This is a genomic window from Pseudomonas sp. 21LCFQ02 (assembly GCF_024129895.2).
Taxonomy (GTDB): domain Bacteria; phylum Pseudomonadota; class Gammaproteobacteria; order Pseudomonadales; family Pseudomonadaceae; genus Aquipseudomonas.
Map to the genome: position 1 here is coordinate 6,059,194 of NZ_CM178749.1, position 56,475 is coordinate 6,115,668.

Consider the following 56,475-nt stretch of genomic DNA (forward strand, 5'->3'; position numbering starts at 1 on the left):
GCCCGGTACATGCCGAAGCGGATGAACAGCGGGATCGAAACCAGCGGGGCACTGACAAACAGCCAGGTGTACTTGTCCAGCGGGTTGATCAGATCATCGACCCCAAGACGGACCACGAACGCCATCCACAAGGCGAACCAGACCAGCAGGACGTCAGTGCCGACCTGAATGATCCGTTTCTGGCGACGCGGCAGCGCCAGCAGAAAGGTTCGTATCTTGTCCATGGTGTCCTCAATCAATCCTTGCCACCTCGTTTGAAACCTCACTACAACCATCCAGGCCCCGAGCTCGTCGAAGCAATTGTTACAATCTATATGAAAAACCGCTGGTCCGCGCTGTCAAATCAGCCCCGCTCAACCTGCCCGGCCTTGAATTTCAAGGCCAGCCACACCAATGGCAACCAGCAAAGGACCAGACCTGTCACGCCATCGACCCAGCCTTTGGCCACCAACAGTGCCCAAGGCAATAACCAGACCAGATTGATCACCAGCACCGCCAGGGTTACCGGCAGATGCCGAGCGTAATGACGCGAAGCAAACTGATAGGCATGGCTACGATGCGCTTCATACACTTTCTCGCCGCGCAGCAAACGCCGGATCAGGGTCAAGGTAGCGTCCACCACAAACACGCCGAGCAGGATCAGCCATGCCCAGAACAGTGAAGGCGACACCCAGCCAGCCTGCAAGGACAGTACGCCGAGCACAATGCCCAGAAAACCACTGCCGGCATCGCCCATGAAAATTCGTGCCGGCGGAAAATTCCAGTACAGGAAACCTGCCACTGCAGCCGCCAGCAATGCGGGGACCAGCACCTGATCGCCAGGCCCGGTCAGCGCATAGATCAGACACGCACTGCCACACACAGTTACCGCTTCAATGCTGGCGATACCGTCAATGCCATCCATGAAGTTGTACAGGTTGAGCATCCAGACCAGATAAAACACCGCCAGAACGTTGCCCAGCCAACCCAGCTCCAGTGACCAGCCCAGCAGATGCAGCGGCGCCATACCGCCCAGCCACGCCAGTGCCCAGATCGCTGCGGCAAAATGCCCAAGCAGACGCCAGCGGGCGGCAATGTGCCCGTGGTCGTCCATAAAACCGATAACCGCCACCAGGCCACCGGCCCCGGCCAGAGCCATCAGCAGATCGGCAGGCATGCGTCCTGTCGCGCCTAACCACGAAACCGCCAGCAAGAATGCGATGACAATTGATACTCCGCCGCCACGGGGCGTCGGTATCGAATGCGAACTACGAGCATTGGGAATGTCCATCAGGCTACGAGCCAAGGCATACCTGCGCAGGACTGCAGTCAACAGCAAGGACAACAGCGCAAATCCGAGAACCCACAACCACTCAACCATGCTTTTTATTTTCCAGATAATGATTCGCGGTTTCGCGCAGCGCCTGATCGACACTTACCGGCGGCCGCCAATCCAACAGCGTACAGGTCTGCTCGATGTCGACCTGCAAAGAGCCGCACAGGCGCTGCGAAAACGCCCGCTTGCCCAATAGCGCGGCCAGTGTGCTCAACAACCACATTGGCACTGGCAATAACCTGGCGGGCTTGCCCAATGCCTTGCCAACACGCTTGAGTAATTCAGTGGTCGACAGATCCTGCGCATCACTGACCAGCAAGGTCTGGTTGGCCGCGCCTGGATGTGCCAGGCAAGTCACCAGCAGGTCCACCAGATTCTCCAGCGCCACCAGACTACGCCGGTTGTTTATCGCCCCCAACGGCAGAGGAACACCTTTGTCCAGCCAGCGCATCATGTTCAGAAAGTTGGCCTTGACCCCAGGCCCATAAACCAGCACAGGACGGACGATGACCACCTCCATGCCAGTACGCGCAGCCAGCTCACGCAGTTGCTGCTCGGCGGCCTGCTTTGACACGCCATAGGGATCTTCAGGGCGACCGGGGTCACTGGCCTTGAAAGGCGAGCCAGCCAGCGAGTACTCGCCGTTGACCTTGATCGAGCTGATAAATACGAATCTTCTGACACCTGCGGCAACCGCCTGTTCCGCAAGGTTAAGCGTCGCTGCCACGTTAGCCTGGAAATATTCCGCCTGCGGGTCGACGGCAGACTCGTCGAGTACATGAACTCTGGCGGCGCAGTGCACAACCACATCGATACCTGCGACAAACTCATGCCAGCGGTTATCGGCAGACAGGTCATCGACCATGACCACTTCAACCGCCGGGTCCAGCCCGTGCCCAACCTGACGCACAGCCGCCCGCACGCAGGGCACCTCAAGGGCAACCAGACGCCGTACCAGAGCCCGGCCAACAAATCCTGTCGCGCCCGTTACCGCAACCGCTACAGGCTGGCGCATTCCCTGACTCTCAATATCTGACCTCTGAACACGGAAAAAACACGGATGGGTAATTCCAATAAGCAGCAAGTTTAACATCATGGCAGCCTGGCTGACCGACTGGACGCAGGATCAGCTATCACCGGGAATCAACAACTGCAGCGGCCTGTCGCCGGTCGCATAAAGCTGTTCAAGCGCCTTGCCCAGCGCACGTTTGGCAGGTATTTCGCCGTGCACCAGACGTATTTCTGAGGGCCAACGCTGCATGTCACGCACAAACGCCAATAACCCCGATTGATCGGCGTGCGCGGAGTAACCCGCCACCGTGCTGACCCCTGCCCGGATAGCAAAGCGTTGCCCGTCAAGCGACACCTCACCCTGCCCCGCCGCCTGCTGTATCAGTGAACCCGGCGTGCCCCTGGCCTGATAACCGACAAACAGCACATGGTGACGGGGCTCTTGCAGCATCGCCTTGAGGTAATTGACGATCCGGCCACCCACACACATGCCATGCCCGGCAATCACAATGGCGGGTCGCAACGTACTGCTCAGGTAGTTGACCACTTGCTGGTGCTGCGCGTGGCTGTCGATGGTAATCAACTGCGTGAATGCCAACGGTGCCCGACCCTCTGCCAGTCGTTGCTGCGCATCGTCATCCCAGTGCGCCTTGCATGCCTGATAGACCTGGGTAAAGCGGCTGGCCAGTGGCGAGTCAAGAATCACTGGCAGTTGCTGCCAGTCGATGTGCGCCAGCGCCTGCGGACAATCACCTGCCGGTAACTGCCCAGGCAGCGCCTTGCGCTGCAGAATATCCTCAAGCTCGTACAACAGCTCTTGCGTGCGGCCAATGCTGAATGCCGGCAACAGCACGGTGCCGCCATCAACCAGCGCCTGATCGATGAGCTTTTCGAGGCGCTGCTGACGATTGCCGCGATCCTTATGCAAACGGTCGCCATAGGTGCTCTCAAGCACCAGGATGTCAGCGTACTCAGGTGCACGCAGGTCGCGCAGGATCGGCGTCTGGCAAGCGCCAAGATCGCCGGAAAACACCACCCGTGTTGCGCGCCCGTCCTCCCCATGGCGAACATCACATTCAACATACGCCGAACCGAGGATATGCCCCGCCCTTTGCAGACGCAATCGGCAACATGACAGGGCTGTGCCGGGCAACTCGAACCACTGATCAAAGGCCAAGACCACCAGCTGCCGTTCGAGCTGGCGCAGCAGAGCCTTGTCCGCTACAGCGCAGTGCCTCAACACATCCTCGATAACCAGCGGCAACAGCCTGGCGGACGGCTCGGTGCACAGCACAGGCCCACGGTAGCCGGCAGCCAGAAGCGCTGGCAGGCGGCCGACATGGTCGTTGTGAACATGGGTGATCACCAGCGCTTTGATTACGCCCAGATCCATATCAGGCGCTGTCATGCTCAATTCGCCACTGTCCGCACCACAGTCAATCAGCAGGCTTTCATGAGGCGCCATAAACAGCTGGTGACACGACCCCGTAACCCGCTCGATCGCGCCATGGTGAACAATATGCGGGTAATCCATGCAACTTCCTCCAGCAACCTGTTCAGTTCGGGAGGCATTGTGCCTTGGGGAGAGGCACTTTCAAGCCGGGACGGGGATGCCCAGAAAGCCGGATTTTTGCAGCAAGATAGCCGAAGAAGGTCGGATTTAATCCGAAAAAGCTGAAACTCAAGAATTAACCTGAGCACTTAATCGAACATTCGCTCACAAGGTGATGAATATTCCTACAAGCGTAGAGAACATAGGCTACACAATAGCGAGAAAAATATCAGCCAAGCCTGTAGGCAAGCATGGCAGCAGCAGGCACAGCGCCCATAGCCCTGAGCTAAAGGACGTCTGCCGCTATCCCCATCAGGCGGTACGACTGGAGGCCGAACGCTTGGTCCGCAAGCTACCAAACCAGGCCAGCACAGGACCGATCAACATGCCCAGTAACAACGCCAGGATAACAGGCACAGCCAGCGCCAGCTCAGGTGCCGACCAACCGAAGAACACCAAGCCTACAGGCTGACGGTTCTCCAGGACGAACACTGTGGTCACCAGCACCAACAGCAAGACGATGGTTACCGCCAGCACTCGTTTGAAAATACGCATTCACTGATCCTTTTCTACGCTGTAGCCCATCGCCTCTTCTTCCTCATTCACCCGATCACGCAGCTCTTTACCGGGCTTGAAGTGAGGAACGAACTTGCCGTCCAGGCTTACCGACTGGCCGGTCTTCGGATTGCGCCCAACACGGGGAGCACGATAATGCAATGAGAAGCTGCCAAACCCGCGGATCTCGATTCGATCGCCGGTAGCCAGACATTGAGACATTTGTTCAAGCATGGTCTTGATAGCCAACTCGACATCCTTGGATGAGAGAAGACCCTGATGGGTGACAATTCGTTCGATCAACTCCGACTTCGTCATATTTTTCCCTTCTTTTTCAAGCAGCTAGATCAGTGCTTCGAAGGTTTTAGCATGACCGGATGATTTTGAACAGCCTGCATCTTGACTTATGTGCGGCCTGGTTGATACGGCATATTCAGGTGACGAGAGGATGACGCGCGGCAGCTTGCAGCCCGCCTCGCTTTGCGCCAGACCGGATGGATTTGCATCGCGCAACAAGGGCGTCCGGGATGAGTGACGAAATATTTCTTGCGCGCACAAAAAAGGGCGACCGAAGTCGCCCTTTTTCAATGGATCACAGAACTCAGTTCTGCTTTTCCATTTGAGCACGCAGCAGGTCACCGATAGTGGTAGGACCAGTGCTTTCAGTAGCTTCTGGCTTGTTGCGCAGGCTCTGAATGGCTTCTTTCTCGTCTTCGACGTCTTTCGACTTGATCGACAGGTTGATTACGCGGCTCTTGCGGTCAACGCTGATGATCTTGGCTTCGATCTCTTCGCCTTCTTTCAGAACGTTACGCGCGTCTTCAACGCGGTCACGGCTGATTTCGGAAGCTTTCAGAGTCGCTTCGATGTCGTCGGCCAGAACGATGATGGCGCCTTTGGCGTCAACTTCTTTCACGGTACCGCGAACGATCGCGCCCTTGTCATTGACAGTGACGTACTCGGAGAACGGATCGCTTTCCAGTTGCTTGATACCCAGGGAGATGCGCTCACGCTCCGGGTCAACCGACAGGATAACGGTGTCCAGCTCGTCGCCCTTCTTGAAACGACGAACGGCTTCTTCACCGGCTTCGTTCCAGGAGATGTCGGACAGGTGAACCAGACCGTCGATGCCGCCGTCCAGACCAATGAAGATACCGAAATCGGTGATCGACTTGATGGTGCCGGAGATACGGTCGCCCTTGTTGAACTGGCCAGAGAAGTCTTCCCATGGGTTGGACTTGCACTGTTTGATGCCCAGGGAGATACGACGACGCTCTTCGTCGATGTCCAGAACCATGACTTCCACTTCGTCGCCAACCTGAACGACTTTCGACGGGTGGATGTTTTTGTTGGTCCAGTCCATTTCGGAAACGTGCACCAGACCTTCCACGCCTTCTTCCAGCTCTGCGAAGCAGCCGTAGTCGGTCAGGTTGGTAACGCGTGCAGTAACGCGGGTGCTCTCTGGGTAACGAGCCTTGATAGCAACCCATGGGTCTTCGCCCAGTTGCTTCAGACCCAGCGAAACGCGGTTGCGCTCGCGATCGTACTTCAGAACCTTGACATCGATCTCATCGCCAACATTGACGATTTCCGATGGGTGCTTGATACGCTTCCAGGCCATGTCGGTGATGTGCAGCAGGCCATCGACGCCGCCCAGATCCACGAATGCGCCGTAGTCGGTGAGGTTCTTGACGATACCCTTGACTTGCTGGCCTTCCTGCAGGGATTCCAGCAGCGCTTCGCGCTCTGCACTGTTCTCGGCTTCCAGGACACTGCGACGGGAAACGACAACGTTGTTGCGCTTCTGGTCCAGCTTGATGACCTTGAACTCGAGCTCTTTGCCTTCGAGGTGGGTAGTGTCGCGAACCGGACGAACGTCGACCAGCGAGCCCGGCAGGAACGCACGGATGCCGTTGACGTCGACGGTGAAACCGCCCTTGACCTTGCCGTTGATGACGCCCTTGACCACTTCTTCAGCGGCGAAAGCTGCTTCCAGAACAATCCAGCACTCGGCGCGCTTGGCTTTTTCGCGGGACAGCTTGGTTTCGCCAAAGCCGTCTTCGACCGCGTCCAGCGCAACGTGCACTTCGTCACCGACCTTGATGGTCAGCTCGCCAGCGTCGTTGTAGAACTGCTCGAGCGGGATGACGCCCTCGGACTTCAGGCCAGCGTGTACGGTTACCCAGTCGCCGTCGATGTCGACAACGATACCGGTAATGATTGCGCCTGGCTGAAGATTCAGGGTTTTCAGGCTTTCTTCAAAAAGTTCTGCAAAGCTTTCGCTCATTTTAATTCCTGTGTGATCAAGGGCGAAGAATACGCCCATCTGCCACGTTCCAGACCACGTGGGTTTCGTTCATGTAAAAGGAAGCCTGCAGGATGTAGTCTGGTCTCCCGCATGGCTCCTTGATCATCCCGTGATATCGCGCAGGGCGACTTCACTGAGGATGCGTTGCAACACCTGGTCGATGGATAACTCGGTGGAGTCCAGCTGAATGGCGTCGTGCGCCGGCTTGAGCGGGGCTACCGCTCGCTGGGTGTCACGCTCGTCGCGAACACGTATCTCATCTAGCAGACTCGACAGACTAACATCATCACCCTTGGCCTTCAACTGCAGGTAACGACGACGCGCGCGTTCTTCGGCACTGGCGGTCAGGAAAATCTTCAATGGCGCATCGGGAAACACCACGGTCCCCATGTCCCGACCGTCAGCGACCAGACCCGGTTGCTCCTGAAAAGCCCGCTGACGCTGCAACAAAGCGTCCCGCACTGCCGGCAGCGAAGCCACTTGAGACGCGCCACTGCCGACCTGCTCGTTGCGGATCGCATGGGTCACGTCTTCACCTTCAAGAATGATGCGCTGCTGCTGACCGTTGTCACCGACCTCGAATTGCACATCGAGGTGCGCTGCCAGCAATTTGAGCGCCTCTTCATTGGTCAGGTCGACCCCGTGGTTACTGGCCGCGAAGGCCAGCAGACGGTACAGCGCACCAGAATCGAGCAGACACCAGCCCAACTGGGTCGCCAGCAAACCGGCAATAGTGCCTTTGCCCGAACCACTGGGTCCGTCAATGGTGATGACAGGTGCTTTGATTTTCACGATTGTTCCTCTTGCGCGACGGACATGCCAACCTGGGCGCACAGTGCCAGGAAATTGGGAAAGGATGTCACGACATTGGCACAGTCGCGGATCCGTATGGGCGCCGAGGCCCGCAAAGCGGCAACGCTGAACGCCATCGCAACGCGATGATCGCCACGGGCATCCAGCTCACCGCCCGTAAAAGTACCACCGTCGATAATGATGCCATCGGCGGTTGGCTCGACCTTGATACCCAATACCTGCAAACCGTCTGCCATGATCTGGATCCGGTCACTGTCACGGGCGCGCAACTCCTGGGCACCACGCAACACCGTGCGACCACGCGCGCAGGCTGCCGCGATGAACACCACCGCAAATTCGTCGACGGCCAGCGGTATCAACGCCTCGGGAATCTCGATACCGGTCAGCGGCGCCGAGCGCACCCGCAGATCGGCGACCGGCTCACCGCCAGCCTGACGCGGGTTCTCCAGCTCGATATCGGCCCCCATCAGACGCAGGATATCGATCACACCCGTGCGGGCCGGGTTGATGCCGACGTGCTCAAGCAGCAACTCGGAACCCTCGGCAATCGAGGCAGCGACCAAAAAGAACGCTGCGCAAGACATATCCGCTGGCACCTCGATGCGCGTGCCGTTCAGCCGATGCCCCGGCTCGATACTCAAGCGCCCCGCGCTGCGCTGGATCGGGTAACCAAACCCTTCCAGCAGCCGCTCGGTATGATCGCGAGTCGGTGTCGGCTCAATAATCGTAGTACGCCCTTGGGCATACAGCCCTGCCAATAACAAGCAGGACTTGACCTGCGCACTGGCAGTCGGCGCCTCAAAGACCTGCCCGACCAGTTGTCGGCCACCGCGAATGGTCAGCGGCGGACGACCCTCAGCGCCACTCTCGACGACCGCCCCCATGGCCCGCAATGGCTCGGCGACGCGGTTCATGGAACGCCGCGATAACGTGGCATTGCCGGTCAGGGTGCTGTCGAAGCTCTGCGCCGCCAGCAAACCGGCCAGCAGGCGCATCGAGGTCCCGGAGTTACCCAGGTAGATCGCCCCCGGCGCCGACTTCAGACCGTGCAGGCCAACGCCGTGGATCGCCACCCGGCCCTGGTGCGGGCCTTCGATAACCACGCCCATGTCACGGAACGCCTGCAGGGTCGCCAGGGCATCTTCACCCTCAAGCAACCCCTCGACCTCGGTAACGCCTTCAGCCAGCGAGCCGAGAATGATCGCCCGGGTGGAAATCGACTTGTCGCCCGGCACTCGCACCCGGCCAGCCAGCCGCCCGCCGGGGCTTGCCACAAACGCCAGATCAGCAGCCACCTCAGGTTCAACATAGGCACGCCGGGCAAGAATCTTGCCGAAATGCTCACGCGCCATGCGCGCCCGGGTGAACACACCGAGCAACTGGTGACCATCGCCTGCCTCGACCGCCTCGCGCAGCGCATCCAGATCGCTGCGATAGGTGTCCAGGGTCCGCAGCACCGCTTCGCGGTTGGCCAGGAAGATGTCATGCCACATCACCGGATCACTGCCGGCGATACGGGTAAAGTCGCGAAAACCTCCCGCCGCGTAGCGGAAGATTTCCAGGTTTTCGTTACGCTTGGCCAGCGAGTCAACCAGGTTGAATGCCAGCAGATGCGGCAAGTGACTGGTCGCGGCCAGCACTTCATCATGACGCTCGACGCGCATGTGCTCGACATCCGCGCCCAGTGCAGCCCACAACTGATGCACCACGCTGACCGCGTCCGGATCGGTCTGCGGCAGCGGCGTGAGGATTACCTTGTGGCGACGGAACAGGTCGGCATTCGAGGCTTCGACGCCGCTCTGCTCAGAACCGGCAATCGGATGCCCAGGCACGAATCGCGCCGGCATTGCACCGAATGCTTCTTGCGCGGCACGCACCACATTGCCCTTGGCGCTGCCGACATCGGTGAGGATGGCGTTGCCAAGGTCCAGCGGCGCCAAACGCGCCAGGACCTTCTCCATGCCCAGTATCGGCACCGCCAACTGGATCACGTCGGCGCCCTCACAGGCCTTGGCCAGATCCTCTTCGCAACGGTCCACCACGCCCAACTCGACCGCCAGGCGGCGCGACTGGGCATTGAGGTCAACCCCCACCACCTCGTGGCACAAACCGCTCTGGCGAATACCCTTGGCAAAGGAGCCACCGATCAGACCGAGCCCGACCACCACCAGGCGGCCGATCAGCGGCCCGTTGGATTGCACACTCATGATTTCAGAGCACCGCTTTGGGGTAGGAACCCAGCACTTTGAGCGCTACGGCTTCCTGGCGGATCTGCTCCAGCACGGCCTTGACCAGCGGGTCCTGATGATGCCCGACGAAATCGATGAAGAACACATAGGTCCACTTGCCGCTGCGCGAAGGACGGGTCTCGATGCGGGTCAGATCCAGGCCGTTTTCATGGAACGGCACCAGCAGCTCATGCAGGGCGCCCGGCTTGTTGCTCATCGACACGATGATCGAGGTTTTATCATCACCGGTCGGCGGCACTTCCTGATTGCCGATGATCAGAAAACGCGTGGAGTTGTCTGGACGATCTTCGATCTTTTCTGCCAAACGGGTCAGGCCATACAGGCTAGCCGCCATATCGCCAGCAATCGCTGCCGAATTCCACTCGCTTTTCACCCGCTTGGCGGCATCGGCATTGCTTGCCACCGCCACGCGCTCGACATTCGGGTAGTGCGCATCCAGCCATTTGCGGCACTGGGCCAGGGACTGGGCATGGGAGTAGATGCGGGTGATGCTCTGGGTCTTGGTGCTTTCGCCCACCAGCAGGTGATGGTGGATGCGCAGCTCGACCTCGCCACAGATCACCATGTCATGCTCAAGAAAACTATCGAGCGTGTGGTTGACCGCACCCTCGGTGGAGTTTTCGACCGGCACCACACCAAAGTTCACCGCACCGGCAACCACTTCGCGGAACACTTCGTCGATCGCGGCCATCGGCCGGCTGACCACTGCATGGCCGAAGTGCTTCATGGCCGCTGCCTGGGTGAAGGTGCCCTCAGGACCGAGATAGGCAACATTGAGCGGCTGCTCCAGCGCCAGACAAGAAGACATGACCTCACGGAACAGACGCGCCATTTCTTCGTTGCTCAACGGGCCACGGTTACGCTCCATGACCCGCTTGAGCACCTGAGCTTCACGCTCGGGCCGATAGAACACCGGCGCCTCGCCTTCGGCCAGGGTCGCCATCTTCACCCGCGCCACGTCCTGGGCGCAGCGTGCCCGCTCGCTGATCAGTTCCTGGATCTTCTCGTCGAGTGCATCGATGCGCACGCGAAGCGCCTTGAGCTCCTGATCGGACATCAACCGTGCTCCTTCTCGAAGTCTTTCATGTAGGCGACCAGCGCATTGACGGCATCCAGGCCCACGGCGTTGTAGATCGAGGCACGCATGCCACCTACCGAGCGATGCCCCTTGAGGTTGAGCAGACCATTGGCCTGGGCACCGGCCAGGAACGGTTTGTCCAGGCGGTCGTCAGCCAGGCGGAACGGCACGTTCATCCACGAGCGGTCAGCCTTGTTGATCGGGTTGTTGTACAGCGCGCTGGCATCGATGTAGTCGTACAGGGTGCGCTGCTTGAGGTCATTGACCTTGGCCATGGCCTCGACGCCACCCTGCTCCTTGAGCCATTCGAACACCAGCCCGGACAGATACCAGGCCAGGGTCGGCGGCGTGTTGTACATCGAGCCATTGTCAGCTGCGACCTTGTAGTCGAGCATGGTCGGGCACAGGGCACGGGCACGACCGAGCAGGTCTTCGCGAATGATCACAACAACAATGCCGCTCGGGCCGATGTTTTTCTGCGCGCCGGCGTAGATCATGCCGAACCGCGAGATATCCACCGGACGCGAGAGAATGTCCGACGACATGTCGGCAACCAGCGGCACGTCGCCGGTTTCTGGAATCCAGTTGAATTCCAGGCCGCCAATGGTTTCGTTCGGCGCGTAGTGGACGTACGCCGCGTTTTTCGACAGCGTCCACTCTTGCTGAGCAGGAATGGCGAAGTAATCGTAAGGCTTGGCGGTGGCAGCCAGGTTGATCTTGCCGTAGCGGGCCGCTTCTTCCATGGCCTTGTGCGACCAGATACCGGTGTCGACGTAGTCGGCTTCACCGTTTTCCGGCAGCAGGTTCAGGGCAATCTGGGCGAACTGCTGGCTGGCGCCACCTTGCAGGAACAGCACTTTGTAATTGGCGGGAATATGAAGCAGATCACGAAGATCCTGCTCGGCCTTTTCGGCGATGGACACGAACTCGTCGCTGCGATGGCTCATTTCCATGACCGACAGGCCCTTGCCTTGCCAGTCCAGCAGCTCGGCCTGGGCGCGCAGCAGAACAGCTTCAGGGAGCGCAGCAGGACCTGCGCAGAAGTTAAAGGCTCGCTTGCTCATATCCACTCTCGTCAAATGCTTCGGGTCTGTTCACGCTACAGGCAGCCTGCCAGCACAGCGCTGGATGACCGGCAGGCACCTCAATCCGGGACCGGTGCACAGGCATCACACCTTACTGCACCGCAAAGGCGCAGGGGCAGGCACGCGTTTTCACGAACGAACCTGCCCCCGAGCTATTTACTGCATTGCTTCAGTCTGCGGACTCTTCGTCACCCGCAGAGTCCGCTGGTTGCTCATCATCCGTCTCGCTGGCAGCCGCGTCTTCATCAAGCTCTTCATCTTCGATCTCGGAAGGCTCCTGAACCCGCTCCAGGCCAACCAGAGTTTCATCGCTGGCCAGCTTGATCAGGGTCACACCCTGGGTATTACGGCCCAGGCTGGACACTTCGTCGACCCGGGTACGAACCAGAGTGCCCTGGTCGGAGATCAGCATGATCTCTTCACCGTCGAGCACCTGGATCGCCCCGACCAGACGGCCGTTACGCTCGTTGCTGACCATGGCAATCACGCCCTGGCCGCCACGCTTGTACTCGGGGAACTCGCTGATAGCCGTACGCTTGCCATAACCACGCTCGGAAGCGGTGAGAATCTGGCTGCCCTCTTCCGGGATCAGCATGGAAATCAGCTTCTGCCCTTCAGCCAGACGCATACCGCGCACACCACGAGCGGTACGCCCCATGGCACGCACTTCGTTCTCGTTGAAGCGGGTGACCTTGCCACCGTCAGAGAACAGCATGACTTCGCGACTGCCATCGGTGATCGAGGCGCTGATCAGCACATCGCCTTCATCGAGCTCCAGGGCGATCAGGCCAACACTGCGTTGACGGGCGAACTGCTCCAGCGGCGTCTTCTTCACGGTCCCGTTGGCGGTGGCCATGAAAATGAAGTGGCCGACGGTGTACTCCTCGACCGGCAGCATGGTGGTGATGTACTCACCCTCATCCAGCGGCAGCAGGTTAACCAGCGGACGACCGCGGGCGGCACGCGACGCTTCAGGAATCTCGTAGGTCTTGAGCCAGTACACCTTGCCTTTGCTGGAGAACATCATCAGCGTGGTGTGGCTGTTGGCGACCAGCAGGTGCGCGATGTAGTCCTCATCCTTGATCCCGGTAGCAGACTTGCCCTTACCGCCACGGCGCTGGGCCTGGTAAGCGGTCAACGGCTGGGTCTTGGCGTAGCCACCGTGGGAAATGGTCACCACACGGTCTTCTTCGGTAATCAGGTCGCCCAGGGTCAGGTCGCCAGTCGACTCGATGATCTCGGTGCGGCGCGCATCGCCGTATTCGGCACGGATCAGTTCCAGCTCTTCGCGAATCACTTCCATCAGGCGCGTGGCGCTGTTGAGGATGCGGATCAGCTCGCCGATCTGGTTGAGGATCTCCTGATACTCGCCCAGCAGCTTCTCGTGCTCCAGACCGGTCAGACGGTGCAGACGCAGATCGAGGATCGCCTGGGCCTGTTCCGGCGACAGGAAATACTTGCCATCACGCAGGCCATATTGCGGATCGAGGTTTTCCGGACGGCAGGCATCGGCGCCGGCGCGCTCGACCATTTCCACCACCGCACTGGATTCCCAAGGCGTGCTGATCAGCCCTTCCTTGGCCTCGGCCGGCGACGGCGAAGCCTTGATCAGGGCAATGACCGGGTCGATGTTCGACAGCGCAACCGCCTGGCCTTCAAGGATGTGGCCACGCTCACGCGCCTTGCGCAGTTCGAACACGGTGCGGCGGGTAACCACTTCGCGACGGTGACGAACGAAAGCTTCCAGCAGGTCCTTGAGGTTGAGGATCCGTGGACGACCGTCGATCAGCGCGACAATGTTGATGCCGAAGACGCTTTGCAGTTGGGTCTGGGCGTAGAGGTTGTTGAGCACCACCTCAGGCACTTCGCCACGACGCAGCTCGATGACCACCCGCATGCCGTCCTTGTCGGACTCGTCACGCAGCTCGGTGATGCCTTCGAGGCGTTTTTCCTTGACCAGCTCGGCGATCTTTTCGATCAACCGGGCCTTGTTGAGCTGGTACGGCAGCTCGGTGATGACGATCTGCTGGCGGCCACCGACTTTATCGATGTCTTCGACGATCGAGCGGGCCCGCATGTAGATGCGCCCGCGACCAGTGCGATAAGCCTCAAGAATGCCGGCACGCCCGTTGATTACACCGGCGGTCGGGAAATCCGGGCCGGGGATGTACTGCATCAGTTCGTCGACCGACAGCTCGGGGTTGTCGATCAGCGCCAGGCAACCGTCGATGACTTCACCGAGGTTGTGCGGCGGAATGTTGGTCGCCATGCCCACGGCAATACCGCTGGAACCGTTGACCAGCAGGTTGGGAATCTTGGTCGGCATGACCGCCGGGATCAGCTCGGTGCCGTCGTAGTTGGGCACCCAGTCGACAGTCTCTTTGTGCAGATCGGCCATCAGCTCGTGGGCGAGCTTGGTCATCCGCACTTCGGTGTATCGCATCGCCGCCGCGTTGTCGCCATCGACCGAACCGAAGTTGCCCTGGCCATCGACCAGCAGGTAGCGCAGCGAGAAAGGCTGGGCCATCCGCACGATGGTGTCGTAGACCGCAGTGTCACCGTGGGGGTGGTACTTACCGATCACGTCACCGACCACACGGGCGGATTTCTTGTACGGTTTGTTCCAGTCGTTGCCCAGTTCACTCATGGCGTACAGCACACGCCGGTGCACGGGCTTCAGGCCATCGCGAGCATCCGGCAGTGCCCGCCCGACAATCACGCTCATGGCGTAATCCAGGTAGGACTGTTTCAGCTCGTCTTCGATATTGACCGGAAGAATTTCTTTGGCCAGTTCACCCATGAGAAGCCTGATTCCTTTTTCTGGTGAAACCCCAACGCCCCCTGCGGAACGATCAAGGCTCGCCGCCCCCGGTTGACACCAGGCGACGACTTACGACAAATCAACGGGTTACGCCATGGATCTGCGCAGTTGGAGGGACTGCGAATAGCGCCCCCGAAAACCGCCGGATGTTAGCACAATCGCCTTCACGCTCACATCCCTTGCTAGCAATGGATGTGAGCCACTTGAGCGCGGCAACGCCGAGAGACGCTCTCAGGCCGCCAGAGAAGCACCGACAATCCTGCCTGGCAGGCGACGAACGGCAATCAATGCAGGTGCTTGCGGCTCATCAACTGCGCCAGCCGGGCAGTATCGGGCCGTTCGACCACGCCCTTTTCAGTGACAATGGCGTCAATCAGGTCCGCCGGGGTGACATCGAACACCGGATTGAACGCGCCGACTCTGGCAGCCAGCGGCTGGCCGCCCACATCCAGCAACTCAAGGCCATCGCGCTCTTCGAGCACGATGCCGTCACCACTGGTGGTGTCCATGTCGATCGACGAACTCGGTGCCACGACCATGAACCGCACGCCGTGATGCATCGCTGCCACCGCCAGTTGATAGGTGCCGATCTTGGCCGCCACATCACCGTTGGCGGTGATCCGGTCAGCACCGACCACCACCCAGGTAATCCCCTTGGTGCGCATCAGATGCGCTGCCGCCGAGTCGGCAATCACACTGACCGGGATGCCTTCGCTGGCCAGCTCCCAAGCGGTCAGCCGCGAACCTTGTAACCAAGGCCGGGTTTCATCGACATAGACCTGCTCGATCATGCCTTCCAGGTGCGCGGCGCGGATCACCCCCAGCGCCGTACCGAACCCGCCGGTGGCCAGCGCGCCGGCGTTGCCGTGGGTCAGCACCGCCTGCAGGTTGCCCTGCTGCTTGCGGATCAGTTCGGCCCCCAGTTGTGCCATGGTCAGGTTGGCATCGCGATCAGAGAGATGAATAGCCGCCGCTTCGGCCGCCAGAATTCGCAACGGGTCGTCATCAGACTTCAAACGTTGCAGGCGCTCTCGCATGCGGCTCAGCGCCCAGGACAGGTTGACCGCCGTGGGCCGCGCAGCGTCCAGCAAAGCGAAGTCGGCGTCCAGCGCCGACTGCCAGTCGCCACCGGCCGCCATCCGCGCCCGCGCCGCGAGCAGCACCCCATAGGCAGCACTGACGCCGATCGCCTGCGCGCCGCGCACCACCATGGCGCTGATCGCGGCCGCCACCGCCTGGACATCATGACAGGCCAGCCAGGCCTCTTCGCGCGGCAATACCCGCTGATCAAGCAAGTACAGGGCGTCTTCCCGCCAATCGATGGCCTTTACTTTTTCCGCAGCCAACAACTGATCGCGCATCGCCCACTCCATCGTCAACAATCCAGAACCTGAATAAAAAAGCGACCGATTATAGCGAGCCGGCCAACCAGACGCTCGGGTATACTTCGCCATTACCAGGCTCAAAGCCCGTGCTGCAAGTGACCCACCACCTTGCCTGACCACCGACTCACGCTGTCGTTGTACACAATCTGAACCAACCCCGGAAGTCTGTCATGCCCACAGCCAGTACACCCGTTGACCTTCTGCTCCTGCCGGACTGGCTGGTGCCGGTCGAACCTGCCGGGGTGGTGCTGAGGGAACATGGCATCGGCATCCGCGACGGCTGCATCGTCTGGATCGGCCCAAGGACCGATGCCCTGCGCCTGTCACCAACAGAAACCCGCGAGCTGCCGGGCATGCTGCTGGCTCCCGGCCTGATCAACGCCCACGGCCACGCGGCGATGACCCTGTTTCGCGGCATGGCTGATGATCTGCCGCTGATGACATGGCTGCAGGAACACATCTGGCCGGCCGAAAGCCGCTGGGTCGATGAAGCATTCGTGCGCGACGGCACCGACCTGGCCATTGCAGAGCAGCTCAAGGGCGGCGTTACTTGTTTTTCGGACATGTACTTCTACCCCAAAGTGGCTGCCGAGCGGGTGCACGACAGCGGCATGCGCGCCCAGATCTGCGTGCCGGTGCTGGATTTTCCGGTGCCCGGCGCACGCAACATCGACGAAGCGCTGCATGTCGGCATCGAACTGTTCAATGACCTGCTCCACCATCCGCGCATCAACGTCGCCTTCGGCCCCCACGCGCCCTACACGGTCAATGACGAGAACCTGGAACGGGTGCGGGTCATCGCCGATGAACTCGACGCCATGATCCATATGCATGTGCACGAGACCGCCTTCGAAGTGCAACAATCGGTCGAGCAGCGCCAGGAGCGTCCACTGGCCCGCCTGCAGCGCCTTGGCCTGCTGGGGCCGCGCTTCCAGGCCGTGCACATGACCCAGATCAGCAACGAAGACCTGGCCTTGCTGGTAGAAAGCAACACCAGTGTCATTCACTGCCCGGAATCGAACCTTAAACTGGCCAGCGGCTTCTGCCCGGTAGAGCGACTGTGGCAAGCCGGGGTCAATGTCGCAGTGGGCACCGATGGCGCGGCGAGCAACAACGATCTGGACCTGCTGGGTGAAACCCGCACCGCCGCCTTGCTGGCCAAGGCCGTCGCCGGCTCGGCCAGCGCCCTGGACGCGCACCGCGCATTGCGCATGGCCACGCTCAACGGCGCCCGTGCCCTGGGTATCGAGCAGCAAACCGGCTCGCTGGAGCTTGGCAAGGCTGCCGACCTGGTGGCGTTCGACCTGTCAGGGCTGGCCGTACAACCGGTCTATGATCCGGTATCACAATTGATCTACGCCAGCGGCCGCGATTGCGTCCGCCACGTATGGGTCGCCGGCAAGCCATTACTGGAAGATCGCCGCCTGACCCGCATGGATGAACAAGCCCTGTGCGCAAGCGCCACGGCATGGGGTCGGCGCATTGCCGACCGCACTCAATGACTGTCCAGCGCCCCCTGACCATCCGTCTGTTGGCGGCTGCCGGACTCCACCGAATTCACATCTTCAAGAGGGACATCCGATGAGCAACGTCGATCGCGCTGAAATCGCCAAATTCGAGGCCCTGGCCCATCGCTGGTGGGACCGCGAAAGTGAGTTCAAACCTCTGCACGACATCAACCCGCTACGGGTCAACTGGATCGACGAGCGGGTCAGCCTGGCCGGCAAGAACGTCCTCGACGTCGGCTGCGGCGGCGGCATCCTCAGCGAGGCCATGGCCTTGCGCGGTGCCACCGTGACCGGTATCGACATGGGCGAAGCGCCGCTGGCGGTGGCCCAGTTGCACCAGCTCGAATCCGGGGTGCAAGTCCAATACCGGCAGATCACTGCCGAAGACCTGGCGCTGGAAATGCCTGAACAGTTCGATGTGGTCACCTGCCTGGAGATGCTCGAACACGTGCCTGACCCGTCCTCGGTGATCGCGGCCTGCTGCCGTATGGTCAAACCGGGTGGCCAGGTGTTCTTCTCCACCATCAACCGCAACCCCAAGGCCTACCTGTTCGCCATTGTCGGGGCCGAGTACATCCTCAACATGCTTCCGCGTGGCACCCACGATTTCAAGAAATTCATCCGCCCTTCGGAACTGGGCGCCTGGAGCCGCGCTGCCGGACTGCAGGTCAAGGACATCATCGGCCTGACCTACAACCCGCTGACCAAGCATTACAAGCTGGCCGCCGACGTTGACGTCAACTACATGATCCAGACCGTGAAGGAGGCCTGAGCATGCGCTTGAGAGCGGTCCTGTTCGATATGGATGGCACGTTACTGGACACCGCCCCGGACTTCATCGCCATTTGCCAGGCGATGCTGGCCGAGCGCGGTTTTGCGCCAGTGGACGACAAGCTGATCCGCGACGAAATCTCCGGCGGCGCCAAGGCCATGGTCTCGGCAACCTTCGGCCTGTCGCCCAGCGCTCCGGAATTCGAAGCCCTGCGCCTGGAGTTTCTCGAACGTTACCAACACAACTGCGCAGTGCACAGCCGCCTGTTCGACGGCATGGCCGAGTTGCTTGCCGACATCGAAAAAGCCGGGCTGATCTGGGGCGTGGTGACCAACAAGCCGGTGCGCTTCGCCGCACCGATCATGGAGCAACTGGGCCTGGCGCAGCGCTCGGCACTGTTGATCTGCCCGGATCATGTGACCCACAGCAAACCGCATCCCGAGCCACTGATCCTGGCCTGCAGCCGCCTGGACCTGGATCCTGCCAGCGTGCTGTTCGTCGGCGACGACCTGCGCGACATCGAGTCGGGCCGCGATGCCGGCACCCGCACGGCCGCCGTGCGCTATGGCTACATTCACCCCAACGACAACCCGAACCATTGGGGCGCCGATGTGGTGGTGGATCATCCGCTGCAGTTGCGCCAGGTCCTCGATAACGCTCTGTGCAGCTGCTGAGCACTGCCCGACTCCAAGGAAGACTGACAATGTTCGACTATTGCGCCCGCCCCGAGCTACTCAAAGGCCGGGTCATTCTGGTCACCGGTGCCGGCCGCGGTATCGGTGCTGCCGCAGCACGCAGCTACGCCGCCCACGGTGCGACGGTGCTGTTGCTGGGCAAGACCGAAGCCAACCTCAGCCAGGTCTACGACCAGATCGAAGCAGCCGGCCATCCGCGCCCGGCGGTGATCCCGTTCAATCTGGAGACCGCCCTGCCACATCAGTACGACGAACTGGCAGCGATGCTCGAAGCCGAATTCGGCCAGCTTGACGGCCTGTTGCACAATGCCTCGATCATTGGCCCGCGCACGCCGCTGGAACAGCTGTCGGGTGAAAACTTCATGCGCGTGATGCACATCAACGTCAACGCCATGTTCATGCTTACCCAGGCGCTGCTGCCGTTGCTCAAGCAATCGAGTGACGCCTCGGTGGTCTTCACCTCCAGCAGCGTCGGACGCAAGGGCCGTGCTTACTGGGGCGCCTACGGCGTGTCGAAGTTTGCCACCGAAGGGCTGATGCAGACCCTGGCCGATGAACTGGACGGTGTGGCGGCGGTCCGTGCCAACAGCGTCAACCCCGGCGCGACCCGCACTGACATGCGCGCCCAGGCCTATCCTGCCGAGAATCCCCTCGACAACCCCACTCCCGAACAGATCATGCCGGTGTACCTGTACCTGATGGGGCCGGACAGCGCTGGCATCAACGGCCAGGCGTTCAACGCCCAAAAATGATGTGCAAGGCGTCACATGCGGCGGCAAAACGACGCATAGTGACGCCGAAATCTGTTAAAACATGCCCCTGCGTCAAGCCGCTGCCGCTATCTTGGGCGCCATCTCATCTGTAAGACGTTGTTTTTTCTAGCATTCAGGATGAATGAACCGATTGGCATGCATTTCGCTCTAACCAAACCAGCCTCAAGGAATGTGCTGAGGAGTGAATAGATGAGTTCTCCACCCCGGATCGACCCAGTAGTCATTGATACCAGCAGCGTGCCGCGCCCATCCGCGCGCCCTCGCCTGTCAGTTCAGGAACACCCTGTGGACATGCGTCAACTGGGTTATCAACTGGCTCAGCAACTGCAGACCAGCCTGGAGGCCGACCGCATCCTGGAGATGTTCTGCAAGGGGCTGACCCAGGCCGGGCTGCTCGATGGCCTCACTTACAGCCATGCCGCCAGTGACCTGCAACTGTCGTTCGGCGACTGCACCCCACCTGCCACCCGTTACGATCTCAGCCATGCTGGCGAGCCGCTCGGGCAACTGGAACTGCATCACCGCCATCCGTTGGGTGCTGCGCTGGGCGATGACCTGCAAGGGCTGGTCAGCTGCCTGCTCTACCCTTTGCGCAATGCCTTGCTGTACCGGATGGCGATCAAAAGCGCGTTGCGTGATCCGCTGACCGATACAGGCAATCGTGTTGCGATGGATCAGGTTCTGACCCGGGAGGTGGATGACTCGCGGCGTTATCGCCAGCCGCTGTCGTTGCTGATGCTGGATATCGACCATTTCAAGCAGATCAATGACACCCATGGGCACGTCAATGGTGACCAGGTACTCAAAAGTGTGGCGCAGACGCTCAAGCAGCAAGTGCGCAATGTCGACCGGGTGTTTCGCTACGGCGGCGAGGAGTTCGTGATCATTCTGGCGAACACTGATCGCGAGGCCGCGGCGATGATTGGCGAACGTTTGCGCCAGACGGTGGAGGCGCTGGAGGTCGTTGGTCTGGATGGCCTGCGGCCAAGTATCAGCCTGGGCTGCGCGACATTATTGCCGGCCGAATCGGTCGACAGCTTGCTGCGCCGGGCTGACAGTGCGCTGTATGCGGCCAAGCGTGAAGGCCGCAACCGGATGATGATGGCGGGCTGAGCCCGCCACAGGAGCGGCGTTAGCCACGATACATTGCGTGTTTCGAATGTTCTTCGCGGATAAATCCGCTCCCGCACATCCCCACCCGACCCGTATCTTTACGCAGGTTCGGCGAGCAGTTCACGTACCGGCTTACTGCTGCGTTCAAGTTGCATACAGCGTTCCAGAAACAGGTACATGTAGTCGTAGCTGCGGGTAATGGCCTGACGCAATTCATATTGCTGCGCTTCGCTGGCATGGTTGCCGATCAGGGTGCAGATGATTTCCAGCGCTTCCCATGGATGGGCGTCGTCGTACTGGGCGTGCATCTTCAGCCATTTCATGGCCCGTTTGCGGGACTCATCCGGGAAGGCTTCGGCGTAGGTGCCGGTGGAGCACACCAGGGCAGCCCATTCGCCGGTAGCGCCCTCGATAGCATAGTTGGTCGCCGCCATGGCCACTGCCAGGCTGTCGCTGGTGCAGCTCTGCGAGCACCAGTGGCTCAACGCATGCAGCTCAGGCGCAACGCGCTGCGCCTTGAGGTCGCTGAGGCTGACGTCGTGGGCCTCGCACCAGTTGACCCAATAATCAGCGTGATTAAGTTCGACGCGAATATTGCGCATCAGCCAGCGGCGCGCCATGTCTTCACCGGGATGACGGCCAAAACGGGTCTTGATCAGGTTCTGCGCCATGTACACCGAAAACTGCTCCACCACCGGCCAACCGCCAATCAGGTAATGGCGCATGACCGTAGGGCTCAGGCGTGCGTCACGCATCCGCTGGTACAGCTCATGCCCGACCACGCGAGCCTTGGCGCCACTGCAATCGTTGATCAATTGCTGTGCCCAACCCGGGTAACTGCCCGGTTCCATGAGTGGGCCAGTTCGGACAAAAGTGTCGATCATTGTATAACTCCATTTATTCGCACCTCACGGGTGCTACGTTTCGATCCTGCCCCGGTAGAGCGAAACCTCCTCCCCCCCTGCCGGAGCCATCCTTTCCCGTGCTGGCTGCACGCCACGCCGCACGGGCTCCTTATAAAGACTTTCGCGAGTCAATAATTCGGGGCGACCGATCAGGTAACCCTGCGCAAAATCCACGCCCATTTCCTGCAGAACCGCTTCGATCAAAGGCGTCTCGACATATTCGGCAATGGTCCGCTTACCCATCACATGGCCAATGTGGTTGATGACCTCCACCATCGAGCGATTGACCGCGTTGTCGAGCATGTCCTTGACGAAGCTGCCATCAATTTTGAGAAAGTCCACCGGCAAATGCTTGAGGTAGGCAAACGACGACATGCCCGCACAAAAATCGTCAAGCGAGAACTGGCATCCCAATGCCTTGAGTTCGTTGATGAACACGATCGCACTGCCCAGATCGGCGATTGCCGTGGTTTCGGTGATTTCAAAGCAGATGGTCTGCGGCGCCACGGCGTACTGGCTGAACTGCTCCTTGAGGTAGCCCAGAAAGGCCGTGTCGCCAATACTGGCACCGGACAGATTGATAGCACATAACACCCTGGGCTCGGCATGCTGTTCGTCGCTCCGGCACTCGGCAATCAGTTTGAACACGCTACGCACCACCCAGCGATCCAGCGAGGTCATCAGGCCAAAGCGCTCTGCAGCAGGGATAAAGCGATCCGGAACCACGATGTTGCCGGACTCGTCACGCAGACGCAGGAGAATCTCGATGTGCCGTACCGGGTCGTCATCATCACCGAGCGGGGCAATTTCCTGAGCGTACAGACAGAAACGGTTTTCTTCCAGCGCACGATGCAGGCGCTGAATCCAGGCCATCTCGCCAGAGCGCAGCGACAACTCCAAATCATTGGGGTGATACAGCTGGATACGGTTGCGGCCCTTTTCCTTGGCCATATAACACGCCAGGTCGGCGGCGCGCAGGGCATCCTCCAGGCTGATCTGAGCCGCGCCGATCAGTACCACACCGATGCTCACAGTGGTCACCAGCGCGCGGCCTTTCCAGACAAAATGCAGGTTCTCCACCACGCTGCGCAGCCCTTCAGCGACGCCCTGCACTGAATCGGCCGGGCAATCGTGCAGCAAAATGCCAAACTCGTCGCCGCCCAGCCGCGCCAGGGTGTCACCCTCACGCAAGCCTTGCGGCAGCACCGTGCACAGGTGTCGTAACAGGGCATCACCGGCCGCATGTCCGTAGTTGTCATTGATCAGCTTGAACTGGTCCAGATCGAGCAACATCAGCACTCGCTCGAGCTCTTGCGCCACCGGCTGTTCAAGCAGTTGCTCAAGCCGATATTCGAACTCGCTGCGGTTGACCAGCCCGGTCAAAGGGTCATGAGCGGCGTGCCAGGAAAGATTGGCGATGTATTGGCGCTCCTGGGTCAGATCGTGCAGCACCAATACCGCGCCGCTGATCTGGCCGTCGGTGAGAATCGGCGCACCGACCAGAGAAACCGCAACAGTGCTGCCGTCCAGACGCTGGATCAGTTTGCAATGCAACGCGCCGCTCTTGAACTGACCGCCGAGGACATGCTCGATCAGCGTGGCACTCTCGCGCCGGGCATGCTCGTCCAGCAGGTTGAACAGCGCTGCCAGCGGCGTGCCGGCCGCCTGGTCACTCTGCCAGTGGGTCAGTTGCTCGGCGGCCGGGTTCAGGTACAGGATATTGCCTTGCACATCCGTGGTAATGACCCCGTCAACAATTGACTCCAGCGTGACCTGGGCGCGTTTTCTTTCGCGTTGCAAGTCATCGGCAATCGCCCGGCGCAGCACCAACAGGTTGTGGGTGCGCAGCAAGGCCAGCGCAATCAGGATCAGGGCCGTCAGCAGATTGATGACGATCAGCACCCGCAATAACGATCGAGACCCCTGCCCCAGCGCCTCACTGAAGGCCATGGCCGCCGGGGTGATACGGGCATTGAGCTGCTCGATTCGCTCGCGCCATTGCGCCACGGTCTGCGCATCAGGCTGCCCTTGAGCGATGTGCTGGCGCATGCTGCTCGCCAGCTCATCAAGCTCGGCCAGATAAGCATCGCCCTGCAACCACCAATGCAACGCTTGCTGCATGGCCCCGATGTCACGGAAATGGCGATACAGCCAGATGATGCGTGCGACATCTTCAGGATGATTGCCGCCTTGTAGAACACCCGCACGCGCCGCGGCGAGATCAGGTTCAGGGAGATCGAGCGCCTCGCGCAGCTTGCGCCCGCCCTCAGGGATGGCAATCGCCTGGCGATACCTGAGGTAGTCGTGCGGGTCATGGCTCAAGGCATACAGGTCCAGATAACGGACCGCGTCCTTCTGACCTTTGGACCAGAGGCTTTCACCACCGACATAGCTGCGCATGGCCGACATCATGTACAGGCTGAAGCAGCCGAGCAGCGCCTGAAACAGCACCACGACAATAAAAGGCCATACGATGCCCAGCAAACGCGGTCGGGCAAGAGTCCGTGCGGGCTTCATGAAGTTCGTTTCACCGATTGCCTGACTGATGATCCTCAGCCAAGCCTAGGCCAAATCCATGATCGCGGCAGGGCGATTGGCGACAATTGCCAGAAATGCTGCAACGCGTCTCAAACCTGCTGCAGATGCCCGTACAACCGAGCATACAAACCGCCGTCAGCGATCAGTTGCTGATGGTCGCCGTCTTCGGCAATGCGCCCGCCATCGAACACCAGCACCCGGTCAGCCTGCTTCACAGCGGACAGGCGGTGGGCAATGATCAGCGTGGTCCGGCTTTGCAGAAAGCGGCCCAGAGCCTGGTGCAGGCTGTACTCGGTCGCAGCATCCAGCGCCGAGGTGGCCTCATCAAGAATCACCACCTGCGGCTCAGAGAGGATCATCCGCGCAATCGCCAGGCGTTGCCGCTGGCCGCCGGAAAGCCGTACCCCGGAACGTCCAACCACGGTATCGAGCCCCTGCGGCATGCTGCGCACGGTGGCGTCCAGTTGCGCGATCTGCAACGCCTGCCAGCAAGCCTCATCACTGCGATCGCGTCCCATGGTCAGGTTGGCGCGGACACTGTCGTTGAACAGTGCCGGATGCTGCAACACCACTGCGACGCGCTCACGCAACCGCTCAAGGCCGATCTCCTGCTGGGTTGCACCGCCAAACCGGATGCTGCCGGCATCAGCTGTGTACAAGCCCAGTAACAGCTGCACCAGGGTGCTCTTGCCGCCTCCGCTGGCGCCCACGATGGCGACCTTTTCACCGGGCGCAATCGACAGATTCACCTGATCCAGGACCCGCTCGGCGCCGTAACCGAAACTCAGGCCACACACTTCAATGCCCACTGTCTGCCGGCCGGCAAACGGGTCGGCGTGGCCGGGATAACGCGGTTCATCGGCCCGCGCCAGCAGTTCGTTGATACGGCTCAGCGCGCCGCCAGCGGCGTACCAGGCGTATTGCAGGTTAAGCAACTGCTCCACCGGGCCAATCATGAACCACAGGTAGCTGAACACCGCCAGCATCTGACCGATGGACAGATCAGAGAACAGCACAGTGAGCATCGCCGCCGCACGAAACAGATCGATACCGAACTGGAACAACAGCGCACTGGCGCGCCCTGAGGCATCGCTTTTCCATTGTGAATTGACCGCGTAGTCACGCACCTCGCGGGCACGCAGGCCAAGCCGGCCCAGGAAAAAGCCCTGGTGATTGCCGGCACGAACCTCCTGTATCGCCTCAAGGGTCTCGCTCAAGGCTTCGCTGAAGCGTGCGGTGCTGTCGTTTTCCAGTTTTTTAAGGTGTTTGACCCGCTTGCCCAGCCGTACGGTGGCGAAGATCACCAACGGGTTGAACAGCAAAATCAACAGCGCCAGCTTCCAGTGCATCCACATCAGGACGGCAGCCGTGCCGGTCAGGGTCAGCATCGCTACCAGAAAGCGGCTGAGGGTATCGCCGACGAACTTGTCCAGCGTGTCCAGATCAGTGACCAGATGGGTGGTCACCGTCCCGCCGCCGAGACTCTCGTATTCACGCAGGGCGATACGCTTGAGGCGCTCGATCAGACGCAAGCGAATGCGATAGACAATGTCTTTGGACAAGCGGGCAAACAACCGCGCCTGCAACACGTTGAACAGCAACGCCCCCAGACGCAGCAGCAGGGTCGCCAGCAGCATCAGGCCGATATAGCCCACCGCCTGGTGCAGGCTTTCAGGCAGCAGCCGGTCCATGAAGCGCAACGCCGTATCGCCATGGCCCAATAGCACTTCATCGACCAGCAGCGGCAACAGCAAGGGAATCGGCACACTGCACAGGGTGGCCATGATCGCCACGCCATTGGCCGTCCATAACGCTTTTTTGTGGCGCAACACCAGCGCGCGAATATCCGCCCAGCTCAGCCGATCGGTCGTGGTGGAAGTTGCCGCCGTGTCGCCGGGTGTATCAGGCACTGGCAGCGCGCTCCAGCCAGCGGGCCAGCAATGGCGCCAGGGCGTCCACGGGCTGGTAGCCGTTGGTCAGCAACGCCAGTTGGCCGTTACGTTCGGCCAGCAAAGTCGGAAAGCCGGCAATCCCCAGCCCCTGAACCCAGGCAAAATCCGCCGCCGTGGCGCTTTTGAGTTCGGCGCTGTCGAACAGCTCGGCAAACTGCAGGCGATCCAGCCCCGCCTGCTCGGCCAGCTCGGCCAACAGTGAACCTTGAGTCACGTCGCGGCCTGCGGCATAAAACGCTGCCTGAATCAGGCCCACCAATCGCCAGGCCGCCTGCGGGTCGAGCTGTCGTGCGGTGACCACCGCCCGGCACACCGGGGTGGTGTCATAGACAAAACCTTCAGGCAAAGCCGCGTCGAACAGAAACGGCTGGCCGGTGGTCTGCTGCACCGACTGCCAGTGATCAAGGATGTAGCGCCGGGTGGAAGGGTCCAGCGGCGCATCGTTGGCGCGCAGTCCGCCCATCACCAGGTGCAGTTGCACACCGCTGTCCTGTGCCTGGCGCACCAGAGCCTCGGCGACCGGAGCGAAGCCCCAGCACCATGAACAAAGCGGGTCCATCACATACACCAGACGAGCGGACATGGCTCAGGCCTCCGTTTCCGATGCTTGGCGATAGTTGTAGCCGATCGGGTGTGGCTGATTACGCGCCTTGGCCAGCTCGATCTGCTTCTGCCGGTCGATGGCGCTGCGGCGGGTCTTTTCGCTCAGGGTATTCCAGCAATGCGGGCAACTGATACCCGGCACGTAATGCTCGCTGGCACGGTCCTCGACACTGACCGGATTACGACAGGCATGACATTGATCGTAGTCGCCTTCAGACAAGTCGTGACGTACCGTTACGCGGTTGTCGAACACAAAGCAGTCGCCGCGCCACAGGGTCTGCTCCTGCGGCACCTCTTCGAGGTACTTGAGAATCCCGCCCTTGAGGTGATAGACCTCTTCGAAGCCTTCACCGAGCATGTAGCTGGAGGCCTTTTCGCAGCGGATGCCGCCGGTGCAGAACATGGCGACCTTCTTGTGCACCTTCGGGTCGAAGTTGGCCTTGATGTAGTCGGGAAACTCGCGGAAGGTGGTGGTTTTCGGATCGATCGCGCCTTCAAAGGTGCCGATCGACACTTCATAGTCGTTGCGCGTATCGATCAACAGCACTTCAGGGTCGCTGATCAGCGCGTTCCAGTCCTGCGGCTCGACATAAGTCCCGACCGCCTTATTGGGGTCGACGCCTGGCACGCCCAGGGTCACGATCTCTTTCTTGAGCTTGACCTTGGTGCGATAGAACGGCTGTTCGTCGCAGTAGGATTCCTTGTGGTCGATGTCCACCAGCCGCGGGTCACTGCGCAGCCAGGCCAGCAAACCGTCGATCCCCTCGCGGGTTGCAGACACGGTGCCGTTGATACCTTCCTCGGCAATCAGCAGGGTGCCTTTGACGCCGTTGGCGAGCATGGCATTGAGCAGCGGCTCACGCAGCTCAAGGTAATTGGCGAGGGTGACGAACTTGTATAGCGCAGCCACGACGATCGGCGCGGTCATCGACGTTTGAGTCATCAATATCTCCAGGTGGTGACCCTCGCAAAGGGCCTACCGGACAGAACAGAAATGAAAACGCGCCGGCCAAGTGCGGCGCGGCGCGGATTCTAGCAAAAAACCTGAGCTGGCAGACAGCGCTGGATATTGACCTGGATCGATAAGCCGCAGGCCTCAGGCGTGACCGCCTGCGCAGGTCGGCGACGCCGGTACATCGCTGTTTGCCGCCCACTCTTGCGGGGTGTAAGTGTGTAGCGCCAGCGCGTGAAACTCTTGCATCAGGCCGCCGAGAGTGGCATAGACCTTTTGATGACGCTTGACAGCATTGAGCCCCTGGAATGACTCGCAGACCAGGATCGCCTTGTAGTGCGTCTCCTGGCCCCGGCTGTGCATATGGCTTTCATTCAGCACTTGCAGGTGCAGAGGTTGCAGGTCGGCCAGGGCCGTTTCGATACGTTGCTGCATGCTCATGATCGGTACGATGTCTCAGAGTGGAGGCTCAAGGTTTTTTCGCAGGTGCGGCCTTGGCCGGCTCAAGCTCGGCACTCATGTCGGCGAGCAGCTTGTTGACCACAGGACCTGCGCTTTCCAGACGAGTCTGGGTCAGTTGCACTGACTGCTGCGACAGCTCAGGCATTTTGCTCAGCACCTTTTTGCCGACCGGTGACTGATAGAAATTCACCAGTTCTTTGAGCTCGGCCTCAGTGAAGTTGCTGGTGTAGATCTTCACCAGCTCAGGTTTGAGCTTGTTCCAGCCAACCGCCTGGTCCAGCGCTGCGTTGGCCTTGGCCTGATAGGTCTCCAGCAGGGCTTTCTTCGAAGCCGGCGCCTTGGCCTCGGCGAAGCGCTGGGCAAACAACTGCTGAACCTGCCCGTAGATCGGCGTGGTGAGTTTGTCAGCGTTGGTCAGCTTCAGAAGCGTCTCGGCGCTGGCATTCTGGCTGGCCGTGTCGGCAAGAACCTGACCGCTGGCACACGCCAGAGCCAGCACGGTGAACATGACGCGAAGACGGATCATCGGGTTTCCTATTTGGGCAAACGAGGCATGGCCTCAATGTTTTTCATTCTGCGCAGATGTTCGCATCGGCCTCAACCCCTGCGTTGCCAGCGGTCATGAGCCTGCGGGGAACCCGAGGGTGATATCGGCGACTAAACTCTACCGGTCAGCAGCACAGACCGAACGTATTTTCGAGGAGTCGTACAGTGAGCCGTACCGAAACCGATAGCCTTGGTCCGATTGAAGTCCCGCAAGATGCCTACTGGGGAGCGCAAACCCAGCGCTCGCTGATCAACTTCGCCATCGGCCAGCAGCGCATGCCGCTGCAAGTGGTGCATGCCTTGACGCTGATCAAGAAAGCCGCCGCGCGGGTCAACAATCGCAATGGCGACCTGCCCGCCGATATCGCCCGGCTGATCGAGCAGGCGGCTGACGAAATCCTCGACGCCCAGCTCAATGACCAGTTTCCGCTGGTGGTCTGGCAAACCGGCAGTGGCACGCAGAGCAACATGAACGTCAACGAAGTGATCGCCGGACGCGCCAACGAGCTGGCCGGCCAGGGTCGCGGCGGCAAGTCGCCGGTGCACCCCAACGATCACGTCAATCGCTCGCAAAGCTCCAACGACTGCTTCCCCACGGCCATGCACATCGCGGTCGCCCAAGCGGTTCAAAATCAACTGCTGCCGGCTGTCGCAGAACTGGCTGAAGGCCTGACCGAGCAGTCCAGACGGCATAGCCAACTGGTCAAGACCGGCCGTACCCACATGATGGACGCCACGCCGATCACCTTCGGTCAGGAACTGTCCGGTTTCGTGGCCCAGCTTGATTACTCGGTCAAAGCCATTCGCGCCACCCTGCCAGCAGTGTACGAGCTGGCCCAGGGCGGCACGGCGGTAGGGACCGGCCTCAATGCCCCGAAAGGCTTTGCCGAAGCGGTGGCGGCCGAACTGGCAGCGCTGTCGGGTTTACCATTCGTCACCGCGCCAAACAAATTCGCCGCCCTGGCCGGTCACGAACCATTGGCCGCCTTGTCCGGCGCCCTGAAGACCCTGGCCACCAGCCTGATGAAAATCGCCAACGACTTGCGCCTGCTCGGCTCCGGCCCGCGCGGCGGGCTGGCCGAAGTGCGCCTGCCGGCCAACGAACCGGGCAGCTCGATCATGCCCGGCAAGGTCAACCCGACCCAGTGCGAGGCCTTGTCAATGCTTGCCTGCCAGGTCATGGGTAACGATGTGACCATCGGTTTTGCCGCCAGTCAGGGGCATTTACAGCTCAATGTGTACAAGCCGGTGATCATCCATAACCTGCTCGAATCCATCGAACTGCTGGCAGACGGCTGCCGAAACTTTAATGAGCACTGTGTGGCTGGCATGGAGCCAGACACCGCGAAGATGGCTGAGCATCTGGAGCGCGGACTGATGCTGGTCACCGCACTCAATCCGCATATCGGTTATGACAAAGCCGCACAGATCGCCAAGAAGGCCTACACCGAAGGGCTTACCCTACGCCAGGCAGCTCTGGACCTGGGCTACCTGAGCGACGAGCAGTTCGACGCCTGGGTACGCCCGCAAAACATGCTTGAGGCGGGTAGCCATGGCTGAGGCCCGTAGCGGCGCCACTCCGCTTGAAGGCAATGGCAAGCGAATCCTGATGATCTATGGCACCCCCAAGGCTGGCGGATTGTGCCATGCCTTGGGCGATGCCTATGCCCTGGGCGCGCGCGGTGAGGGCCATGTCGTGCGCAGCCTGAAGCTGGGCGAAATGGCATTCGATCCGATCCTGCGTGGCGGCTATGAGCAGGGTCAGCCACTGGAGGCCGATTTGCTCGATGCCCAGCGGCTGATTCATTGGGCCGAACATCTGGTGCTGGTCTATCCGGTCTGGTGGAGCGGCCTGCCCGCGCTGCTGAGTGGTTTCTTTGATCGGGTCCTGATCCCGGGCTTCGCCTTCAGGCTCCACGGACGCGAAGACCCGGACAATCAACTGCTCAAGGGCCGCAGCGCGGAACTGCTGATCAGCCTGGACACGCCACCGCGCTACTTTCGCTGGATCTTCGGCCGCTGGATTTTCGGCGCCCCGCCCCACCGGCAGATCACGCGCACGATTCTGGGTTCTTGCGGGATCAGGACCACTCGCCTGACCGAGTTTGCCCCGGTGCGCAGCGCCAGCGAGGCACAGCGCCAGCAATGGGTGCGCCAGGCAGAGCAGTTGGGCCGAGGTTAAGGTTTATCTGCGGCTACCTGAATGCCAGGCAAAAGCCGAACCCTGTAGGACCCGTGGGAGCAGCCGGGGACATTAAGCACTTAACCGAACAATATTAGCTTTAGCCATGAAGCTTGCCGTTCGACAAACGAGCATTGCGGGCCCGCCAACCGGCCATCAGCGACGGCACCAGGGCGGTAAACGCCGAACCGGTCACCACCAGCACCGCGCCCCCATACCCCAACAGATTAAGCTGCTCGCCCTGCACATGGTCGGGCCACAGCCAGGCCGCTACCGCGACGCACGCCAGGGTAATCAGCGGCGTCAGCGCCAGAGTCGCGCTGATCCTTGAAGCTTCCCAATGCACCAGCGCTTCGGCAAACGCGCCGTAGGCCACCAGGGTGTTGAGACAGCAGGCGAACAGCAGCAAACCCTGCACGGTATCGAGCTGCAGCACTTGCAGTGGGTGCGCCCACGGCGTGATCAGCAAGGCGCAGAACAGGTAGATGACCATCATCACCTGGCGTGAGTCCCAGACCGTGAGCAATTGCTTCTGGCTAAGGCCATAGAAGGTCCAGACCAATGACGCCAGCAATATCACCAGCACACCGACGGTGTAGCTGCCCAGTGAGCTGAACAGTTCGGCCAACCGCTCGTTGAAGAACAGCACAAAACCGGCCAGCATGATTAGCAGCCCCATGCCCTGCCCCAGTGTGAAACGCTCCTTAAACACGAAGATACTGGCGATCAGCAACATGATCGGCCCGGTCTGGATCAACAGTTGCGTCGTACCCGGGCTGAGCAGCTTCAACCCCACCAGATACAGCACATAGTTGCCCACCAGCCCCAATACCGCCATGACCACCAGCCCCTTGCCGGTCTTGCCCAGCGGTTTGAAGCTCGGCAGGCCCCTGCTCGCCTTGAGCCAGATGAACAGCAACAGCCCGGAAACGAGCAAGCGGTACCAGGTCACCGTGACCGGGTCCATGACCTGCAGAACCTGTTTGAGTTTGACAGGCAGGATGCCCCAGAGCAGCGCGGTCAACAGCGCCAGACCGAGGCCCAATAGCCAACGGCCGGAAGATACGTGCATGAATGGTTCCAGAATGGCGGGAAAATGGTGCGGTCACGATCATTCTAGATAGCGGGCTATCGAGCTGACAGTTACAGCTACCTGCAAATACAACCTAACAGCGGCCTGTCTGCGATGACAGAGGCCGTCCTTGATGGTCGGACACCTCACCCATGGTTACGCCGATAAACCTCATCGCCCATGGCCGCAATCTGCCCGTCGATCAACGCATCAAAAGGCTTTAGCAAGGCATCAAAGCCTGTAGGCGCCTCCAGCACTTGCAGTGCCTGGACGATCGACTCCAAGGTCGACAGCGCCTCGGGACCAGGCGCTTTGCGCAGCCGATAGCGAGAAGCCGTTACCTGCGCCAGACTTAGCCGGGGCAACGCTGCCAGCGCCGGGTTCAGATGCAGCAGCTTACGCGCTTTGCGCCAGGTGCCGTCAGGGACCACCAACAAGGTCGGCAAGCCATCAGCAGGCACCGGTGCAACCACCTCAGCCTGCGCCCCCGGAAACAGCAAGCGCGCCTGATAACCGGGCTGGTGGAGCAATTGCGGCAGGTCATCGAACACTTCACCCACCAGCAACTGCGCATTGCGCAGCCCCAGAGTCGCCAGACGCGCAGTATTGAGGGCGTGCCCCACCTCGCTGGGATGCTGCAGCACCAACACCCGGGTACGACTATCAAGACTCGGAATCAGCGCACACAGGCAGTGGCTGAGCGGGCGCAGGCAACGCTCGCAACGCTGGCGGGACATCGGAAACCTCGAAATCGGCCAATCTACAACAGCCCTTTACCGAACAGAAGCGGCGCGTCTGTCGGCACTGCCTCTGAGCCGGGAAAGGATTGCGTTAACCTGCCAAGGCTGGCACTGCGGTAATGGTGCCAGGTGAGCAGCCAACACCCGGAGGTCCCTATGGATCGCGAGGGGGTCACCCAGCGCGTGCTCGATGCACTGGGCATCATTCTGGTGGACAAGTCACACATACGCGACAACGCCACGTTCGCAGAAATGCTGCTGGACGACGACGATGTACAGAGGCTGCTTGAGCGGCTCGAAGAGACGTTTGGCTGTCAGTTCCCGCAGCGGGTCCGCGAAAGCGCCAGAAAGCGCCCGGACCGGGTCTCGGTGCCGGTGATCGTTGACCTGATCATGCTGATGGGCCGGGACCTGCCTGGCCGACGCCTGAGGCGCTAGCCCCGAGAGCATCAGGGCTTGCACGGCAGCTGGGCTGTTATCGACGGCGCTGGCGGCGCTCGTCGTCGCTACGCACGGGGATCGGCTGCAATTTGGGCCGTTCTATCAGGCCCAGGGCAACGCCGAGATCATGAAGCCATTCCTGCAATTTGTTGTTCATAACGCCCCCTTGGGGAAAAACCGGCGACTACAGACTATCGGCCGCCTGTACTGATTCTAGAGCCTGACCGGCATGCCGCCAGTCACCGCTCTGCAAACATGGGCAATGTGACATCTATCAGCCCAATCGTCATCCATTGGCGATGAACGGCCCGGCTACTCAGGCAAGTGCAGCGTGCCGTCTTCGTCGGTCATTGCCCGCTCGAGCAGGTCGGCCGGAAGACTCTTGCTGGCCCGTGCCCCCAGTAGACGCAGCTGTTCACTACGGCTGACCAGATTGCCACGCCCTTCAGTGAGTTTATTGCGTGCGGCCGCATAAGCCTTATCCAATTGTTGCAAGCGATTGCCGACTTCATCGAGGTCCTGAATGAACAAGACAAACTTGTCGTAAAGCCAGCCGGCCCGCTCGGCGATTTCCCGGGCATTCTGGCTCTGCCGCTCCTGCTTCCACAGGCTGTCGATCACCCTCAGGGTGGCCAGCAAGGTAGTCGGGCTGACAATCACGATGTGGCGGTCAAACGCTTCCTGAAACAGATTTGGCTCGGCCTGAAGGGCCGCGGCAAAAGCCGCTTCGATCGGCACGAACAGCAGCACGAAATCCAGACTGTGCAGGCCTTCCAGACGTTTATAGTCCTTGCCGGACAAACCCTTGACGTGATTGCGCAGCGACAGCACATGCTGTTTCAGTGCTGCCTGGCCCAGCACCTCGTCAGGAGCACTGACATACTGTTGATAAGCGGTGAGGCTGACCTTGGCATCGACCACCACCTGCTTGTCACCCGGCAGCATGATCAGCACGTCAGGCTGAAAGCGTTCACCCTCAGGCCCCTTGAGGCTGACCTGGGTCTGGTACTCACGGCCCTTTTCCAGCCCGGCGTGCTCCAGCACCCGCTCCAGGATCAACTCTCCCCAGTTGCCTTGGGTCTTCTGACCCTTGAGGGCCTGGGTCAGGTTGGTGGCTTCATCGCTCAGGCGCAGATTGAGCTGTTGCAGGCGCTCCAGCTCCTTACCTAGCGAGAAGCGCTCGCGCGCTTCGTTCTGGTAGCTTTCCTCCACGCGCTTTTCGAACGATTGAATGCGCTCCTTGAGCGGGTTGAGCAACTGGCCGAGCTGCTCCTGGCTGGTCTGGGCAAAGCGCTGCTCGCGCTCGTCGAAAATCTTGCCGGCCAGTTCGGCGAATTGCGCCCGCAGTTCATTGCGTGAATCCTGCAAATCATTGAGGCGTTGCTGGTGGCCTTCCTGCTGCTCGGTCAACTCGGCCTGCAACGCCGCGCAGCGGGCTTCCAGGCGCCGTAACTCGCTTTCTTTGCCAGTGCGCTCGACATTCCAGCCCTCAGCGGCGTCGCGGCGGTCATCGCACTCCTGACGCAGCAACTGGACCTCACGGCGCAATGCCGCCAGATCGGCCTGGCGGGCGGCGTTGGCCTCGCTCAGGTCGCTGACTTCGTCACGGCTGGCTTCAAGCTGCACGGTCAGCCCGTCCTGCGCCAGCTGCGCGGTGCTCAGGCGCTCTTCGAGCAATGCCTGTTCGCCAGCAGCGGTCGCGGCCCGCCGCTGCAACTGCCAGGCCAATGCCAGTAGCGGCGCAGCAGCCAAGGCCAGGCCCAACAACAGGCTGTTCAGTTCAAGCGCCATTTGAGAACTCCACGGCCAGCAGCAATGTGCGTGTTCAGACCCGTAGCGAAGACTGCGTCCTGATGACCGAAGGATCAAGGACTTAAATCGAGGGGGAGCATACTCTACGCCATTTTCTGCCAAGGTAAAGCCCCTGATACACACAGAAATGCACCGGGACAATCCACAGAAGCTGTGGATAACTCAGTGGACAACCCCCCCTATCCCCTCGCAAAGCCACACAGAATGAGGCCTGCGCTCAAACTGTCGATTTTTTCACCAGTAAAAAAAAGCGATGTTTTTCATTGACTTATTAATTCACCGCAGTAAATCAAGCTCTTAGGCGCCCATATGACAGTGATGTGGCAGCTTGTGCCGCTAATGTGCACAACGATGCTTGACAGCTGGCCAGGCTGTAAGCCTCGCCTTACAGAAAGTGAAAAACCAGCGAGCCAGACACTACGGCCGGTCATCGACGCCTGGACGCACCCGGCGTGCAAACCGGTTCACCAGAAATTTTGTCAAAGGGCTTGCATTACCCGCCAATCTCAGGCAGCATCGCCGCCGTTAAGTACCAAGCTGAATGTCAATTCACTCAGGTCGACCAGGTTCCCAAGGCCAGCCACGGCTATAACCCACGGGAACAGACCCCATCGCTGGTTTTTCGAGCACCTCCTTGCTCTCTCTGCTGCGCCAACGCGCTGCACATCAAGGCCCATGCTCCACCGACCCTTCTGCAATTGATCAGGATCTTCATCAGAGCGCGAACCTTTGCTCTTGTATGTTGCCTGACTTCCCACGTACCTACCGGTCAGCCCGAGCGCCACATATTTATGCGCTTCAACTGGCTGCTTTTGTTCCAGTCAGGTTCTACGCCCAATTACGGCCCCAAGACTCCGTACCCCGCGTTTACTGGAATCCTTAATGGATGCACGGCATGCAGACATGCCGTACTCAGGAATATTTTCATAATGACAACTCAACACTTTCATACCCAAGAAGCCATCAACGCCCTGACTCACGCTTTTGCCCCCATGAACTGCCTTATCGTCGCAGCACGCAAGGGCAGCTTCAGCTTTACCCTGGTCAACGAGCACGGCATTGCCCGTCACAGTGAGCGCCTGTACCCCGAGCAGTACGCCAGCGCAGCCCCGCTGCAGGCCGTCATCGACCGCACCCGCCAGGCCCTGGCGGCCTGATTGAGCGCCAGCCGGCTAATCGCCAAGCGTTCTATCGAAGTGATGCTGATAAGACAAACGATGTAAAAACAGACCTTTACACCGTAAATATGACACTACACTTGAACTCAAGCGGCCCTGCCGCTTCCGACGGACCCAACCTTTCATAGTGCTGCCACGCGCGCGGGTCCGCCGGCCACTTCACAGTGAGCGGACTGTCTTATGGGTATCGCAGCCGTACATTTGCACCGTCACGTCATTCGCCCGACTCTGGCCTACCTTGATCGTCACCACCCCGCTGCCGAGGCATTGCTGCTGGGTATCGCTGCCAGTCAGTCGGCGCTCGGTGCCGCACTGGACAGCCCTCGCGGTCATGGCCTCTATCATATTTCCGAATCACGCCATCAGCGGCTCTGGGACGACTACCTGGCGCAGGACCCGAACCTTGCCAGCCTGGTCCGTGGGCTGGCCAGTCAGCATGCGTTCCTCAGCGGCCCGCACCTGGAACTGACCGTCAACCTGCGGTACGCCACAGCGATTGCCTGGCTGATGGTCGAGGCGCAGATCAACACACTGCCCACGGAAGACGATCCTCTGGCAATGGCCAGAATCTGGCGACAGATATTTCAGCCGCAAGGCAGACTGAAAGATTTTGTCACTGCATGGCAACTCAGCGTCGCCCCTTTATTTGCCACCGCCTAAGCGATGGCCGTAGTCCGCACGTTCTGGGACGATCGTGCAAAAAGGTCCGATTGTCAGACAAAAAAAGGCTCTATCTCGGGCTCTTCAGGCTATGGCGCACGGTAGGAAATATTGATACTTTCGATGCCGTGATTCTCATGGAGTACTAATAATGAAAAAAGCAATGCTCAAGACCACACTCGGATTGACTGCCTGTCTCGCCTCCTCCCATCTGCTGGCTTCCGGTTTCGCCCTCAACGAACAAAGCATCAGTGGCATGGGCACCTCGTTCGCCGGTCGTGCATCGGCAGCTGAAGACGCCAGCACAGTGGCTGGCAACCCTGCCGGTATGTCACGCCTCAAGCGTGAACAGGTCAACCTCGGTGCCGCTGCAATTTTTGCCAAGACTGACATCGACAATGGCCAGGGCACCTTCGGCGGCAGCAATGATGGCGACATGGTCCCTGTGGTCGCGGTACCCATGGGTTACTACGTCAAGCCACTCAGCGAACAATGGACCTTCGGCCTGGGCATGTATGCACCATTTGGCCTGAAGACCGACTACGAAAGCGGCTTCGCCGGCCGTTACTGGGGCTCCAAGAGCGAAGTTCAGGTCGTGACGCTGCAGCCGACCATCAGCTACGCCTTCAACGACCGAGTCTCGATCGGTTTCGGGCCGACAATCAACCGTATTGAAGGCGAGCTGGCTTCGGCAGCCGTCAACGCCGCCACACCTGGCCGCAACGACGGCAAGGTCACCATCAAGGGTGATGACGTCGCGGTAGGCTTCAACATCGGTGTGCTGGTCCAGGCCACCGACGACACAAGCATCGGCCTGGCTTACCGTTCCAAGGTCGACTACAAGCTCAAGGGCAAGACCAAGATCGAAGGCCCGGGCTTCAGTGTGTTCAACGGCCAGAAATACGACGCCTCGCTGAAACTGGAAACTCCGGAGTCTGCCGAACTGTCCATCACCCACCAACTGGATGACCAGTGGACACTCTACGCAGGCAGCACCTGGACCCGCTGGAGCCGTCTGCAATCGATCGACGTGAACAACAGCGGCGTGCCGGCCCAGCTCGGCGGCGCAACAGGCCCGATCGGGCGCATTTCGGAAGTCCAGGAGTGGAAAAACACCTGGTACCACGCCATTGGTGCAGCCTACAAACTGAACAACCAGTGGACCCTGCGCACCGGCCTTGCCATGGACCAGTCGCCAGTCAGCAACTCGCATCGTTCGCCACGCATCCCGACTGGCGATCGCAAGATCTTCAGCCTTGGCGCCGGTTACAGCCCGACCGAAGACATCACCATCGACTTCGCTTACCTGTACCTGCGTGAAGAAGAAGCCAAGCTGCGCGATGCCAGCGCAACCAAAGGCGCCTACAACGCTGACTTCCGCAACAGCGCACACACCATCGGTACTTCGCTGACCTACAAGTTCTGATCACGGATCAGCCATGAAAAAGCCCGCAGCCGGTCACGGTTGCGGGCTTTTTAATACCCCTGTGTATGCCTCAAGGCTTTGAAGCAATCGCCTTCTCGATGGCCGCAATCAACTGCGGATCATCCGGCTTGGTGGTGCTGCCGAAGTGGGCGACGACCTTGCCCTGACGATCCACCACATACTTGTTGAAGTTCCAGCGCGGTGCGGCGCCATCGCTTTGTTCGGCAAGATTACGAAACAACGCAATGGCATCGCTGCCGCGTACCGGTTGCGGCTCGGTCATGGTGAAGGTCACGCCGTAATTGACGTAGCAGACCTTGGCCGTTTCTTCACCGTCCCCGGACTCCTGCTTGAAATCATTGGACGGCACGCCCAGCACCTCAAGGCCTTGAGCCTTGTACTGCTGATTCAACGCCTCCAGGCCCTTGAACTGCGAGGTAAAGCCACAGAAGCTGGCCGTATTGACCACCACCAGCGGTTTACCGGCAAAACGCTGGCACAGGTCAATGGTTTGTTTGCCGCGCAACGCGGGCAACTCGCCCTGTTCCTTGAGCACGGCGGGGCAATCGGCGGCCTGGGCGGTACTGCCCAAAGCCAGCAATAGAAGTGGCAGTGAAATCCAGCGCGCAGTCATCGGAGCATCCCTGTGGGTGGTGTTTTAGTCGGTGTATTGTCCGACACGTTACTCCCACAACCGGCCAAAGCTCAACAATTGCCCATGCCCAGTTGCAACGCCGCCAGCCCCATGCGCTGCCACCCCCACCAGCTCAGCGCCAGCAGCGCAGTGCCGGCCGCTACAGCGAGCAGCCAGGGGCCAAGGCGGATCACACTGCAACCTGCAAACGAGCCACCGGACGCTCACGCACCGGCCAGTTCAGGGCCGCCGCCAGCACGCTGAGCAACACTGCGATTTGCCAGACCAGATCGTAACTGCCGGTACGGTCATAGACCACCCCGCCCAGCCAGCCGCCCATGAACGAGCCCAACTGATGGAACAGAAACACGATACCGGCGAGCATCGACAGGTTACGCACACCGAACATCACCGCCACCGTGCCATTGGTCAACGGCACAGTCGACAGCCACAACAGCCCCATCACCACGCCAAACAGGTAGGCCGAGGTCTCACTGAGCGGCACCCAGAGAAATATCACGATCGCCACGCCGCGCAGCAGATACAGCGCGCTGAGCAGCCGAGGTTTGGACATCCGCCCGCCCAGCCAGCCGGCGGTGTAAGTACCGAAGATATTGAACAGCCCCACCAGCGCCAGCACCGTGGTGCCAACCTGCACCGGCAGGTGCTGATCCACCAGATAAGCCGGCAGGTGCAAGCCGATGAAAACCACTTGAAAGCCACAGACGAAAAAGCCCAGCGCCAGCAGCCAGAAGCCGGAATGGCTGCAGGCTTCGCGCAGCGCCTCAGCCAGCGTCTGCTGCGGCCCCTGCGCCTCCACCGGGCGCTGCTCCTTGAGCATCGCGGCCAGCGGCAGGATCAGCGCCACCAGCACGCTGAGCACCAACAAAGCACCGGACCAGCCCAGGCCGCCAATCAGCCCCAGGGTGCCTGGCAGCATCGCGAACTGGCCAAACGAGCCCGCCGCACTAGCAATCCCCATGCCCATGCTGCGTTTTTCCGCAGGCAACGAGCGCCCCACCAGGCTGAGCAAAATCGAGAACGAGGTCCCGGACAAACCGATGCCGATCAGAATCCCGGCACTCAACGACAGGCTCCAAGGCGAATCGGCCATGCTCATCATCGCCAGGCCGATGGCATACAGCACACCCCCTACGAACACCACCTTGCCGGAACCATAACGGTCGGCCAGCGCACCGGCGAACGGTTGCGCCAGCCCCCAGCACAGGTTCTGCAGGGCAATGGCGAAGGCAAACACTTCGCGGCCCCAGCCAAAGTCGCTGCTCATGGGCGCAAGAAACAGCCCGAAACCATGCCGCGTTCCCAGTGATAACGCCAGAATCAGCGCACTGCCCACCATGATCCAGCCGCTGGTTCGCCAGGCTGATGTCATTTGTCATTCCCTCGTTCGTTATTCGGGTGGTTTACCCGTTGTTATTCAGGCCAGGCTTTGCAGCACGCGCAGCAGTTCATTACGCCGGTCTTCACCCAATCGATCGATCAATTGTTGCTGGGCCTGCTCCCAGGCCGGGCCGGCTGCGTGCAGACGCTTATTACCTTCAGCCGTCAGGCGCACCAGCCGATTACGCTGATCACGCCCCTCATCCAGCGCCACCAGCCCTTCGGCTTCCAGCACCCGCAGATTGCGACCCAACGTACTGCGCTCCAGCCCCATGGCTTCAGCCAGACTGGAGATACTCGGTTGGTCGAGACGCTGCAGATGGCGCAGCAGGGAAAACTGGGCGACATTAATCCCGAAGCCGTCCAGCGCTTCGTCATAATGCCGGCTCACCCCACGGGCAGCACGACGCAGATGGGTACAGATACATTCGGTGGTCAACATGAATACGTGTATATACCCGCATCAGTGGATATTGCAAGATATTTCACAGCATGCCAGCCACGACAAGAACAACATCGTCTGTAGGAGGAGCTTGCGCCCCGAAGGCTCTATTGACAGCGAATGCTGCTTTACAAGGCCAACGCCACCAGCACGGCGACCTCAAGCAACTCCAGCAACGCCCCGGCGGTGTCCCCGGTGGTGCCGCCGAGTCGGCGCAGCATCAGGCTGCGCAGCCAAAGGAAGCCCGCGCTGGCGACGAGCAAGGCAACTACGCCGCTGGCGCCCCCCAACAACAGGCAGGCCACCACCACTACGCCCGACACTTGCCAGCCAGCGCGACGCGGCAGGTGATCGGCTAGCGCCTGGCCCAGGCCGCCAGCACGCACGTAGGGCGTGCTGAGAAACAGCCCCAGCAACGCCGTGCGCCCGATCAGCGGTGCCAGCAGCAAGCCGATCCATGCCTGCTGCTCAAGCAGGACCAGAATCGCGCAGAACTTCAGCAGCAACACCAGCACCAGGGTGACCACCGCAATCGGTCCGCTGCGCGGGTCCTTCATGATGCTCAGGGTGCGCTCACGATCACCGAAGCCGCCCAGCCATGCGTCCGCGCTGTCGGCCAGGCCGTCCAGGTGCAGCCCACCGCTGAGCAGCACCCAGGCGCAGAGCAGCAGCGCCGCCTGCAAGATCGGCGGGGTTGCGGACAACAGCGCCGCGAGCAACATCAACAACGCGCCGAACAGCGCCCCGACCAGCGGATAAAACAGCAGCGAACGGCCCATCTGCTGCGGTTCCGGCATGCCCGGCAAACGCACCGGCAGGCTGCTGAGAAATTGCACGGCGATCCACAAAGGCAGCATCTCAAAGCTCCGTCAGGGTGCCATCCACCGCCACTTGCACGCTGTGCAGCGCGCCATGGGCCACCGACACTTGCAGCAACTGCTCACGGGGCAGGCCGCGGGCACGGGCCAACAACAGGCGGATCACCCCGCCATGGCAGACCAGCAACACCCGTTCACCGTCATGGCGCTGCTGCAAGCGTTGCAACGCCGCGCCCACACGCTCGGCAAACGCCGCCACCGGCTCGCCATTGGGCGGGGTGAAGGTGTAGGGGTTGTTCCAGAACGCGCCCAGGCCATCGGCATCGGTTTGCATGATCTGCGCCGCGCGGCGCCCTTCCCAGTCACCGAAATGCAGCTCCTGAACATCAGCGTCCAGGCTCAGCGGCAGTTGCAGACGCTCGGCCAATACTTGCGCGAACCGTGCACAGCGCTGCAACGGCGAACTGACGATCCGGGTCCATGGCGCGGCACCTGTTGCAGCGTCGGCCACGGCGGCATGCATCTGTGCCCAGCCCGCTTCGGTCAGGGCATCGTCGATACTGCCGCGCAGACCGCCGCCCAGTTCGGTTTCGCCATGGCGCAGCAGGTCGACGATCATGCCGGGCGATCCGCCACGGCGGCTTCGGCAAAGGTCGCCATGCCGTTATGCAGCTCGCAGGCCAGGCGCACCAGCGGTACTGCCAGCGCCGCACCACTGCCTTCGCCCAGCCGCAGCCCCAGATCAAGCAGCGGCTCGGCCTGCAGCACTTCCAGGACATGCCGATGACCGGGCTCGGCACCGCGATGACCAAACAACAGCCATGGCCGTATCGATGGATTCAGGCGCACCGCCACCAAGGCGGCGACGCTGCAAATAAAGCCATCGACCAGCGCGACGATACCTTCCTGAGCGCAGGCCAGGTAGGCACCGGCCAGAGCGGCGATCTCGAAGCCGCCAAGGCTCAGCAAACTGCCCAGCGGATCGCCCGCATGTTCGGCATGCAACGCCAGGCCGCGCTCGATCACGGCGGTCTTGTGCTGCACGCCCTCGGCGTTCAGACCGGTGCCCGGACCAACCATCAATGCTGCCGCACACTCAAGCAATGAACAGGCTACGGCACTGGCTGCGGTGGTATTGCCAATGCCCATTTCACCGCCGACAAACAGCTCGATACCGGCGGCCTTGGCGCGTAGTACGCTGTCACGCCCGGCCTGCAACGCCGCATGGCCCTGCCCGGCGTTCATCGCCGGGCCGCTGACGAAGCTGGCGGTGCCGGCGCCCAGTTGCAGATGACGCACACCTGGCAGGTTCAGGGCACTGACAGTGCCGAGGTCGACCACATCCAGCTGCGCGGCCAATTGCCGGGCCAGTACGCTGATAGCCGCACCGCCATTGACGAAGTTGCCGAGCATCTGCCCGGTGACTTCCTGCGGATAGGCCGACACGCCTTCGCTGACCACCCCGTGGTCGCCGGCAAAAATCGCAATCCACAGCCGGTCGACAGCTGGTTTTTCGCGGCCTTGCAGGCCCGCGATCTGCACCGCCAGACGCTCCAGTTGCGCCAGCGAGCCGGCCGGTTTGGTCAGTTGCTGCTGACGCGCCAGCGCCGCTTCACGGGCCGCCACGTCGATACTGCGAGCAGGGGCAAGCCACCAGGATTGAGTCATGGAGCAGTTCCTTTCAAAGTCAGAGGCAGGCCGGCAACCGTCAACACCACGCGCTGGCAGCGTTCGGCAAGGGCCTGATGCAACAAGCCGGCTTCGTCAACATAGCGACGGGTCAGCTCACCCAGGGGCACTACACCCAACCCGGTTTCATTGCTGACAAAAATGATTTCGCCCGGCAGGGCCGCCACGCTATCGAGCAGCGCCTGGCGCTCATGGGCCAGCCGTTGCGGGTCGTCGAGCATCAGCAGGTTGGTCAGCCACAGGGTCAGGCAATCGATTAGCAGGCACTGGCCCGGCGCCGCCCACTCACGCAGAACCCGCGCCAGTTCCAGCGGTTCTTCGACCAACCCCCAGTGCTCGGGGCGTCGCGCCCGGTGCAGGGCCACACGCTGGTTGAGTTCGCCGTCTACCGGCTGGCTGGTGGCAATGTAGGTCACCGCCAGCCCCGAGCGGCTTGCCAGCTCTTCAGCCAGGCGGCTCTTGCCAGAGCGAGCGCCGCCGAGAATCAGTTGCAGCATGTCAGTTGTTCTCCAGACCGCACAGCCCACGCAACAGCGCGCCATCGAGGTGCTTGTCGACCAGATCGGCGAGGCGTTCGATATCGCGCTCGCGCAGCGCGTGATAGTCAACACTCTGCACATCTTCAAGCCCGGCCCAGCGCAGCAGCGCGCCGCAAGCGGCCGGCGATTCAAACAGGCCATGCAGATAGGTGCCAAGCACCTGGCCATCGGCGCTTTGCGCGCCATCGCAGCGACCGTCTGCCAATTGCACCGCCGGTTGCTCCAGGGCCGGGCCACTGGTGACCCCGGCATGAATCTCGTAGCCGCTGACCTCGGCGCCTTCCAGGCTCAGCACACCGCGCACGTTACGCAGTTGCTTTTGCGCCTCCAGCACCGTGCTGATCTGTAGCAGAGCAAAACCGGCACTGGAACCCGGCGCGCCTTCCAGGCCCAACGGGTCATGCACCTGCTCACCGAGCATCTGCAGCCCGCCGCAAATGCCCAACAGCTTGCCGCCATAGCGCAGATGCCGGGCGATCGCCGGCTCCCAGCCATTGGCGCGCAGATACGCCAGGTCACTGCGCACGCTCTTGGAGCCAGGCAGGATGATCAGGTCGGCGGGCGGAATCGGCTGGCCGGCGCTGATGAACTGCAAGTTAACCTGCGGGTGCAGGCGCAGCGGGTCAAAGTCCGTGTGATTGCTGATGCGCGGCAGCACCGGCACCACCACGTTGAGTACCTTGTCGAGCTTTTCGGTCTGGCGTCGGTCCAGACCGTCTTCGGCTTCCAGATGCAAATCCATCAGGTAGGGCAGCACACCCACTACCGGCTTGCCGGTGCGTTGCTCCAGCCAGTCCAGGCCTGGCTGCAGCAACGCCACATCACCACGAAAGCGGTTGATGATAAAGCCCTTGACCCGAGCCTGCTCGCTGGGCGAGAGCAGCTCCAGCGTACCGACCAGGTGGGCAAACACCCCGCCGCGGTTAATGTCGGCAATCAACAGCACCGGGCAGTCCACCGCCTCGGCAAAGCCCATATTGGCGATGTCGTTCTCGCGCAAGTTGATCTCGGCCGGTGAGCCGGCGCCTTCGACCATCACCACTTGATACGCCGCGCTCAGGCGCTGGTGCGAGTCGAGCACAGCTTGCATGGCGATGGCTTTGTAACCGTGATAAGCCACCGCATTCATGGTGGTCACCGCCCGCCCATGAATGATCACCTGCGAGCCGGTGTCGGTATTGGGTTTGAGCAGCACCGGGTTCATGTCGGTGTGCGGTTCAAGACCGCTGGCCTGGGCCTGTACAGCCTGGGCACGGCCAATCTCGCCGCCGTCGGCAGTGACCGCGCTGTTGAGCGCCATGTTCTGCGGTTTGAACGGCACCACACTGATGCCCTGGCGTTTGAGCCAGCGGCACAGGCCGGTTACCAGCGTGCTTTTGCCCGCATCGGAGGTGGTGCCTTGCACCATCAGGGTGGTCATTTCAGGTCCTTGCGGTAGTCATGCAGCAGGGTTTCCAGGCGCTGCCAGTCAGCTTCACTGTGCGGCAGGCCAAAACGCAGGCTGCTGTGTTCGGCACGCTCGGCCTTGAACAAGCGCAGCAACACTCCACGCCGGGCAGCAAACTCGTGCAACGGCTCAGCATGGGCAGTGACCAGCCATTGAAACAGTGCGCAACCGCCGTCAGGTTCCAGACCATGAGCGCTGAGCAGCGCTGACAAGCGCAGCGCCGCATATTCACAACGCTCCCGCTGCAATTGCTGGCCGGACAGATCGCTCAGGCACGCCAGCCCGACCTTGCGGGTGGGGCCGCTGACGGCCCAGGGGCCGATCTCGCTCGCCAGTGCCTGCAACAAACCGGCCTCAGCCAGCACAAAGCCCAGCCGCGCACCGGCCAGGCCAAAAAACTTGCCAAACGAGCGCAACACGATAAGCCCGCTGCGCCAGGTTTCGGCCGCCAGGCTGTGCGCCGGCGCGGTGTCCATAAACGCCTCGTCCACCACCAGCCAGCCACCGCGCTCGGCCAGCCGGGCATGCCATTTGAGCAACTGCTCAGGCGCAATCAAACGGCCGGTGGGGTTGTTCGGGTTGACCACCACCAGCACGTTGAAGACATCGATGAAGTGCTCGACTTCATGCTCCAGCACTTCACGCACCAGAAAACCGCTCTTGCGCCAGGCATGAGCATGCTCGGCGTAACACGGCGACAGCACGCCAACCTTGCCGACGGGGCCACGCAAGCGAGGCAACGCCTGAATGGCGGCCTGGGACCCCGGCACCGGCAACACCTGCGCGGCGTTGTAATAAGCGCAAGCCGCCGCCTCCAGACCGTCATCGGTTTCTGGCAAACGTGCCCAGTCGCGCGCATCGACCGGCGCAATCGGCCAGGACCACGGCGCGATACCGGTGGACAGGTCCAGCCAGTCGGCCTCGGCAATCGCGTACTGCTGCGCCGCTGCGCGTAGCCGGCCGCCATGTTCAAGCATAGAGTTGCGCTCCCACGCAGAGAATCAGCAGCCACAGCCATACGCCGCGCTGCACCAGTTGCCAGCCGGCTTCGATGGACTCGGCATCGGCAGGCCGGCCTTCGCCCAGCGCTGGACGCTCGTGCAACTCACCGTGATAAATCGCTGCACCGCCCAGCTCGACCCCCAGCGCGCCAGCGCCCGCCGCCATCACAGGGCCAGCATTGGGGCTGTCCCAGGTCGGCCCCTGGGTGCGCCAGCAACGCAGCGCCAGGCGGGTTTTGCCCAGCAGCGCGTAGGTCAAGGCCACCAGCCGCGCAGGAATGTAATTGAGCACGTCGTCGATCTTCGCCGCCGCCCAGCCGAAGCGCTCGAAGCGCTCGTTGCGGTAACCCCACATAGCGTCGAGGGTATTGCTCAGGCGATACAGCACCACCCCGGGCGCACCGGCCACGACAAACCAGAACAACGCGGCGAATACCGCATCGCTGCCATTTTCCAGCACCGACTCGGTGGCCGCGCGGGCCACGCCATTGGCGTCAAGCTCCGAAGTCTGGCGGCTGACCAGATAACCGACCCGCTGCCGCGCCTGGTCGAGGTCACCGCCACGCAACGCCGCCGCGACCGGCTGCACATGCTCGCCGAGGCTGCGCAGGCCCAGCGCGCAGTACAACGCCAGAATGTCCACCAGCAGCCCGATATAGGGCAGCCAGCTCAGCAAGGTGATCAGCAGGGTCAGCGGAATCACCGCCAGCACCCAGGCGGTGACTCCATGACTGCGCCAGCCGCGCCCAGCGGCATTGAAACGCTGTTCGATGCGCTCGGCGTATCGCCCGAACGCCACCAGCGGATGCGAGCGTTTCGGTTCTCCAAGCAACGCATCCAGCGCCACCCCCGCTACGCTCAACAGCGCCACACTCATCGATGCACTCCCCATTGATTCTCATACAGCAGTTGTTCCAGCGGGCGCTCTTGCGCCCAGCCTTCGAGCACCAGCATGGGTGCCGGATAGAAACCGGTGACCGGCCCCAGGCATAGAATCGCCAACGGTCGGGCGCCCTCGGGCATGTTCAGCAGGGCGGCCAGGTTGTCAGGATCGAACAGCGACACCCAGCCCATGCCCAGCCCTTCGGCGCGGGCCGCCAGCCACATATTCTGAATGGCGCAGGACATTGAGGCGATGTCCATTTCCGGCATCGTGCGTCGGCCAAAGACAAACTGCTCACGGCCGTCCATCAGCGCCGCGACGATCACCTCGGCACAGTCGCTGATACCCTCGACCTTGAGCTTCATGAATTCATCGGCGCGCTCGCCCAATGCTTCAGCGGTGCGGACCCGCTCCTGCTCGACCTGCTCTTGCATGCGGTTGCGCAGCGCCGTATCAGTGATCCGGATAAAGCGCCAAGGCTGCATCAGGCCGACGCTCGGCGCGTGGTGCGCGGCTTCGAGCAAGCGCGCCAGAACCTCGGGCGCCACCGTGCCACCGCTGAAATGACGCATGTCGCGGCGCTCGGCAATTGCCCGGTACACCGCGGCCCGCTCATCCGGGCTAAAGGCTGCTTCACTCATGGTTTCAGCAACGCCGCCACCGCCTGGGGGTTGGAAGGGAAATAAAAGTGCACATAAGAGGCGGTCAGCCGGCCCAGCCGGTACACAGCTTCCGCGCCGCGTCCGCCATTTGGGCTGATGCCTCGGGCAATCGGCTCCAGCTCAGTGCTGGTCAGCGAATGGTGATAGGTGTGCCCGCGCAACACGCCCTCAGGCAGCGTCACCGCTTGCAGTGCCAACGCCGCCAGGCGCTTCTGCATGGTCGCCTCACCGGGCAGCAGGCCGGCCAACTCAGCGCGCACCCCGTCGACATCGGTCAGTGCGTCGAGCAGATACAGCATGCCGCCACATTCGGCCAGCAGCGGCTTGCCCTGTGCATGGTGGGCGGCAATCGCCTCGCGCATCGAGCGGTTGGCCTGCAACGCAACGTGGTGCAATTCAGGGTAACCGCCGGGCAGGTACAGGCTGTCCGCTTCGGGCAACTGGCTGTCGTGAATCGGCGAAAAGAACTTCAGCTCCGCGCCCATGGTGCGCAGCAACTCCAGGCTGGCGCCGTAGGTGAAAGCAAAAGCTTCGTCACGGGCAATCGCAACCCGCACCCCGGCCAGCCAGGGCTCGACCGGTTGCGGCTCGGGCGCAGCAAAACTGACCGGCGGCGGCAGCGCAACTTCGCAAGTGCCGGCCAGCGCCTCGGCCGCAGCATCTAGGCGCGCATCCAGGTCATTCAGTTCGCTGGCCTGCACCAGGCCCAAATGCCGACTGGGCAGTTCAATACCGGTTTCACGTGACAACGCGCCGTACCAGCGCAGGCCTTCGGTCAGGCTGTTTTCCAGCAACTGCGCATGGCGCACCGTGCCAACCCGGTTGGCCAGCACACCGGCGAATGGCAGGTCTGGCTGATAACGGGCCAGTCCCAGCGCCAGTGCGCCAAAGGTCTGGGCCATGGCAGTACCGTCAATAACGCCCAGCACCGGCACCCCGAAGTGGCGGGCCAGATCCGCGCTGGAGGGCGTGCCATCGAACAGGCCCATAACCCCTTCAATCAGGATCAGGTCAGCCTCAGCGGCCGCCTCCCAGAGCAGCCGCCGGCTTTCATCGGCGCCGACCATCCACAGGTCCAGTTGATAGACCGGCGCACCACTGGCGCGTTCGAGAATCATCGGGTCGAGAAAGTCCGGCCCGCACTTGAACACCCGGACCTTGCGGCCCTGATTGCGATGCAAACGTGCCAGGGCAGCAGTGACGGTAGTCTTGCCCTGGCCGGACGCCGGCGCGGCGATCAGTACCGCAGGACATTGTCGCGCTTGCGCATCACTCACAGTTCGATGCCCTTCTGCGCCCGGATGCCGGCCTGGAAGGCATGCTTGACCATGCCGATCTCCGAGACGGTATCGGCCAGCTCGATCAGTTCCGGTTTTGCCCCGCGACCGGTCACCACGACGTGCTGCATCGGCGGGCGCGCCTGCAGGTCGTTGAGCACCTGCTCCAGGTCGAGGTAGCCGTGTTTGAGCGCGATATTCAGCTCGTCGAGGATCACCAGATTGATGTTCGGGTCGCTGAGCAACTGCTTCGACACTTGCCAGGCCGCTTCGGCAGCGGCGATGTCGCGCTGGCGGTCCTGGGTTTCCCAGGTAAAGCCCTCGCCCATGACGTGATAACGCACCTGGTCGGGGAAACGGCGGAAGAACAGCTCTTCGCCAGTGGCGTTACGGCCCTTGATAAATTGCACCACGCCACACTGCATATCGTGGCCCATCGCCCGGGCGAGCATGCCAAAGGCCGAGCTGCTCTTGCCCTTGCCATTGCCGCCCAGCACCAGCAGCAGGCCGCACTCGTTGGGCGAGTTGGCGATGCGTTCATCGATAATGGCTTTTTTACGCTGCATGCGCGCCAGATGGCGCTCGTCGCGTTCGAGGGACTCGTTCATCTCAGCTCTCCGCTGGAAAGGCAGGCGAAAGCAGACAACAGGACGACAGAACGCCAAGGCAGTCAGTTGCCTTGCGCAGAGCATCGCCCGCCGTGATGCCTTGAATACGTGACAGGCCGGTCTCCGGGCTCATGAGCGAGGCATTGCCTGCCGACCGTGCGCCTTCCCGGAGAATGTCCAGTGGCACCATGCGCGGTCTTGACTCATTTACCGTTGCGGGGGCAGCGCCGGAATCGAAGTGCGTGTCTTCCCACCGGCTTCCCTGTTTCACCCTGCCAGCCGTTGGCTGCCGGGCACCTGAAACAAACCGCGAAGGGTAGAGGGTTGGGCATGGAGCGTCAAACGGTATCGGGTCGGGTATCGGCGCGTCTGCGCGTAGGAACGGCTTTAGCCGCAATACCGTCCGATCAGGCACTTCACTTTTTGTGGGAGCGAGCTTGCTCGCGAAGAGGCCGGTAAAGTCAGCGCATTTGCTGTGAAGCTGGCATCGCATTCGCGAGCAAGCTCGCTCCCACCGGATTTGTGCCGTGCTCTAGAAACAGACACGACGCTCACTCGCTAAGAGCCGACTTCCCCCTACGCGATGCCTCCACTAACGGTTGTTCTGCGCCAGGCTGGAAGGCTCCAGAACGCGCTTGGCGTTCAGGTAGGCTTTCTGCCAATAAGGCGAGCCGAGGCTGTCGAGCTTGACGGTGCCGCCAGTGGCCGGGGCATGCACGAAGCGGCCTTCGCCGACGTAGATGCCGGCATGGGAGACCTGCGAGCCGCCGGAGGTGGCGAAGAACACCAGGTCGCCGGTCTGCAGGTTCTCGCGGCCGACGTTGGGCGCTTTCATCACGATCATGTCGCGGGTCGAACGCGGCAGGCTGATGCCCGCCATGTCGCGGTAGACATAGCCGATCAGGCCACTGCAGTCGAAGCCGGAGTCCGGGGTATTACCGCCCCAGCGGTAAGGCGTGCCGACCAGGCCTAGCGCGCGAAACAGCACGTCTTCGGCAGCGGGTGAATTCAGCACCGCAGGCGCGACGATCACCGGACGCTGGACGACCTTGGGTTTGGGCGGCGGCGCGCTGGCGCAGGCGCCGAGCAGCGCAGCGAGAGAGATCACGGCACAGCGTAAGAAAATCGACATGACCACAAAAACTCCATCAGGAATGCGGCTTTACTGCCGAAAGCTAGAAAGCCCGTTAAGAGAGACTAGCTGAAGACCAGAGCGCTGTGCAGAGGTTTCAGACAATCCGACCAAACGGGCTTTCCAGTTAACAGGCCGTTTCAAACAGCTTGCTTTAGTTATGACGCTTGTTACTCACCGGCTTGACGCTGGTGGAAGTCATTGCAGTGGTCTGGGCCTCACCGGAGGCTGGTGCCAACACCAGAGCGCGCTTGGCTTCGACGAAGGTTTTGCTCCAGTAGGTGTCGTCCAGGCTGTCGATCCGCACCCCACCGCTACGGCGGCTGCTGGAGTGGATGAACTGGTCGTCGCCCAGATAGATCGCAGCGTGGCTGATACGGCCGCGGCCGGCAGTGCTGAAGAACAGCAGGTCGCCTGGCTTGAGGTCATGACGCGAGACCTGCGGGGCGTCGATTTTCATCATGTCGCGGCTCGAACGCGGCAGGGTCATGCCGGCTTCTTCGCGGAACAGGTAGCTGATGAAACCGCTGCAATCGAAACCGGCAGTGGAGTTGCCGCCAAAGCGGTAACGGGTGCCGATCAGCGCCTTGCCGCGCTCCAGAATGCTGTCTGCCAGCAACGGCAGCTGGTAGGCGTTCTCGTCGGTGAACTCGGCCAGCTCTTCTTCCGCTTCCAGAGCTTGCTGGGCACGGATGTTGTGCGCCTGACGGGCACTGGATTGAGCGGTAACGGAATTCTGGTATTGAGCGAATTGCTCTGGCTGGGTCACCGATGACTGGGTGGAGCAGCCGAATAGAAAAGTAACTAAAGCGAGTGGCACGAGGGGTGCGAAGCGTAAAACTTGCATGGGCACGACCGTGGCGTCAAAAAATGAGGAGCCGCGACTATGCCCGCTATCCAACCGATTTGCAAATTCTATCGAATTAAATGTGACTTATGAGTTCCGGCATGACATGTGCCGCCCGGCCCTGCAGGAAAATATCCATCCCCGCACTGTGATCAGTGGCCTGAGGATTGATTTCCAGGGTAAAGCCGCCGGTAATCCGCGTGCGCAACACCGGCTCGTGAATATAGGGAAAGCTGGCGGTGGTGCCGATACTCAGCACCGCGTCGAAGCCCAGCGCCATTTGCGCTTGCAGAGCGTCTATAGCGGGCTCAGGGAGCATTTCCTGGAAAAGAACAACCGGCGGTCGCAAAATGCCATGACAATGGCTACACAGCGGCGGTAGCTCGGCTGACAGGTGCCCGGCCAGTTGTGGGTCTTCGGCGCCGCACGCCTGGCAAAACAGCGGAGCCATTTGCCCATGAATCTCGATCAGGCGCTCCGGCGGACTGCCCGCAGCCCGGTGATAGCCATCGACATTCTGGGTCAGCACCCAGCAATCAGGCTTGAGGCGCTGTAATTGCGCGATGGCGTAATGGGCGATGTTGGGCTCGCCAGCAAGGCAGGCCTTGCCCAGTTCAGCGATGTATTTCCAACACAGCGCCGGATCGCGGCGCAGCATCGGCCCGGACAGCGCCATTTCAATAGGCAAGCCATCATCGGTACGGCCGTTATACAGGCCGCCCAGACCACGATAGGTCGGCAACCCTGAATCGGCCGACAGACCGGCACCGGTGATGATCAGAATACGTTGGGCATGCCGCAAGGCGGCGGCGGCCTGGCGGATCAGTTGCTGATCGAGCGGCGCCGCTACCACCCAAGGGTTTCCTTGAGAAAAGGAATGGTCAGTTTGCGCTTTTCTTGCAGCGAGGCCTGATCGAGGCGTTCAAGCAGTTCGAACAACGCACTCATGCTGCGCGTACCACGGGTCAGAATGAAATGCCCGACTTCGTCGGTGAGGTGCAGGCCACGGCGCGAGGCACGCAGTTGCAAGGCACGCAGCTTGTCTTCATCAGACAGGCCGCGCATCTGGAACACCAGCGCCATGGTCAGGCGTGACTTGAGGTCAGGCAGCTTGATCGACAGTTCGCGAGGTGACTTGGACGCGGCAATCAATAAACGCCGGCCACTGTCACGCAAACGATTGAACAGGTGAAACAGTGCCTCTTCCCAGTCAGCCTTACCGGCGATGGCCTGCAAGTCATCCAGGCAAACCAGTTCGTACTGCTCAAGATGATCGAACAGCTCGACGCCCTGCTCGAGCAACTCGGTCAGCGGCAGGTAGACCGCCGGCTCGCCCAGTTGCTTGAAGCGCAGGCAGGCCGCCTGCAACAGATGAGAGCGCCCCACCCCGTCTTTGCCCCACAGATAGATGAGGCTTTCGGTCCATCCCGCATCGGCCTCGCACAACCGCTCGACATAGCCGAGGGCCGCCGCGTTGGCGCCGGGATAGTAATTGATGAAAGTGGCGTCATCGCGCAGACGCACACTCAGGGGCAGCTGAACCGGTTTCATGCTGACTGGGCGCTTCCTGGGAGCAAGCGATGACCTCTGAATAAAGTTAGCAAAGTCTATACCCGTGAGGCGGACCGCACAATGCGACAGACTTCAAGCAAAATCAAAGGCTTGCGTTTTTTCGCAGCGCCTGCTCCAGCGGTGTTTGCCAGCATCGGCCATCAAAGTTCCGGGTCACGACTGCCTGCATACATGTCCGACTCTTTGTACAGGGTATGCACATGGCGCAACAACACCATGATCACCGCCGCCACCGGCAACGCCAACAGGATGCCAGTAAAGCCGAACAACTCACCGCCCGCCAGAATCGCGAAGATCACCGCCACCGGGTGCAGGCCGATACGGTCGCCCACCAGTAAAGGGGTGAGAACCATGCCTTCCAGCGCCTGACCGATCATGAACACCGCAACGATCCCGAGCATCGGATACAGGTCACCACCGAACTGGAACAAGCCGGCGATCAGTGCCGCGCCAATACCGATAACGAAGCCCATATAAGGCACGATCGCTGCCAGACCGGCAATCATGCCGATCAGCAACCCCAGTTCCAGGCCCACCAGCATCAGCCCGGCCGAATAGATCACGCCAAGGCCGACCATCACCAACAACTGGCCGCGAATGAAGGCGCCCAGCACTTCGTGACATTCACTGGCAAGGCCCATGATCTGGGTTTCACGCTGGCGCGGCAGCAGGCTGCGCAGCTTGGCCATCATCAGATCCCAGTCGCGCAGCAGATAGAAGCTCACCACCGGGATCAGCACCAGATTGGCCAGCCAGGCCATCAGCGCCAGGCTCGAAGCGGTGGCCTGGGAGAGCACCAGGCCAACGATATCGCCAGCCTGCCCCATATGCCCGGCCAGCGCAGTCTTGAGCTTGTCGAACCGCCAGAAGCCATCGGACAGGCCGAACTTGGCCTGCGCCCACGGCAAGGCGGTGTGTTGCAGCCAGTCGAGGATCTGCGGGGCCAGCTCATAAAGGCGGATCAACTGCTTGACCAGCATCGGCACCAGCACCAGCAGCAACGCCAGCATGATCAAGGTAAACAAACCGAACACCGCTGCTACGCCGAGGGTACGGGACAAGCCAAGACGCTCCAGGCGGTCGACCAGCGGGTCGCCCATATAGGCCAGCAGCAACGCGACCAGAAACGGCATCAGGATCGAATGCAGCGAGAATAGAAAGGCGACCAGCAGCGCCGCAGCGCCCAGCCAGTACCAGCGTTTTATGTCAGTCATTGATGTTCCTCATCAAACAACCGGTGCGTAGGAGCCACCGTTGGGTAGCGCCGCTCGCTCAGCGCAAATCAAAGGTGATCGTGGGAGCGAGCCCGCTCGCGAAGAGGCCAGTAAAGCCGGCACATTTGCCATGAACTTCAGGCAGTCTTCGCGATCAAGAATCTCCCGCAAAACCGTTACCAACGGAAATACAGTTTGCCAGCACTGACGGGCGCGCCAGCCTCAGCACCTGGCGTCGGGGCTGTAGCCGGGGCGCTGGCATCCACGGGCACGGCCTCACTGGCCGGGATTTCCTGCAGACGGGCCAGACCAAGCTGGTTACGCAGTTGCTCGGCACTGGTCCCGACCGCAAAGGTGCTGCGCTCGCCTTCGACCAGTACCAGCTTGCCGCCCATGGCTTCGAGCACCCGCATCAATTGCGCATAACGCTCAAGGTTCATGCCCTGAACCTCGAACTGCAGCGTACTGGCGGTCGCGCCGGGCTTGACCGCGAAGCGTGGCGCCAGGCGCTCGGTAACCGCCAGCAGCACGGCATCGGCCAGCGCCTCGACACTGTCGCCGCCGACATTGCCCTGCTCACGCTGCTCACCCAGCCACAGGCGCCACTGCGCCTGCCACTTGCCGCCCTCTTCACGGGCATGCACCGCCAGAATGGCGTCAGCGCCGTAACGCTCGGACGCTTGCTTGAGCTCGCCCGGATCACTGGCGGACAGATGCTGTGCGGTGCCGACACCCTGCTCGCTCAGATCGGCCAGCGGCAACTGCATGGGCAGACCGCGATGCTGAGCGGCGCGGCGCAGCGGCGCGGCAGCCTCCTGCGCGTCGCCGACCAGATTCGAGCCTTCAGTGGAGTCGATCAGCCACCAGCCAAGAATGCTCGGGCGGTTGCTGCCCCAGATCGGCAGACCGGCCTGACGCAAGGCACGATCCGTGCTGGCCGGGTCAAAATCGACCAGCAGGGTCTGCGGCGGGCCAGGCTCATAGCCGTACTGGCTGATGATTTGTTGCGGGTCCTTGCGCACCTCGGCCAGCGCCGCCCCCTCGGCGGCCCTGGTGTTGCCGGTCAGGCGCACCACCATGGTCTGCACCGCCGCCTGGGTAGCCCGGTCACGCTCCTGGGGCGACTGACTGGTGACTGGTTCGCGGACTTGATAAAGGTCATTTACGGTCTGCGCCAAACCCGGCAGGCTGGCCAGACTCAGGCAGCCAAGAAGAAGGTAACTGGAAAAACGCATGGAAGGTTCCTGGTCTAGGAAGAACGCAGTCGCGGCACTTCGTGGTTGAGACAGCAGCGGGCGCCCAATCATTCACATTAACGTCGCGATTGTACAGCGCTGCCCTGCCCGTCGGCCCAAGGATGGCTCCAGAGCAGCAAGCCTGTTAAAATCGCGCGCCTTCACAGACCGACAATGGTATCGGCTCCGAAACAGCACTGTGCGATTGCGCATGACTGGACCGGACCCGGCCGCAACGGTCGATTGTCCTTCCGAATCCCCCCTAAAGGCCTGGATTTTCTATGAGCAAGCAACCTTCCCTGAGCTACAAAGACGCCGGTGTAGACATCGACGCCGGTGAAGCATTGGTCGAACGCATCAAAAGCGTCGCCAAGCGCACCGCACGTCCTGAAGTCATGGGCGGCCTGGGAGGTTTCGGCGCGCTTTGCGAAATCCCGGCCGGCTACAAGCAGCCAGTGCTGGTTTCAGGCACCGACGGCGTCGGCACCAAACTGCGCCTGGCGCTGAACCTGAACAAGCACGACAGCATTGGCCAGGATCTGGTCGCCATGTGCGTCAACGACCTGGTGGTG

General features: G+C 61.2%; 56 protein-coding genes and 1 riboswitch (2 of these 57 cut by a window edge). Of the genes, 12 read left to right on the top strand and 44 right to left on the bottom strand.

What is annotated here, in order from left to right; all coding sequences use genetic code 11:
* From NJC40_RS27445 to mtnA, 13 genes are all read right to left on the bottom strand, one after another.
* Positions 1–224, bottom strand: partial view of a polysaccharide biosynthesis protein gene (locus NJC40_RS27445; RefSeq protein ID WP_253115083.1) — the start only. It extends 1,771 nt beyond the left edge of the window; 224 of the gene's 1,995 nt are visible here — the first part of the coding sequence; the start codon lies at positions 222–224; the stop codon falls past the left edge of the window.
* Between the two features lie 119 nt (positions 225–343).
* A complete protein-coding gene (locus NJC40_RS27450; RefSeq protein WP_045481992.1) occupies positions 344–1,360 on the bottom strand; it encodes an MraY family glycosyltransferase in 1,017 nt (338 codons plus the stop codon).
* Positions 1,353–2,330 carry a UDP-glucose 4-epimerase family protein gene (locus NJC40_RS27455; protein ID WP_045481994.1) on the bottom strand — a complete coding sequence of 326 codons (978 nt, stop codon included), beginning with the start codon at positions 2,328–2,330 and terminating at the stop codon, positions 1,353–1,355. Before NJC40_RS27455 ends, NJC40_RS27450 begins: the two co-directional genes overlap by 8 nt.
* Positions 2,331–2,441: 111 nt before the next feature.
* The gene (locus tag NJC40_RS27460) at positions 2,442–3,860 is read right to left on the bottom strand and encodes an MBL fold metallo-hydrolase (protein WP_253140703.1); all 1,419 of its coding nucleotides are present in this window, start codon (positions 3,858–3,860) and stop codon (positions 2,442–2,444) included.
* Positions 3,861–4,190: 330 nt separating this feature from the next.
* Positions 4,191–4,433: a LapA family protein gene (locus NJC40_RS27465; RefSeq protein ID WP_045481998.1), complete on the bottom strand. Its 243-nt coding sequence runs from the start codon at positions 4,431–4,433 to the stop codon at positions 4,191–4,193.
* Positions 4,434–4,751 (bottom strand): integration host factor subunit beta, encoded by a 318-nt coding sequence (gene ihfB / locus NJC40_RS27470; protein WP_045482001.1) that lies wholly within the window; start codon positions 4,749–4,751, stop codon positions 4,434–4,436.
* A gap of 283 nt (positions 4,752–5,034) precedes the next feature.
* A complete protein-coding gene (gene rpsA, locus NJC40_RS27475) occupies positions 5,035–6,720 on the bottom strand; it encodes a 30S ribosomal protein S1 (RefSeq protein WP_045482004.1) in 1,686 nt (561 codons plus the stop codon).
* Positions 6,721–6,843: 123 nt separating this feature from the next.
* On the bottom strand, positions 6,844–7,533 hold the full coding sequence (gene cmk, locus NJC40_RS27480; RefSeq protein WP_045482007.1) for a (d)CMP kinase: 690 nt from the start codon (positions 7,531–7,533) through the stop codon (positions 6,844–6,846).
* Complete coding sequence (locus NJC40_RS27485; RefSeq protein WP_253140782.1) at positions 7,530–9,737, bottom strand: bifunctional prephenate dehydrogenase/3-phosphoshikimate 1-carboxyvinyltransferase; 2,208 nt, start codon at positions 9,735–9,737, stop codon at positions 7,530–7,532. The genes cmk and NJC40_RS27485 overlap by 4 nt, the downstream gene beginning before the upstream one ends.
* Positions 9,738–9,765: 28 nt before the next feature.
* A complete protein-coding gene (gene pheA, locus NJC40_RS27490; protein WP_045482010.1) occupies positions 9,766–10,860 on the bottom strand; it encodes a prephenate dehydratase in 1,095 nt (364 codons plus the stop codon).
* Positions 10,860–11,945, bottom strand: coding sequence for a 3-phosphoserine/phosphohydroxythreonine transaminase (gene serC / locus NJC40_RS27495; protein ID WP_253140702.1), 1,086 nt, complete (start codon positions 11,943–11,945; stop codon positions 10,860–10,862). Before serC ends, pheA begins: the two co-directional genes overlap by 1 nt.
* Before the next feature lie 190 nt (positions 11,946–12,135).
* Complete coding sequence (gene gyrA, locus NJC40_RS27500) at positions 12,136–14,766, bottom strand: DNA gyrase subunit A (protein ID WP_253140701.1); 2,631 nt, start codon at positions 14,764–14,766, stop codon at positions 12,136–12,138.
* Between the two features lie 305 nt (positions 14,767–15,071).
* Positions 15,072–16,148 carry an S-methyl-5-thioribose-1-phosphate isomerase gene (mtnA, locus tag NJC40_RS27505; RefSeq protein ID WP_253140700.1) on the bottom strand — a complete coding sequence of 359 codons (1,077 nt, stop codon included), beginning with the start codon at positions 16,146–16,148 and terminating at the stop codon, positions 15,072–15,074.
* A 194-nt stretch (positions 16,149–16,342) separates the two neighbouring features.
* Between mtnA and NJC40_RS27510 the strand changes: the two genes are divergently transcribed.
* From NJC40_RS27510 to NJC40_RS27530, 5 genes are all read left to right on the top strand, one after another.
* On the top strand, positions 16,343–17,674 hold the full coding sequence (locus tag NJC40_RS27510) for a TRZ/ATZ family hydrolase (RefSeq protein WP_045482022.1): 1,332 nt from the start codon (positions 16,343–16,345) through the stop codon (positions 17,672–17,674).
* 79 nt (positions 17,675–17,753) lie between these two features.
* Positions 17,754–18,452 (top strand): bifunctional 2-polyprenyl-6-hydroxyphenol methylase/3-demethylubiquinol 3-O-methyltransferase UbiG, encoded by a 699-nt coding sequence (gene ubiG / locus NJC40_RS27515; RefSeq protein WP_253115075.1) that lies wholly within the window; start codon positions 17,754–17,756, stop codon positions 18,450–18,452.
* A 2-nt stretch (positions 18,453–18,454) separates the two neighbouring features.
* Positions 18,455–19,126, top strand: a complete 672-nt coding sequence (gene mupP, locus NJC40_RS27520) for an N-acetylmuramic acid 6-phosphate phosphatase MupP (protein WP_045482027.1) — start codon at positions 18,455–18,457, stop codon at positions 19,124–19,126.
* Between the two features lie 29 nt (positions 19,127–19,155).
* Entirely contained in the window at positions 19,156–19,899 is a 744-nt protein-coding gene (locus NJC40_RS27525) for a YciK family oxidoreductase (RefSeq protein ID WP_045482029.1), read from the top strand.
* A gap of 210 nt (positions 19,900–20,109) precedes the next feature.
* Positions 20,110–21,033, top strand: coding sequence for a GGDEF domain-containing protein (locus NJC40_RS27530; protein WP_253140699.1), 924 nt, complete (start codon positions 20,110–20,112; stop codon positions 21,031–21,033).
* A 98-nt stretch (positions 21,034–21,131) separates the two neighbouring features.
* Here NJC40_RS27530 and NJC40_RS27535 read toward each other — a convergent pair whose 3' ends face one another.
* The 7 genes from NJC40_RS27535 to NJC40_RS27565 all read right to left on the bottom strand — a co-directional run bounded on the left by NJC40_RS27535 (position 21,132) and on the right by NJC40_RS27565 (position 28,971).
* A complete protein-coding gene (locus NJC40_RS27535; protein ID WP_045482034.1) occupies positions 21,132–21,917 on the bottom strand; it encodes an iron-containing redox enzyme family protein in 786 nt (261 codons plus the stop codon).
* A gap of 33 nt (positions 21,918–21,950) precedes the next feature.
* The gene (locus tag NJC40_RS27540) at positions 21,951–24,455 is read right to left on the bottom strand and encodes an EAL domain-containing protein (RefSeq protein ID WP_253140698.1); all 2,505 of its coding nucleotides are present in this window, start codon (positions 24,453–24,455) and stop codon (positions 21,951–21,953) included.
* A 110-nt stretch (positions 24,456–24,565) separates the two neighbouring features.
* Complete coding sequence (locus tag NJC40_RS27545) at positions 24,566–26,386, bottom strand: ABC transporter ATP-binding protein (RefSeq protein WP_045482038.1); 1,821 nt, start codon at positions 26,384–26,386, stop codon at positions 24,566–24,568.
* Complete coding sequence (locus tag NJC40_RS27550; protein WP_045482040.1) at positions 26,379–27,011, bottom strand: DsbA family protein; 633 nt, start codon at positions 27,009–27,011, stop codon at positions 26,379–26,381. Before NJC40_RS27550 ends, NJC40_RS27545 begins: the two co-directional genes overlap by 8 nt.
* Positions 27,012–27,014: 3 nt before the next feature.
* A complete protein-coding gene (gene trhO / locus NJC40_RS27555; protein ID WP_253140781.1) occupies positions 27,015–27,959 on the bottom strand; it encodes an oxygen-dependent tRNA uridine(34) hydroxylase TrhO in 945 nt (314 codons plus the stop codon).
* A gap of 168 nt (positions 27,960–28,127) precedes the next feature.
* Entirely contained in the window at positions 28,128–28,424 is a 297-nt protein-coding gene (locus NJC40_RS27560; RefSeq protein ID WP_045482042.1) for a BolA family protein, read from the bottom strand.
* Between the two features lie 28 nt (positions 28,425–28,452).
* Positions 28,453–28,971 carry a DUF2059 domain-containing protein gene (locus NJC40_RS27565; protein WP_045482044.1) on the bottom strand — a complete coding sequence of 173 codons (519 nt, stop codon included), beginning with the start codon at positions 28,969–28,971 and terminating at the stop codon, positions 28,453–28,455.
* A gap of 185 nt (positions 28,972–29,156) precedes the next feature.
* On the opposite strand from NJC40_RS27565, the gene NJC40_RS27570 reads away from it, so the two are divergent.
* Both NJC40_RS27570 and NJC40_RS27575 read left to right on the top strand, forming a co-directional pair.
* A complete protein-coding gene (locus NJC40_RS27570) occupies positions 29,157–30,551 on the top strand; it encodes a class II fumarate hydratase (protein WP_045482046.1) in 1,395 nt (464 codons plus the stop codon).
* On the top strand, positions 30,544–31,173 hold the full coding sequence (locus tag NJC40_RS27575) for an NAD(P)H-dependent oxidoreductase (RefSeq protein WP_253140697.1): 630 nt from the start codon (positions 30,544–30,546) through the stop codon (positions 31,171–31,173). The genes NJC40_RS27570 and NJC40_RS27575 overlap by 8 nt, the downstream gene beginning before the upstream one ends.
* 100 nt (positions 31,174–31,273) lie before the next feature.
* Here the strand turns inward: NJC40_RS27575 and NJC40_RS27580 are convergent, their stop codons facing one another.
* Both NJC40_RS27580 and NJC40_RS27585 read right to left on the bottom strand, forming a co-directional pair.
* Positions 31,274–32,245, bottom strand: a complete 972-nt coding sequence (locus NJC40_RS27580) for a DMT family transporter (RefSeq protein ID WP_045482051.1) — start codon at positions 32,243–32,245, stop codon at positions 31,274–31,276.
* Between the two features lie 146 nt (positions 32,246–32,391).
* On the bottom strand, positions 32,392–32,982 hold the full coding sequence (locus NJC40_RS27585) for a tRNA-uridine aminocarboxypropyltransferase (protein WP_045482054.1): 591 nt from the start codon (positions 32,980–32,982) through the stop codon (positions 32,392–32,394).
* A 159-nt stretch (positions 32,983–33,141) separates the two neighbouring features.
* On the opposite strand from NJC40_RS27585, the gene NJC40_RS27590 reads away from it, so the two are divergent.
* On the top strand, positions 33,142–33,423 hold the full coding sequence (locus tag NJC40_RS27590) for a hypothetical protein (protein WP_253140696.1): 282 nt from the start codon (positions 33,142–33,144) through the stop codon (positions 33,421–33,423).
* Positions 33,424–33,460: 37 nt separating this feature from the next.
* Here NJC40_RS27590 and NJC40_RS27595 read toward each other — a convergent pair whose 3' ends face one another.
* Together NJC40_RS27595 and NJC40_RS27600 are read right to left on the bottom strand one after the other, a co-directional pair.
* Positions 33,461–33,583 (bottom strand): PA1414 family protein, encoded by a 123-nt coding sequence (locus tag NJC40_RS27595; protein WP_144403179.1) that lies wholly within the window; start codon positions 33,581–33,583, stop codon positions 33,461–33,463.
* A gap of 155 nt (positions 33,584–33,738) precedes the next feature.
* Positions 33,739–35,103 (bottom strand): DNA recombination protein RmuC, encoded by a 1,365-nt coding sequence (locus NJC40_RS27600; RefSeq protein ID WP_162484341.1) that lies wholly within the window; start codon positions 35,101–35,103, stop codon positions 33,739–33,741.
* 1,064 nt (positions 35,104–36,167) lie between these two features.
* Here NJC40_RS27600 and NJC40_RS27605 point away from each other — a divergent pair.
* The 3 genes from NJC40_RS27605 (at position 36,168) to NJC40_RS27615 (ending at position 38,502) form a co-directional block, all read left to right on the top strand.
* A complete protein-coding gene (locus NJC40_RS27605; protein WP_045482064.1) occupies positions 36,168–36,395 on the top strand; it encodes a hypothetical protein in 228 nt (75 codons plus the stop codon).
* Positions 36,396–36,596: 201 nt separating this feature from the next.
* Entirely contained in the window at positions 36,597–37,076 is a 480-nt protein-coding gene (locus NJC40_RS27610) for a hypothetical protein (RefSeq protein ID WP_045482067.1), read from the top strand.
* A gap of 151 nt (positions 37,077–37,227) precedes the next feature.
* On the top strand, positions 37,228–38,502 hold the full coding sequence (locus NJC40_RS27615; protein WP_045482070.1) for an OmpP1/FadL family transporter: 1,275 nt from the start codon (positions 37,228–37,230) through the stop codon (positions 38,500–38,502).
* A 70-nt stretch (positions 38,503–38,572) separates the two neighbouring features.
* Here the strand turns inward: NJC40_RS27615 and NJC40_RS27620 are convergent, their stop codons facing one another.
* The 20 genes from NJC40_RS27620 to NJC40_RS27715 all read right to left on the bottom strand — a co-directional run bounded on the left by NJC40_RS27620 (position 38,573) and on the right by NJC40_RS27715 (position 55,903).
* Positions 38,573–39,136 (bottom strand): glutathione peroxidase, encoded by a 564-nt coding sequence (locus NJC40_RS27620; RefSeq protein WP_045482074.1) that lies wholly within the window; start codon positions 39,134–39,136, stop codon positions 38,573–38,575.
* A gap of 71 nt (positions 39,137–39,207) precedes the next feature.
* On the bottom strand, positions 39,208–39,330 hold the full coding sequence (locus NJC40_RS27625) for a hypothetical protein (RefSeq protein ID WP_269451202.1): 123 nt from the start codon (positions 39,328–39,330) through the stop codon (positions 39,208–39,210).
* On the bottom strand, positions 39,327–40,529 hold the full coding sequence (locus NJC40_RS27630; RefSeq protein ID WP_253115067.1) for an MFS transporter: 1,203 nt from the start codon (positions 40,527–40,529) through the stop codon (positions 39,327–39,329). The genes NJC40_RS27625 and NJC40_RS27630 overlap by 4 nt, the downstream gene beginning before the upstream one ends.
* Positions 40,530–40,574: 45 nt before the next feature.
* Positions 40,575–40,979: a MarR family winged helix-turn-helix transcriptional regulator gene (locus tag NJC40_RS27635; RefSeq protein WP_045482079.1), complete on the bottom strand. Its 405-nt coding sequence runs from the start codon at positions 40,977–40,979 to the stop codon at positions 40,575–40,577.
* A 128-nt stretch (positions 40,980–41,107) separates the two neighbouring features.
* Entirely contained in the window at positions 41,108–41,836 is a 729-nt protein-coding gene (locus tag NJC40_RS27640; RefSeq protein ID WP_045482083.1) for an adenosylcobinamide-GDP ribazoletransferase, read from the bottom strand.
* A gap of 1 nt (position 41,837) precedes the next feature.
* Positions 41,838–42,416 (bottom strand): alpha-ribazole phosphatase family protein, encoded by a 579-nt coding sequence (cobC, locus tag NJC40_RS27645; protein ID WP_253140695.1) that lies wholly within the window; start codon positions 42,414–42,416, stop codon positions 41,838–41,840.
* The gene (cobT, locus tag NJC40_RS27650; RefSeq protein WP_253140694.1) at positions 42,413–43,465 is read right to left on the bottom strand and encodes a nicotinate-nucleotide--dimethylbenzimidazole phosphoribosyltransferase; all 1,053 of its coding nucleotides are present in this window, start codon (positions 43,463–43,465) and stop codon (positions 42,413–42,415) included. Before cobT ends, cobC begins: the two co-directional genes overlap by 4 nt.
* Complete coding sequence (gene cobU, locus NJC40_RS27655; protein WP_045482092.1) at positions 43,462–43,983, bottom strand: bifunctional adenosylcobinamide kinase/adenosylcobinamide-phosphate guanylyltransferase; 522 nt, start codon at positions 43,981–43,983, stop codon at positions 43,462–43,464. The genes cobT and cobU overlap by 4 nt, the downstream gene beginning before the upstream one ends.
* Before the next feature lies 1 nt (position 43,984).
* Complete coding sequence (locus NJC40_RS27660) at positions 43,985–45,445, bottom strand: cobyric acid synthase (RefSeq protein ID WP_253140693.1); 1,461 nt, start codon at positions 45,443–45,445, stop codon at positions 43,985–43,987.
* Positions 45,442–46,449 (bottom strand): threonine-phosphate decarboxylase CobD, encoded by a 1,008-nt coding sequence (cobD, locus tag NJC40_RS27665; protein WP_253140692.1) that lies wholly within the window; start codon positions 46,447–46,449, stop codon positions 45,442–45,444. The genes NJC40_RS27660 and cobD overlap by 4 nt, the downstream gene beginning before the upstream one ends.
* Positions 46,442–47,350, bottom strand: coding sequence for an adenosylcobinamide-phosphate synthase CbiB (cbiB, locus tag NJC40_RS27670; protein WP_045482101.1), 909 nt, complete (start codon positions 47,348–47,350; stop codon positions 46,442–46,444). Before cbiB ends, cobD begins: the two co-directional genes overlap by 8 nt.
* Positions 47,347–47,997: a 5,6-dimethylbenzimidazole synthase gene (gene bluB, locus NJC40_RS27675; RefSeq protein WP_045482104.1), complete on the bottom strand. Its 651-nt coding sequence runs from the start codon at positions 47,995–47,997 to the stop codon at positions 47,347–47,349. Before bluB ends, cbiB begins: the two co-directional genes overlap by 4 nt.
* The gene (locus NJC40_RS27680; RefSeq protein ID WP_253140691.1) at positions 47,994–49,295 is read right to left on the bottom strand and encodes a cobyrinic acid a,c-diamide synthase CobB; all 1,302 of its coding nucleotides are present in this window, start codon (positions 49,293–49,295) and stop codon (positions 47,994–47,996) included. Before NJC40_RS27680 ends, bluB begins: the two co-directional genes overlap by 4 nt.
* Positions 49,292–49,903, bottom strand: coding sequence for a cob(I)yrinic acid a,c-diamide adenosyltransferase (gene cobO / locus NJC40_RS27685; protein ID WP_045482110.1), 612 nt, complete (start codon positions 49,901–49,903; stop codon positions 49,292–49,294). Before cobO ends, NJC40_RS27680 begins: the two co-directional genes overlap by 4 nt.
* 97 nt (positions 49,904–50,000) lie before the next feature.
* A riboswitch (cobalamin riboswitch) is annotated at positions 50,001–50,219 on the bottom strand.
* Between the two features lie 276 nt (positions 50,220–50,495).
* Entirely contained in the window at positions 50,496–51,035 is a 540-nt protein-coding gene (locus NJC40_RS27690; protein ID WP_045482113.1) for a C40 family peptidase, read from the bottom strand.
* A 154-nt stretch (positions 51,036–51,189) separates the two neighbouring features.
* Positions 51,190–51,882 carry a C40 family peptidase gene (locus NJC40_RS27695; protein WP_045482116.1) on the bottom strand — a complete coding sequence of 231 codons (693 nt, stop codon included), beginning with the start codon at positions 51,880–51,882 and terminating at the stop codon, positions 51,190–51,192.
* A gap of 76 nt (positions 51,883–51,958) precedes the next feature.
* A complete protein-coding gene (locus NJC40_RS27700; protein ID WP_253140690.1) occupies positions 51,959–52,735 on the bottom strand; it encodes an NAD-dependent deacylase in 777 nt (258 codons plus the stop codon).
* Positions 52,729–53,433 carry a DnaA regulatory inactivator Hda gene (hda, locus tag NJC40_RS27705; RefSeq protein ID WP_045482122.1) on the bottom strand — a complete coding sequence of 235 codons (705 nt, stop codon included), beginning with the start codon at positions 53,431–53,433 and terminating at the stop codon, positions 52,729–52,731. The genes NJC40_RS27700 and hda overlap by 7 nt, the downstream gene beginning before the upstream one ends.
* Positions 53,434–53,594: 161 nt before the next feature.
* Positions 53,595–54,668, bottom strand: coding sequence for an AI-2E family transporter (locus NJC40_RS27710; RefSeq protein WP_253140689.1), 1,074 nt, complete (start codon positions 54,666–54,668; stop codon positions 53,595–53,597).
* Between the two features lie 176 nt (positions 54,669–54,844).
* Positions 54,845–55,903, bottom strand: a complete 1,059-nt coding sequence (locus NJC40_RS27715; protein ID WP_045482128.1) for a DUF2066 domain-containing protein — start codon at positions 55,901–55,903, stop codon at positions 54,845–54,847.
* Positions 55,904–56,184: 281 nt separating this feature from the next.
* Between NJC40_RS27715 and purM the strand changes: the two genes are divergently transcribed.
* Positions 56,185–56,475, top strand: the 5' end (the start) of a protein-coding gene (purM, locus tag NJC40_RS27720; RefSeq protein WP_045482131.1) for a phosphoribosylformylglycinamidine cyclo-ligase. It continues 768 nt past the right edge of the window; only the first 291 of its 1,059 coding nucleotides appear in the window; it begins with the start codon at positions 56,185–56,187; the stop codon falls past the right edge of the window.

What these genes read in the sequence shown, in the direction of transcription:
- NJC40_RS27590 (WP_253140696.1), top strand. Translation starts at nt 33,142, where the DNA reads ATGGATCGCGAGGGGGTCACCCAGCGCGTGCTCGATGCACTGGGCATC.
- NJC40_RS27580 (WP_045482051.1), bottom strand. Translation starts at nt 32,245, where the DNA reads ATGCACGTATCTTCCGGCCGTTGGCTATTGGGCCTCGGTCTGGCGCTG.
- NJC40_RS27615 (WP_045482070.1), top strand. Translation starts at nt 37,228, where the DNA reads ATGAAAAAAGCAATGCTCAAGACCACACTCGGATTGACTGCCTGTCTC.
- NJC40_RS27540 (WP_253140698.1), bottom strand. Translation starts at nt 24,455, where the DNA reads ATGAAGCCCGCACGGACTCTTGCCCGACCGCGTTTGCTGGGCATCGTA.
- NJC40_RS27605 (WP_045482064.1), top strand. Translation starts at nt 36,168, where the DNA reads ATGACAACTCAACACTTTCATACCCAAGAAGCCATCAACGCCCTGACT.
- hda (WP_045482122.1), bottom strand. Translation starts at nt 53,433, where the DNA reads ATGAAACCGGTTCAGCTGCCCCTGAGTGTGCGTCTGCGCGATGACGCC.
- cobC (WP_253140695.1), bottom strand. Translation starts at nt 42,416, where the DNA reads ATGATCGTCGACCTGCTGCGCCATGGCGAAACCGAACTGGGCGGCGGT.
- mtnA (WP_253140700.1), bottom strand. Translation starts at nt 16,148, where the DNA reads ATGCGCGATCAGTTGTTGGCTGCGGAAAAAGTAAAGGCCATCGATTGG.
- trhO (WP_253140781.1), bottom strand. Translation starts at nt 27,959, where the DNA reads ATGACCGCGCCGATCGTCGTGGCTGCGCTATACAAGTTCGTCACCCTC.
- ihfB (WP_045482001.1), bottom strand. Translation starts at nt 4,751, where the DNA reads ATGACGAAGTCGGAGTTGATCGAACGAATTGTCACCCATCAGGGTCTT.
- NJC40_RS27585 (WP_045482054.1), bottom strand. Translation starts at nt 32,982, where the DNA reads ATGTCCCGCCAGCGTTGCGAGCGTTGCCTGCGCCCGCTCAGCCACTGC.
- NJC40_RS27595 (WP_144403179.1), bottom strand. Translation starts at nt 33,583, where the DNA reads ATGAACAACAAATTGCAGGAATGGCTTCATGATCTCGGCGTTGCCCTG.
- rpsA (WP_045482004.1), bottom strand. Translation starts at nt 6,720, where the DNA reads ATGAGCGAAAGCTTTGCAGAACTTTTTGAAGAAAGCCTGAAAACCCTG.
- bluB (WP_045482104.1), bottom strand. Translation starts at nt 47,997, where the DNA reads ATGAGTGAAGCAGCCTTTAGCCCGGATGAGCGGGCCGCGGTGTACCGG.
- NJC40_RS27695 (WP_045482116.1), bottom strand. Translation starts at nt 51,882, where the DNA reads ATGCAAGTTTTACGCTTCGCACCCCTCGTGCCACTCGCTTTAGTTACT.
- mupP (WP_045482027.1), top strand. Translation starts at nt 18,455, where the DNA reads ATGCGCTTGAGAGCGGTCCTGTTCGATATGGATGGCACGTTACTGGAC.
- NJC40_RS27610 (WP_045482067.1), top strand. Translation starts at nt 36,597, where the DNA reads ATGGGTATCGCAGCCGTACATTTGCACCGTCACGTCATTCGCCCGACT.
- cobD (WP_253140692.1), bottom strand. Translation starts at nt 46,449, where the DNA reads ATGCTTGAACATGGCGGCCGGCTACGCGCAGCGGCGCAGCAGTACGCG.
- NJC40_RS27640 (WP_045482083.1), bottom strand. Translation starts at nt 41,836, where the DNA reads ATGCTGCCTTTGTGGATCGCCGTGCAATTTCTCAGCAGCCTGCCGGTG.
- NJC40_RS27635 (WP_045482079.1), bottom strand. Translation starts at nt 40,979, where the DNA reads ATGTTGACCACCGAATGTATCTGTACCCATCTGCGTCGTGCTGCCCGT.
- pheA (WP_045482010.1), bottom strand. Translation starts at nt 10,860, where the DNA reads ATGTCCGATCAGGAGCTCAAGGCGCTTCGCGTGCGCATCGATGCACTC.
- NJC40_RS27530 (WP_253140699.1), top strand. Translation starts at nt 20,110, where the DNA reads ATGAGTTCTCCACCCCGGATCGACCCAGTAGTCATTGATACCAGCAGC.
- gyrA (WP_253140701.1), bottom strand. Translation starts at nt 14,766, where the DNA reads ATGGGTGAACTGGCCAAAGAAATTCTTCCGGTCAATATCGAAGACGAG.
- NJC40_RS27575 (WP_253140697.1), top strand. Translation starts at nt 30,544, where the DNA reads ATGGCTGAGGCCCGTAGCGGCGCCACTCCGCTTGAAGGCAATGGCAAG.
- NJC40_RS27690 (WP_045482113.1), bottom strand. Translation starts at nt 51,035, where the DNA reads ATGTCGATTTTCTTACGCTGTGCCGTGATCTCTCTCGCTGCGCTGCTC.
- cobT (WP_253140694.1), bottom strand. Translation starts at nt 43,465, where the DNA reads ATGACTCAATCCTGGTGGCTTGCCCCTGCTCGCAGTATCGACGTGGCG.
- NJC40_RS27620 (WP_045482074.1), bottom strand. Translation starts at nt 39,136, where the DNA reads ATGACTGCGCGCTGGATTTCACTGCCACTTCTATTGCTGGCTTTGGGC.
- NJC40_RS27560 (WP_045482042.1), bottom strand. Translation starts at nt 28,424, where the DNA reads ATGAGCATGCAGCAACGTATCGAAACGGCCCTGGCCGACCTGCAACCT.
- NJC40_RS27455 (WP_045481994.1), bottom strand. Translation starts at nt 2,330, where the DNA reads ATGCGCCAGCCTGTAGCGGTTGCGGTAACGGGCGCGACAGGATTTGTT.
- NJC40_RS27465 (WP_045481998.1), bottom strand. Translation starts at nt 4,433, where the DNA reads ATGCGTATTTTCAAACGAGTGCTGGCGGTAACCATCGTCTTGCTGTTG.
- NJC40_RS27510 (WP_045482022.1), top strand. Translation starts at nt 16,343, where the DNA reads ATGCCCACAGCCAGTACACCCGTTGACCTTCTGCTCCTGCCGGACTGG.
- NJC40_RS27535 (WP_045482034.1), bottom strand. Translation starts at nt 21,917, where the DNA reads ATGATCGACACTTTTGTCCGAACTGGCCCACTCATGGAACCGGGCAGT.
- NJC40_RS27715 (WP_045482128.1), bottom strand. Translation starts at nt 55,903, where the DNA reads ATGCGTTTTTCCAGTTACCTTCTTCTTGGCTGCCTGAGTCTGGCCAGC.
- serC (WP_253140702.1), bottom strand. Translation starts at nt 11,945, where the DNA reads ATGAGCAAGCGAGCCTTTAACTTCTGCGCAGGTCCTGCTGCGCTCCCT.
- NJC40_RS27550 (WP_045482040.1), bottom strand. Translation starts at nt 27,011, where the DNA reads ATGTCCGCTCGTCTGGTGTATGTGATGGACCCGCTTTGTTCATGGTGC.
- NJC40_RS27710 (WP_253140689.1), bottom strand. Translation starts at nt 54,668, where the DNA reads ATGACTGACATAAAACGCTGGTACTGGCTGGGCGCTGCGGCGCTGCTG.
- NJC40_RS27565 (WP_045482044.1), bottom strand. Translation starts at nt 28,971, where the DNA reads ATGATCCGTCTTCGCGTCATGTTCACCGTGCTGGCTCTGGCGTGTGCC.
- cobU (WP_045482092.1), bottom strand. Translation starts at nt 43,983, where the DNA reads ATGCTGCAACTGATTCTCGGCGGCGCTCGCTCTGGCAAGAGCCGCCTG.
- cobO (WP_045482110.1), bottom strand. Translation starts at nt 49,903, where the DNA reads ATGAACGAGTCCCTCGAACGCGACGAGCGCCATCTGGCGCGCATGCAG.
- cbiB (WP_045482101.1), bottom strand. Translation starts at nt 47,350, where the DNA reads ATGAGTGTGGCGCTGTTGAGCGTAGCGGGGGTGGCGCTGGATGCGTTG.
- NJC40_RS27450 (WP_045481992.1), bottom strand. Translation starts at nt 1,360, where the DNA reads ATGGTTGAGTGGTTGTGGGTTCTCGGATTTGCGCTGTTGTCCTTGCTG.
- NJC40_RS27660 (WP_253140693.1), bottom strand. Translation starts at nt 45,445, where the DNA reads ATGACCACCCTGATGGTGCAAGGCACCACCTCCGATGCGGGCAAAAGC.
- NJC40_RS27630 (WP_253115067.1), bottom strand. Translation starts at nt 40,529, where the DNA reads ATGACATCAGCCTGGCGAACCAGCGGCTGGATCATGGTGGGCAGTGCG.
- NJC40_RS27525 (WP_045482029.1), top strand. Translation starts at nt 19,156, where the DNA reads ATGTTCGACTATTGCGCCCGCCCCGAGCTACTCAAAGGCCGGGTCATT.
- NJC40_RS27460 (WP_253140703.1), bottom strand. Translation starts at nt 3,860, where the DNA reads ATGGATTACCCGCATATTGTTCACCATGGCGCGATCGAGCGGGTTACG.
- ubiG (WP_253115075.1), top strand. Translation starts at nt 17,754, where the DNA reads ATGAGCAACGTCGATCGCGCTGAAATCGCCAAATTCGAGGCCCTGGCC.